At 66.8% G+C, this 45,023-nt stretch carries 37 protein-coding genes (1 of these 37 only partly in view); 14 read left to right on the top strand and 23 right to left on the bottom strand.

Annotation, left to right across the window (positions count from 1 at the left end; all coding sequences use genetic code 11):
- Nucleotides 1-219: hypothetical protein (locus VFW04_15635; GenBank protein ID HEX5180768.1), on the bottom strand; the 219-nt coding region annotated here is incomplete at its 3' end.
- The gene (gene nosZ, locus VFW04_15630) at nucleotides 219-2,273 is read right to left on the bottom strand and encodes a Sec-dependent nitrous-oxide reductase (protein ID HEX5180767.1); all 2,055 of its coding nucleotides are present in this window, start codon (nucleotides 2,271-2,273) and stop codon (nucleotides 219-221) included. The genes nosZ and VFW04_15635, both read right to left, overlap by 1 nt.
- 380 nt (nucleotides 2,274-2,653) lie before the next feature.
- Here nosZ and VFW04_15625 point away from each other — a divergent pair, with 380 nt between their 5' ends.
- Nucleotides 2,654-3,667, top strand: a complete 1,014-nt coding sequence (locus tag VFW04_15625; protein HEX5180766.1) for a multicopper oxidase domain-containing protein — start codon at nucleotides 2,654-2,656, stop codon at nucleotides 3,665-3,667.
- 7 nt (nucleotides 3,668-3,674) lie between these two features.
- Here the strand turns inward: VFW04_15625 and VFW04_15620 are convergent, their stop codons facing one another.
- The 5 genes from VFW04_15620 to VFW04_15600 all read right to left on the bottom strand — a co-directional run bounded on the left by VFW04_15620 (nucleotide 3,675) and on the right by VFW04_15600 (nucleotide 9,789).
- A complete protein-coding gene (locus VFW04_15620) occupies nucleotides 3,675-5,537 on the bottom strand; it encodes an ATP-binding protein (GenBank protein ID HEX5180765.1) in 1,863 nt (620 codons plus the stop codon).
- Between the two features lie 38 nt (nucleotides 5,538-5,575).
- Nucleotides 5,576-6,238: a response regulator transcription factor gene (locus VFW04_15615; protein ID HEX5180764.1), complete on the bottom strand. Its 663-nt coding sequence runs from the start codon at nucleotides 6,236-6,238 to the stop codon at nucleotides 5,576-5,578.
- 12 nt (nucleotides 6,239-6,250) lie between these two features.
- Nucleotides 6,251-7,303, bottom strand: coding sequence for a sensor histidine kinase (locus tag VFW04_15610; GenBank protein HEX5180763.1), 1,053 nt, complete (start codon nucleotides 7,301-7,303; stop codon nucleotides 6,251-6,253).
- Nucleotides 7,300-7,809: a pyridoxamine 5'-phosphate oxidase family protein gene (locus VFW04_15605; GenBank protein ID HEX5180762.1), complete on the bottom strand. Its 510-nt coding sequence runs from the start codon at nucleotides 7,807-7,809 to the stop codon at nucleotides 7,300-7,302. The genes VFW04_15610 and VFW04_15605 overlap by 4 nt, the downstream gene beginning before the upstream one ends.
- Before the next feature lie 72 nt (nucleotides 7,810-7,881).
- A complete protein-coding gene (locus VFW04_15600; protein ID HEX5180761.1) occupies nucleotides 7,882-9,789 on the bottom strand; it encodes a heavy metal translocating P-type ATPase in 1,908 nt (635 codons plus the stop codon).
- A 200-nt stretch (nucleotides 9,790-9,989) separates the two neighbouring features.
- Between VFW04_15600 and VFW04_15595 the strand changes: the two genes are divergently transcribed.
- Both VFW04_15595 and VFW04_15590 read left to right on the top strand, forming a co-directional pair.
- On the top strand, nucleotides 9,990-10,934 hold the full coding sequence (locus VFW04_15595) for a universal stress protein (GenBank protein HEX5180760.1): 945 nt from the start codon (nucleotides 9,990-9,992) through the stop codon (nucleotides 10,932-10,934).
- Nucleotides 10,935-11,086: 152 nt separating this feature from the next.
- Complete coding sequence (locus VFW04_15590) at nucleotides 11,087-11,662, top strand: flavodoxin domain-containing protein (GenBank protein HEX5180759.1); 576 nt, start codon at nucleotides 11,087-11,089, stop codon at nucleotides 11,660-11,662.
- A 59-nt stretch (nucleotides 11,663-11,721) separates the two neighbouring features.
- Here VFW04_15590 and VFW04_15585 read toward each other — a convergent pair whose 3' ends face one another.
- Both VFW04_15585 and VFW04_15580 read right to left on the bottom strand, forming a co-directional pair.
- A complete protein-coding gene (locus VFW04_15585) occupies nucleotides 11,722-12,000 on the bottom strand; it encodes a hypothetical protein (protein HEX5180758.1) in 279 nt (92 codons plus the stop codon).
- A gap of 37 nt (nucleotides 12,001-12,037) precedes the next feature.
- Nucleotides 12,038-12,421, bottom strand: a complete 384-nt coding sequence (locus VFW04_15580) for a universal stress protein (GenBank protein HEX5180757.1) — start codon at nucleotides 12,419-12,421, stop codon at nucleotides 12,038-12,040.
- A 241-nt stretch (nucleotides 12,422-12,662) separates the two neighbouring features.
- Between VFW04_15580 and VFW04_15575 the strand changes: the two genes are divergently transcribed.
- The gene (locus VFW04_15575) at nucleotides 12,663-13,019 is read left to right on the top strand and encodes a BON domain-containing protein (GenBank protein HEX5180756.1); all 357 of its coding nucleotides are present in this window, start codon (nucleotides 12,663-12,665) and stop codon (nucleotides 13,017-13,019) included.
- The gene (locus tag VFW04_15570) at nucleotides 13,000-13,548 is read left to right on the top strand and encodes a BON domain-containing protein (GenBank protein ID HEX5180755.1); all 549 of its coding nucleotides are present in this window, start codon (nucleotides 13,000-13,002) and stop codon (nucleotides 13,546-13,548) included. The genes VFW04_15575 and VFW04_15570 overlap by 20 nt, the downstream gene beginning before the upstream one ends.
- Here VFW04_15570 and VFW04_15565 read toward each other — a convergent pair.
- The 4 genes from VFW04_15565 to VFW04_15550 all read right to left on the bottom strand — a co-directional run bounded on the left by VFW04_15565 (nucleotide 13,545) and on the right by VFW04_15550 (nucleotide 17,228).
- Nucleotides 13,545-14,471, bottom strand: coding sequence for a universal stress protein (locus tag VFW04_15565; protein HEX5180754.1), 927 nt, complete (start codon nucleotides 14,469-14,471; stop codon nucleotides 13,545-13,547). The two genes, VFW04_15570 and VFW04_15565, sit on opposite strands and share 4 nt — an antisense overlap.
- A 41-nt stretch (nucleotides 14,472-14,512) precedes the next feature.
- The gene (locus tag VFW04_15560) at nucleotides 14,513-15,979 is read right to left on the bottom strand and encodes a hypothetical protein (GenBank protein HEX5180753.1); all 1,467 of its coding nucleotides are present in this window, start codon (nucleotides 15,977-15,979) and stop codon (nucleotides 14,513-14,515) included.
- A 51-nt stretch (nucleotides 15,980-16,030) separates the two neighbouring features.
- Nucleotides 16,031-16,423: a plastocyanin/azurin family copper-binding protein gene (locus VFW04_15555; protein ID HEX5180752.1), complete on the bottom strand. Its 393-nt coding sequence runs from the start codon at nucleotides 16,421-16,423 to the stop codon at nucleotides 16,031-16,033.
- 415 nt (nucleotides 16,424-16,838) lie between these two features.
- Nucleotides 16,839-17,228, bottom strand: coding sequence for a hypothetical protein (locus VFW04_15550; GenBank protein HEX5180751.1), 390 nt, complete (start codon nucleotides 17,226-17,228; stop codon nucleotides 16,839-16,841).
- Between VFW04_15550 and VFW04_15545 the strand changes: the two genes are divergently transcribed.
- The 4 genes from VFW04_15545 (at nucleotide 17,202) to VFW04_15530 (ending at nucleotide 21,491) form a co-directional block, all read left to right on the top strand.
- Entirely contained in the window at nucleotides 17,202-19,436 is a 2,235-nt protein-coding gene (locus VFW04_15545) for a bacterial transcriptional activator domain-containing protein (protein ID HEX5180750.1), read from the top strand. The two genes, VFW04_15550 and VFW04_15545, sit on opposite strands and share 27 nt — an antisense overlap.
- Nucleotides 19,437-19,630: 194 nt before the next feature.
- Nucleotides 19,631-20,095: a hypothetical protein gene (locus tag VFW04_15540; GenBank protein HEX5180749.1), complete on the top strand. Its 465-nt coding sequence runs from the start codon at nucleotides 19,631-19,633 to the stop codon at nucleotides 20,093-20,095.
- 49 nt (nucleotides 20,096-20,144) lie between these two features.
- A complete protein-coding gene (locus VFW04_15535; GenBank protein ID HEX5180748.1) occupies nucleotides 20,145-20,666 on the top strand; it encodes a hypothetical protein in 522 nt (173 codons plus the stop codon).
- Between the two features lie 87 nt (nucleotides 20,667-20,753).
- On the top strand, nucleotides 20,754-21,491 hold the full coding sequence (locus tag VFW04_15530; protein HEX5180747.1) for a DUF5602 domain-containing protein: 738 nt from the start codon (nucleotides 20,754-20,756) through the stop codon (nucleotides 21,489-21,491).
- A 198-nt stretch (nucleotides 21,492-21,689) separates the two neighbouring features.
- Here the strand turns inward: VFW04_15530 and VFW04_15525 are convergent, their stop codons facing one another.
- From VFW04_15525 to VFW04_15500, 6 genes are all read right to left on the bottom strand, one after another.
- Complete coding sequence (locus tag VFW04_15525; GenBank protein ID HEX5180746.1) at nucleotides 21,690-22,556, bottom strand: hypothetical protein; 867 nt, start codon at nucleotides 22,554-22,556, stop codon at nucleotides 21,690-21,692.
- Between the two features lies 1 nt (nucleotide 22,557).
- Nucleotides 22,558-24,441, bottom strand: coding sequence for a CocE/NonD family hydrolase (locus VFW04_15520; GenBank protein HEX5180745.1), 1,884 nt, complete (start codon nucleotides 24,439-24,441; stop codon nucleotides 22,558-22,560).
- Nucleotides 24,438-25,979, bottom strand: coding sequence for a serine hydrolase (locus VFW04_15515; GenBank protein HEX5180744.1), 1,542 nt, complete (start codon nucleotides 25,977-25,979; stop codon nucleotides 24,438-24,440). Before VFW04_15515 ends, VFW04_15520 begins: the two co-directional genes overlap by 4 nt.
- Complete coding sequence (locus tag VFW04_15510) at nucleotides 25,976-29,401, bottom strand: PDZ domain-containing protein (protein ID HEX5180743.1); 3,426 nt, start codon at nucleotides 29,399-29,401, stop codon at nucleotides 25,976-25,978. The genes VFW04_15515 and VFW04_15510 overlap by 4 nt, the downstream gene beginning before the upstream one ends.
- Nucleotides 29,402-29,433: 32 nt before the next feature.
- Nucleotides 29,434-30,702, bottom strand: a complete 1,269-nt coding sequence (locus VFW04_15505) for a RagB/SusD family nutrient uptake outer membrane protein (GenBank protein ID HEX5180742.1) — start codon at nucleotides 30,700-30,702, stop codon at nucleotides 29,434-29,436.
- 63 nt (nucleotides 30,703-30,765) lie between these two features.
- Entirely contained in the window at nucleotides 30,766-33,789 is a 3,024-nt protein-coding gene (locus tag VFW04_15500; GenBank protein ID HEX5180741.1) for a TonB-dependent receptor, read from the bottom strand.
- A gap of 211 nt (nucleotides 33,790-34,000) precedes the next feature.
- Here VFW04_15500 and VFW04_15495 point away from each other — a divergent pair, with 211 nt between their 5' ends.
- From VFW04_15495 to VFW04_15480, 4 genes are all read left to right on the top strand, one after another.
- Complete coding sequence (locus tag VFW04_15495) at nucleotides 34,001-34,816, top strand: GntR family transcriptional regulator (GenBank protein HEX5180740.1); 816 nt, start codon at nucleotides 34,001-34,003, stop codon at nucleotides 34,814-34,816.
- 129 nt (nucleotides 34,817-34,945) lie between these two features.
- Nucleotides 34,946-36,913, top strand: coding sequence for a serine hydrolase domain-containing protein (locus VFW04_15490; protein ID HEX5180739.1), 1,968 nt, complete (start codon nucleotides 34,946-34,948; stop codon nucleotides 36,911-36,913).
- Nucleotides 36,914-37,041: 128 nt separating this feature from the next.
- Nucleotides 37,042-39,114: a prolyl oligopeptidase family serine peptidase gene (locus VFW04_15485; GenBank protein HEX5180738.1), complete on the top strand. Its 2,073-nt coding sequence runs from the start codon at nucleotides 37,042-37,044 to the stop codon at nucleotides 39,112-39,114.
- The gene (locus VFW04_15480) at nucleotides 39,115-40,452 is read left to right on the top strand and encodes an amino acid permease (GenBank protein HEX5180737.1); all 1,338 of its coding nucleotides are present in this window, start codon (nucleotides 39,115-39,117) and stop codon (nucleotides 40,450-40,452) included.
- Between the two features lie 45 nt (nucleotides 40,453-40,497).
- Here VFW04_15480 and VFW04_15475 read toward each other — a convergent pair whose 3' ends face one another.
- From VFW04_15475 to VFW04_15465, 3 genes are all read right to left on the bottom strand, one after another.
- A complete protein-coding gene (locus VFW04_15475; protein ID HEX5180736.1) occupies nucleotides 40,498-41,016 on the bottom strand; it encodes a carboxymuconolactone decarboxylase family protein in 519 nt (172 codons plus the stop codon).
- A 211-nt stretch (nucleotides 41,017-41,227) separates the two neighbouring features.
- Nucleotides 41,228-41,620, bottom strand: coding sequence for a Spy/CpxP family protein refolding chaperone (locus VFW04_15470; GenBank protein ID HEX5180735.1), 393 nt, complete (start codon nucleotides 41,618-41,620; stop codon nucleotides 41,228-41,230).
- 105 nt (nucleotides 41,621-41,725) lie between these two features.
- Nucleotides 41,726-43,084 carry an NAD(P)/FAD-dependent oxidoreductase gene (locus tag VFW04_15465; GenBank protein ID HEX5180734.1) on the bottom strand — a complete coding sequence of 453 codons (1,359 nt, stop codon included), beginning with the start codon at nucleotides 43,082-43,084 and terminating at the stop codon, nucleotides 41,726-41,728.
- A gap of 294 nt (nucleotides 43,085-43,378) precedes the next feature.
- On the opposite strand from VFW04_15465, the gene VFW04_15460 reads away from it, so the two are divergent.
- Nucleotides 43,379-44,572 (top strand): epoxide hydrolase, encoded by a 1,194-nt coding sequence (locus VFW04_15460; GenBank protein HEX5180733.1) that lies wholly within the window; start codon nucleotides 43,379-43,381, stop codon nucleotides 44,570-44,572.
- A gap of 8 nt (nucleotides 44,573-44,580) precedes the next feature.
- Here the strand turns inward: VFW04_15460 and VFW04_15455 are convergent, their stop codons facing one another.
- Nucleotides 44,581-45,023: the 3' portion of a phosphoadenylyl-sulfate reductase gene (locus tag VFW04_15455; protein ID HEX5180732.1), read on the bottom strand. Its footprint extends 241 nt past the window's final position; only the last 443 of its 684 coding nucleotides appear in the window; its start codon lies beyond the right edge, outside the window; its stop codon occupies nucleotides 44,581-44,583.

Here is a 45,023-nt window from a genome sequence, read left to right as displayed (position 1 = left end):
GGCGGGATCGATGGGCCGCATCCCGATGTAATGATTCAGCTCGTTGATGTTGTTCAGATCCTGCGGCGTTGCGCCGGTGATCGTCCCGGCGGTGATGCGCAATCCCAATCCTTCGGGGTACTGCGGCGCGGTCAACCCGATACGCCAGAGCGGGAGACGGAGCGACGCCGCGACCAGCAGCCCCGCGGCCACGAGCAGCCATCGCGAGAGGCGCGACATCACTGGTGCCTCCCGGCCGCAGGCGCGGCACCCGCTGCCGGCGTGGACGCGTGCATGGCAGCCATGCGATCGCCGCCCACCGCGTGGTCACCGAGGGTCGCCGACAGCGCCACCGTGCTCCCGGCCGGCGACACGCGCACGTAGCCCTGCATCTCCTGGTGCAGCGCCGAGCAGAAGTCGGTGCAGTAGAACGGGAACACGCCGCTCGCGCGCGGCACCCACTTGAGCGTGCGCGTCTCGCCCGGCGCCAGAATCAATTCCGCGGCATCCGTGTTGCCTAACACCGCAAACCCGTGCACGATATCCCAGTCCTGCTCGATGTTCGTGAGATGGAAATAGACCGTGTCGCCGACGTTGATGCCCTCGATGTTGTCGGGCGAAAAGTGCGAGCGGATGGCCGCCATCTTCACGTGCACGGTCTTGCCCTGGCGCGAGATGCCGCCGTCGGCTTCGGTCTTCACGGCCCACGGATTCGCGTTGTCGGTCAACGCGTTGAACTTGACCGAGTGGATGAGATTCGCCGGAAGCGCCTGCGCGTAGTGCGGCTCGCCAATCGTCGGGAAATCCAACAGCAGTTGCATCTTGGGCCCGCTGATGTCGTACAGTTGGGCCGACTGATCCATGATCGGGCCGGTGGGCAGATAGCGGTCCTTGGTGATCTTGTTGAGCGCGATCACGTACTTGCCCCACGGCGCGCGCGAGTCGCCGCCCGGAATCATCAAGTGGCCGATCGCGTAGTAGGTGGGCGTGCGATCCACGACTTCCCAGGTGCCGAGCTTCCACTTCACGATCTCGGACGAGATGAAGAACGACGTGTACGCGTACCCTTTGCCATCGAACTCGGTGTGCAACGGGCCTAACCCACTGCTCTTCACTTCACCGGCCAGCACCGACTCGTATTTGAGCACCGGGATCCCGTCCACGATCTTGTCGAACGACTTCGACGCGATCGCCTGCTGCATCTTCGAGAACGAGTGCACGGCGATCACCGCCGACAGCTTCCCGTTGCCGACGATGTATTCGCCGCTCGGATCGACGTCGACGCCGTGCGGAGACTTGGGTGTCGGCAGGAAGTACATGAGGCCATCGCAGCGCGACGGGTCGAGCACGGTGACGCTCGTGTTCCGCTCGACGTGCGCGGTATTGGAGTGGTCGTCGAGCACGTTGTGGTCGTAGTTCGCCGGCATGGTGGTGCCCTTCCCGGCCGCGATGCACGCTTCGGCGCGTCGATAATTGATCGCCGCGATGAAGTCCTTGTCGTTCTGCGACGCGTTCACCTCGAGCTTGGTGTGCGCCTGCTCGGTGTTGTAGGTCGTGAAGAAGAACCACCCATCGGACACGCCCTTGCCGGCGTGGCCCAGGTCGTAGTCGAAGCCGGGCACGAGGATCTGGAAGGCGATCGCCATTTTCCCCGGCTCGTCCGCGCGCACGAACGTCAGCGTGCCCTTGAAGGTCTGGGCATACGACGCGATGGTGGTGTCTCGGTTAGGCACCGGCACGCTGAACCGGGTGCCGGCCACCACGTACTTGCCGTCGGGCGTCGTGAACGGCGACGAATGGTTGCCCGCCGAGTTCGGGATCTGCAGGATCTCGTCGGTCTTGAATTGGCTGAGGTCGATGCGCGCGATGCGCGGCGTGTTGTTGCCGTTGATGAACAGCCACTTGCCGTTAGGCACGCCGTTCGTCTGCGACAGCTCGGGGTGGTGGGCGTCGTCCCAGGGGACGAATCCGAAGCTCGTCTGGAGCATCGGCTTGGTCTCCTCGTCGTATCCCCATCCTTCCTGCGGGTCCTGCGAGAACACCGGGATCACCTTGAGCAGCCTACCCGAGGGCAGGCCGTACACGGACACCTGTCCGCTGAAGCCGCCCGAGAAGAACGCGTAGAACTCGTCCTTCTGTCCGGGCGGCACATACACGCGCGATGCCGCGTCGGCCCCGGTGACGGCGCCGGCTAAGGTGGCCGGCGCGCTGGAGTGGCAGGCTGCGAGCAGGCTGGGCATCCCGATGGCGATGGCCAGCGTACCCTTGGCCATCAGACGGGCACTGGAGCGCATGATCGTCCCTCGTCGTCTTGGCGACGCCATGGCCGGCCCAACACAGGCGGCACGCGGCTTCGCGATCGTGTGCTCCAGTTTCGTCGATCGCGATCGGCCGCAAGATCGGGGGATGCCCGAGCGCCTGTCAGGGAAACCCGTGCGCCGGACGACTGCGTTTGCCTGACGCGTCCGCTGACGCGCGCCGCGGGTTAGGCGATCAGGACCCGCATCGACGTCGGCCCACACGCCTGGGTCAATAATCCGCCATTTGTCGGTGAAACACCGACACGATGTGGCGAGATGACTGACCAAAGTTCCGGCTTCTCCCGACGGAGCCGACGCCGCCTTTCACCGAGACTTCAGTCACATACAGCACTGATCCATTACTGGAGGACTCGATGAGGTTCGTGAAATTTGTCGTACCGGTCGTGATGATCGCCGCGGCGACCGCGGGCGCCGCGATCGGAGATGCGAAGCCCGTCCCGACCGTCGAACGAATCGACTTCGACAAAACGGTCCGCCCAACGACACCAGCGTACGATGCGCGTCTTGCGCCTGCATCGCCGGCGCCGATCAAGGAATTCCGCATCCCGATCAAGGACGCCACGGTGCAGATTGCCGACAGCGTGCCCTATCACGCGTGGACGTTCGGCGGAACGGTGCCGGGGCCGGTGCTCCGCGTCCGCCAGGGCGATTCCGTGCGCATCACGGTCGTCAACGAAGCACCGATGCCCCACTCGATCGACTTCCACGCCGCGCGCATTCCGGCGAACGTCGCCTATCGGATGATCATGCCCCACGACTCCATCACGTTCGCATTCGTCGCACGCGACCCCGGCGCCTTCCTCGTGCACTGCGGCACGCCGCCGGTCGTCATGCACCTCATGCAGGGGATGTACTTCGCGATGATCGTGGACCCGAAGAACGGCTGGGGCACCACCGCCGACAAGGAATTCGTGATCGTCGAAAGCGAGTTCTATGCCCAACGCACGAGCGCCGGCGCCGACTTGCAGCCGGACTACGCCAGCGCGCAGAACAAGCAGCCGACCTACGTGGTGTTCAACGGCCGCGCGTTCCAGTACAAGGCCAATCCGCTCAAGGTGAACGTCGGCGACCGCGTGCGCTTCTTCGTCGTGAACGCAGGCCCGAACCTCGACAGTGATTTCCACGTGGTCGGCGCACTCTTCGATCGCGTGTATCCCGACGGCAATCCGGCGCATGCGCTCGACGGCGTGCAGACGTATCCCGTTCCCGCCGGCGGCGGCGCCGTGTTCGAGACGACGTTCAAGGCGAACGAGAGCGGCGAAGGCATCTACGCGTTCGTCACGCACAGTTTCGCCGACGCCGAGAAAGGCGCGGTAGGCATGATTCAAGTGGGCACGCCGCGGCAATACGCGACGATGGCGCACTGATCGCGCGTCAGCGCGATGCGCGTACGGACGCCGGGGCGAGCGGCAGCGTGAACGTGAACGTGCTGCCCTCCCCCGGCGTGCTCGTCACCCAGATGCGGCCGCCGTGCGCTTCGATGATGCCTTTGGAGATCGCCAGTCCGAGTCCCGCGCCGCGGCGCCGGCTGGAATGGCGCGCCTGCCAGAAGCGCTCGAACACGTGCGTCTGCTCCTCGACTGGGATCCCGATCCCCGAATCGGCCACGGACACTTCCAGCCGCGACGCGTTCGGCGTCGCGCGAATCGCGATGCGGCCGCCCGGCGGCGTGAACTTGATCGCGTTGCCGAGAAGATTCATGAGGACCTGTTCGATGCGCGCCGCGTCCACGTCGACGAACGGAAGGTCATCGGGCACCGACAGCTCGAGCGCAAGCGAGCGCTCGGCGAGCGCCGTGCCTAACATTCGCGTGGCCGCGGCTACGATCGTCGCCGGCGGTTCGCCCTGGCGCTCGACCGACAAGTGGCCGGCCTCGATGGCGGACACGTCGAGGAGGTCGCGAATCAAGCGCCGCATCCATTCGGTCGAGTCGACGATCATCCGCAGCAGCTGTCGGCGGCCTTCCTCGTCTTCCGGCGGCTGATCGCGGAGCACGCTCGCACCCATCGAGATGGCGGCGATCGGATTCTGCAAATCGTGCGACACGATGCCCAGCACCTCGTCGCGGGCCCGCGTTGCCGTGCGCGCCGCGTGGTAGAGGCGCGCATTGTCGAGCGCGAGCGCCAGTCGCCGGGCGATCTCCTCGGCGAAGGCGAGGTCCGACGGTTCATACTGACGACGGGGGCCGGCCGCCATCAGCGTGAGCGCACCCAGCAGGTGCTCGCGGGTCACGAGCGGCAGGATCATCAAGGAGCGAAGGTCGAGCGACCGCCATGCGGCCGACACGTTAGGCGTGTCGTCGGTGTGGGCTTCGAGCCAGTCGTCGGTGACGGTGGCCACGAGCTCGGCGCGCCGCGTGCGCAGGACGTCGATCACCCGCGACGGCGAATCATGCCCAACGGGACCGGCCGCGGCCAGCGCGGCCAGCGGCGTGCGCGTGTGCTCGGGCCCGCAATCGCTCACGATGCGGCGCGTCATCTGGTCGCCGTCGAGCAGGTCCAGCACGCATGCGTCGGCAAGTTCGGGCACCGCGACATTTGCCGCGAGCTGCGCCGTCGCCTCGTAGTCGAGCGAGCGCGCGAGCTCTTCGCCGAGCGTGGCGAGAAACCGCTGTTCGTGCTCCACGCGCTTGCGCTCGGTGATGTCGCGCAGGACGACGGTGAACAGCATCCCCGTCGGCGTCGAGAGCCGTGAGATGGACGCCTCGGCGGGAAACTCGATGTTGCCGCGCCGAAGGCCGAAGATCTCGCGACGCTCTCCCATGCGCCGTGCGGTCTCGGTTCCGGACGCAAAGCGGCGCATGTGCCCGGCGTGCGCCGCGCGGAAGCGCTCGGGGATGAGTCGCTCGAGCGGCTGGCCGATCATCTCGCCTCGCGTGTACCCGAAGATCACCTCCGCGCCCGTGTTGAAATGGATGATCCGTTGGGCATCGTCCACGCTGATGATCGCGTCGGCCGCGATGTCGAGGATCCCCGCGAATTTCGCTTCCGAGACGCGGAGGTCGTGCTCCACGTCCTGCAGCGCGCGGACGCGCAGGCCGACGATGTGCGTGCGGACGAGGGCGTAGGCGACCGCCCCTGCCGCGCACAGGAACAGTGCGGCGCCGACGATCGGCACGCCGCGAGGCGTGAGCAATCCGCGCCACATGGCCGCGAGCAACATTCCCGCACCCGCCATGGCGGCGACGAGCGCGATCCAGAGCGCGGCCGTGACCGTGCGATTCGCAGTGAGCGGCATGACAGCGTCGAGGCGTCCCGTTTCCGCCTGACTCGCGCCTAACTCTTGCCCAGCAGTCCGAGCTTGAACGCGAACTGCACGTAGTCCGACCGATGCGCGAGGCCGAGCTTCTCCTCGATGCGCTGCTTGTAGGTGTCCACCGTCTTCGGGCTGATGCCTAACTGGGAACCGATTTCCGGGGCCGAGTAGCCCTGCGCGATGAGCCGGAGCACGTCTCGCTCACGCGGCGTGAGCTGCTCGTATCGTTGACGGTTCGGCTCGGCCGCGTCCTTCTTGGTGAGCTCGCGCGCCAGGATGCGGGCGGCGGCCGGTTGGACGTAGGTCTCGCCGTGCGCCACCGAACGCACCGCGGCGATCAGCTCGCGGTCGGCCACGCTCTTCACGAGGTAGCCCGCCGCGCCGGCCTCGAGCAACGGTACGAGGTATTCCTCTTCGGTGTGCATCGTGAGCACGAGCACGCGCGATGGAATGTTCTTGGCGACGATTTCCCTGATCACCCCCGCTCCGTCGAGGTCCGGCATCGAGAGATCCGTGATCACCACCTCCGGCTTCAACCGCTCGGCCAGCGCGACGGCCTCGCGTCCGTTGCTCCCCTCGCCGATCACCTGAATGTCGGGCGCGGTCGCCAGGACGGCTTTGAGTCCGGCTCGCACGACGGCGTGGTCGTCGACGAGCACTACCCGTATGGTGTCGACTGTCATCGAGCTCCGTTGTCAGTACGATGCACGCCGCGGCGCAACGGCCGCGAGCATGGCCGGAATGGACGCAGTCACCGTCGTGCCACTGCCCGGCCGCGTGACCAGATCGAAGCTGCCCTGAGCCAAGCTGACGCGCTCACGCGCCGTGAACAAGCCCAACCCCGACGATTCGATCCCCGGTTGGGCCGGGTCGAACCCCACTCCATCGTCCTGCACCACAAGGGTGAACGTGTCCGCAGTGGCGTCGAGACGCACAAGGATGCGTGACGCGTTCGCATGCCGCAACGCGTTGCGCAACGATTCCTGCGCCACACGATACAATACCGCAGCGCGCTCGACAGGCAGCCGCTTGGCCGCGGATTGGGCGAACTCCGACACCTCCACGCTGATGGCCGGACCGATGTCCACTGCCATACTTTTCCCGAGCTCACGCAAGGCGCTCGCGAGGCCCAGGTCATCGAGAATGCGTGGATAAACGGTGTGAGACAGCAGGCGCACTCCCTCGAGAATCCCGTTCACCGCTTCGCGAACGGCCACCAACCGGGCGGTGACCTCCGGATCCTTGCTCATCCGTTCGGCGGCACTGAGCTGGTAGGAAATACCCGCGATGGACTGGGCGGTCGAATCGTGCAGCTCGGCGGCGAGGGCGGCGCGCTCGCGGTCGCCGGCCTCGATCGCTTGGGACGCCAGTTGTCGGATGCGCTCGCGCTCGGCCATCACACGGTCGAGGAGCAGGTTGAAGGTGCTGCTCACCCGGTCGAGCGCCGCGTCCGCGACCAGAGAGGTGGGGACGCGCGCAGCCAGATCCCCGTGCGAGACGCGCTCGGCCGTAGTGTGCAGGTCGTGCAGCGGCCTCAACGCGACCGTCACGAGCCCGATGTTGATCCCGACGCCGAGCAGCACCGCGATGACCGCGATCGCCATTGCCGGCCACGCGAGGGGACCGCGGTACGCGGCGTCGAATCCGGCGAATGCCACCAGCAACAGAAGCGCGTTGGCGCCCGCCAGCTTCGCCGCCAGAGGCAGCCGGAGCAGACGCCTAACGACGCTCGTCAGGCCGCGATTCATGCCCGCTCCGGCGCGCGGTTCGAGGAGCGCGCGTCAGTCGCCCGCGCGGCGGCGGGCTGACTGCTGGCGCAACGCCCCGTGATCTCGGACGTCGATAGACGGAACAGCACCGTGCGAAACGGCGTCGGATCATCCCCGGTCAGCGTTTCCGGAAAGACGGTGCGCAGCAGTGTCAGGCCCGCTTGCACTTCGTCCTCCGACGCGTCTGATAGATCGGACGTCAGCCAGTACACCGTGCCGTGCACGACCACGCTGCGCCAATCGAACGGGCCGTCGATTTCATCGACCTCGAATGCGACCCACCGATGGTGGCTGAGCGTCGTGAGCTTGGTGCCAGGCGAGGTACGGCCATAGATCCACCCGCCGTCGCACACGTAGCTGATTGGCTCGATGTCGACGCGGTCGTGAAAGCTGTAGGCGATGCGCCCAACATGGTTGCGCGACAAAATCGCCTGGCTTTCGTCCCGCTCCAACGGGCGAAAGTTCGGCGCTGCGTGGTCAGGCATCATTCCTCCCATCGGTGCTGGTTCCGCACCTGCTGTTAGGATAGCGTACGATAGCTTCCCAGGTGTCAGGTATCACCCGACGCCATGTCGTGCAACGCCCCGACGTGGGGCACTGACGCATTCCCCGGCCCCCCCGCCGGTGCGTTGCGCAGGTGACGATGGGCCGGGCCGACGTGCCCGAAGCGCATTGACGATGACCGCGATGTCGATGATCTCCTGGAGCACGGCACCGACGGCCGGGGCGATGAGGCCGAACGCGGCGAATACCATGGCGAGTCCGCTCAGGCCGAGGCCGACCCGGATGCTCTGGCGCGCGATGCGCATGGTGCGGCGGCCAATGCCAATGACCTCGGGTACCGAACGCAGATCGTCGGTCAGGACCACGACGTCGGCCGCTTCGGCCGTGATGCCGCCGCCATGTCCGGCGAGCGCCACGCCCACCGTCGCGGCGCTGAGCGCCGGCGCGTCGTTGGTGCCGTCGCCGACCATGAGCACGCCGCGGCCCTCGGCGACCAGTCGTCGAACCGCGTCCACCTTGTCTTCGGGCATGAGGTCGCCGGCAATTTCTTCGATGCCGGCGGCAGCGGCGACCGCGCGCGCGTTGGCCACGCGGTCGCCCGACAAGAGCACGGAGTCCGTTAGGCCCAAGCGCGCGAGCTGCGCCATGGCGGCATGGAGCTCCGGGCGCAGGCGGTCCGCGTATTCCACGACCCCGGCCGCGCGGCCGTCGATCGCGACGTACGCCTCGAGGCCTCCGGCGTGGTCCAGCTCGTCTAACCCCGCCGCGATGTCGGGATACTGCGCCAGGACGAACGACCGCGCGCCGACGCTCACGCGGCGGTCTTCGACCTCCCCGGTCACACCGCGCCCCGCCGACTCGATCACGTGGCGTGCCGGGGGCAGCGCGACGCCGCGCTCCTCGGCCGCTTCGACCAACGTGCGCGCCAGGAGATGGCTCGATCCCTGCTCCACGGCCCCGGCGGCGCGGAGAACATCGTTCTCTGTTAGGCCGCGAGCCGGCACGACCCGATGCACGGCCGGACGTCCGATGGTCAAGGTGCCCGTCTTGTCGAACACCAGCGTCGTGATGCCGGCGAGGCGCTCGAGCGCGTCACCCGTGCGGACGATGATGTGGCGCTGCGCCGCGAGGTTGATCCCGCCGATGAACGCGATCGGCGTCGCGAGAATGAGCGGACACGGCGTGGCCACGACCAACACCGCCAGCACGCGAACCGGATCGCGCGTGACCGCAAACACGACCGCGCACACCGCGAGCGTGAAGGGCGTGAACCACACGGCGTAGCGGTCGGCGAGCCGCTGCAGCCGCGCCTTGCTCGCCTGTGCCGACGCGACGAGCGCCACGATGTGCGCGTACTGGCTCTCGCCCGCGACGGCAAGCGCGCGCACCGTCAACGTGCCTTCGCCGTTCACGGTGCCGCTCATGAGCCGTGCACCGGCCTGCGCCGACACCGGCAGCGGTTCGCCCGTCAGCCGCGAAACGTCCACGTGCGAGCGCCCATCGATGACGAGCGAATCGGACGGCATCAGCTCGCCGGGCCTAACGAGGAGCACATCGCCGACGCGGATGTCATCGACGCCGATGTCCTCGAGTTGCGCACCCTGGATCCGGTGCGCGGTGCGCGGCGCCGCCTCTTCCAGCGCGCGCACGGCGTCCGATGCGCGTCCTTCGGCAAAGCGCTCGAGGGCCTCGCCGCCGGTCTGCATCAGGACGATCACCAACCCGGCCACGGGTTGGGCGAGCCAGACCGCGCCGATGATCGCCAGGGTGGCAACGAGGTCCGCAGCAAAGCGACCGGCGACCACGTTGCGCAGCGTGTGAAACACCGTGGGCGCACCGGTAACGAGCAGGCCGACGGTCCAGATGATTGTGCCGGCACGAGTCGCCGGCCACCCAAGGCGCGCCACGGCGCCCGCGCCGAGAAGCAGGAGCGCGCTCGCCGGCACGGCCGTGCTGCTCAACCATCGCCATGTCCTGCCCGCGCCATGACCTGCCATCGGTGGCGACCTTCGACTGAAGTTGGGTCTCGAGAATAAAACTGTCCGCGGAATCCCGTGGCTGTCAGGGGTTCCGTGACCCTGGCTCCCCACTTTTCCCGACAGACCCGACGCGCATCCGCCCGTAACCTCTGTCCAGGCGACAGCGACTCCGAGGAGGAACGATGCCTACGTTGCGAGCGAAGAAATCATCCAAACGCGTGCGGCGGCAGCCGGCGAGGTCAGCCAAATCGCACGCGGCGCTGCGAGTGCTGGTCGCGCTCGACGAAGCAGGTGCGCACGCCAATGCGGTGATCGACACGGCGATGGCGTTGACGAAAGCGCATCGCGCGAAAGCCGAAGCGATGAGCGTCGTCGATCCCATGGCGGCGGCGTGGCTGACCGTCGGCGTGCCGGTCGCCACCGCCGGTGAGGCGATGGTACGTGGCGAGCAGCGGCTGCGGCGGCTCGAGATCCGCCGGTATCTGGCCGACCGCACCGGCGCCCGGCCCCCGTGGCGCATTCGCGTTCCGTTAGGAAGGCCGGCCGACGCCATCCTCGATGCCGCGCACGGCGCGGACCTGGTGATCATGGGCTTGCGCCGCGAGCGGCTCATCGAGCGGATCGTGCACGACGCGACGACGCCGCACGTCGTGCGCGAGTGCAGCGTCCCCGTGCTGGCGGTGTCATCGGAGCTGCGCGGAATGCCCCGCACCGTTGTGATCGCGGCCGACTTCAGCCCGGAAAGCAACGCCGCGGCACGCTTGGCGTGCCGGTTGTTCACAGGGTGCGCGAGACTCGTTTTCGTGCACATCGAGTCCGACTTCGACGCGGCGATCGCGAATCTCGATGAAGTCACGCGGATGGTCCGCGAAAACGATTGGGCCGCGGCGTTCCAGGGTCTCATCGAGACACTGTCGGTGCCAGCAGGGGCAAAGGTGGAGACGGTGGTGGTGCACGGCACCGTGCCTCGAACGCTGCTCGCCTTCGCCGGGCGTCGTGGCGCCGACGTGCTCGTGGTCGGGCGACAACGGCACGATGGCGACGAGAGCCTGCTCGTCGGTTCCGTGACCGCCGCACTGGTGCGCCGCGCGCCGTGTTCCCTGTTGATTACGCCGCCCGCGGTCTGAGGTCACACGAGGCCGAGCGGCGCCTCGTCCGCGTGGCCCGCGTCAGGCGACGGAGGACGCACGTTCCTCAGGGCTCCTGACTGTCCGTCGCGTTCGAGCGAGACACGTTTACACCAAGAGTCGAATCGGAAACCAAGCCTGCGGGGTGCGTCATGTCTTCACATCACATCGCAATTGTCTACGGCACGAAGTACGGGCAGACCACGAAGATCGCCGAACGGATGAAGGAGGTCCTGACGGCCGCGGGTCACGCGGTGCGGATAGGCTGTGCCGATGCGCTCTCTGGTCAGTTTACGGCGCTCGACTACGATGGCGTGATCATCGGCGGATCGGTGATTGCCGGCCACCACCAGCGCTATCTCGAGCGATTCGTTCGCGTCCACCGGGACGCGTTGAACGGGATGCCGTCGGCTTTCTTCTCGGTGAGCGGCTCAGCCGCGGGCGCCAAAGAACAGGATCAGGCGAACGCGCGGCGCGTCCTGGTCGCGTTTCTGACGAAGACCGGTTGGCACCCGCGCATGACGGCGACGATCGGGGGTGCCATGGCGTTCACGAAATACGGCGTGTTCACGCGGATGCTGCTCAAGCGCATCAGCCGCCGGGCCGGCGGCCCAACTGACACCTCGCGCGACTACGAGCTCACCGATTGGGACCAGGTCGCGAGGTTCGCCGGTGAATTCGCGGCGTCGCTGCCGGAGCCCGCCGTCGCCGGCGGCACACCGGCCTAACGCCGCCACGCGCGATCATCCGGCGATCTGTGCGCCCAGCAAACGCCCGACGGCGTACGTCAGGCCGGCGGCGACGATGCCGAACAGCACGATGGCGCGAGCAGCCGTGCCCAGAAGTCGGCGTGTCCGCTCTCGGTCTCGGAGAGGCGCCGGAACACGCTCGCCAGGCGTGCGTCCGTCTCCGACTCGGACAGCGCGCGATACAAGGCCGCACTGTCGATCTCGGCTTGCCGGTTGGCGCGGAAGCGAGCGACGTCGCCTTCCGTTAGGCGCTCGCTCGGCGCGCCGGCCGCCGATGACGCGGCGCCCGCGTTCGGCGGATCTGGTGTGTCCACCATCAGACCGCCCGATCGTCAGGCGCTGACGTTGGGCAGATCAACATCGGAGCGCGGAGGAGCACGCCACCTGCTCGACCGCGCTCCGCGCGGTGATTCGCGCGGGGACGCACGCACGGTTCGACATGGCCACGAGGTCCACCCCGCTCTCGGCCATCGCATCGAGCAGGCTCGACGCCGGATGCACGTCGATGCCGATCTCGATGTCGATTCCGTTAGGCTCGGCCCGGCTCCGCATCCGCAATGCGATCGCCGCCAGCTCGTCCCGGGTGCTCGACACGCGGGCGCGCGTGGCGCCGGCATCGAGCGTCGTCGCGGCCCCGGCATACGCGTACGCACGGACCGGCGCGATCGCGATGGCCGCAGGCAGCGCGTGTTCAGCCAGGGCGCTCCCATCCAGCGGGACCAGAATCCGTTTGTACATACCTCCTCCAGAGCGCAGGGATCTTCGGCTGCATTGACATTAGCTCCCCTGCGTGCCGCGTGTGCCGGGAGACATCGGCACACCGTGTCCGCGTTTCCTCTACGTCGCTCCGAACCTGAAGGTCCCCGCGCGAATCCGGAAATACCTGACGGATCGAAGGTGAACGCCCGACAGCGCCTGGCATCCCAAGCGCCGAGATTGCCTGCACACGAATTTCGAATCACTCGAGACTGGAGATCACATGAAGACCGACGCACAACTCGGAGCGGATGTGGCCCAAGAACTCCGCTGGACCCTCGGAGACCGCGCGCCGCGGATCTCGGTGGCCGTGGCCCATGGCGTCGTTGCATTGTCCGGATCGGTCAATGACACCGTCGAGAAGCGCGCGGCCGGCGGAGCGGTCGAGCGCGTGTGCGGTGTGCGCGCCATCAAGAACGTGATCGCCGTGCGACCGGCGCGACAACATGCACGGCCTGATCGCCAGGATGATCTCTCCCGATCGGGTGCCGCGCGTGAGCCGCGCGACCACGGCACCACGCGGTCACAAGTGAACGCCCACTGTCTTTCGGAGACGCGACATGTCTACAGCGACCCGTGATCACCAAATGCAACGCGACGTGCTGGACGCGCTCGCGCAGGACACGAAGCTGCGGGCCGGCGAAGTCGCGGTGTCCGTTCGAGATGGCGTCGTCACGCTGAGCGGCATCGTTCGTACGTACGACGAAAAATGCGAGGCGCTCGACGTCGCGCTCCGTTGTCGCGGCGTGAACGCGGTAGCCGATGAAGTGAAAGTTCGTGTGCCCGCAGCGTTCGGACCCTCGGACAGCGACATGGCAGAGGGGCTGCTTCGAACGCTGACCGACGAGCTTCGCGTCCCCGTGGGCGACGTGCACATCACCGTGCAGAACGGATGGGTGACGCTCACCGGCGAGGTTGGGCGGCGGGACCAGTGCGATGCGGTGGAGCGCGCGGCGCGCCGGCTGCTCGGCTTCACGGGCCTCTCGAACCTCATCCGCACGGCGGGCACGAGCCCGCGCCATGCGCCGTCGCCACCGGCGGCCGCATCGCCTAACGGTCCGGCCGCCGGACTCGGGGCGCCGGCGCGCGCGAGGCCGGAGATTCGTTAGGCAGGAGGGGACGCCGTCGAGCCGGCGGCCGCTGGCGACTGGACGGCCGGCCCGGCGCCGGCCAGCGTCGCCAGACATGCGATGGGCGCGACGAGCACAGCCCGGGGAGAAAGACGGATGATCTTCGAGGCGACGCTGCCGAGCAGCAGTCGCTTCCAGATGCCGTATCCGTGGCTGCCGAGCGCAATCAGGTCGGCGTCGAGCTCTCGAGCGCGCTCGAGGAGGGCCCGTGCCGGATCGCCGGCAACCTGCGAGGCGTCGATCCCGGCGTGCGTCGCGGCGCGCAGCGTGGCGGTCGCCTGAGCGAGGCGGGCCGCACCCGAATCGCCGCCGGCCGCCGCCATTGCGTTAGGCGCGAAATCCTCCGGCGCCACGACGTGCACCAGGTGCAGCGCGTCGCCCGGCTGCATCCAGGTCGCGACGGTCCGCGCGGCGAGCAGACTCGTCGGACTGAAGTCGAGCGCCACCATCGCGCGCTGTGGAATCGTCGTGGCATCGGCGGGTACCGCCAGCACCGGCGTCGCCGCGACCTGCGCCAGATGCAGTGCCGTCTCGCCGCCGAGCGCGCGGTCAATGATGCGGTGCGATCCGAGCCCGACGACAATGAGGCTCGCGCCTAACGCCTGAGCAAGGCTGGCAATCTCGGAAACCGACACGCCGATGCGAAACTCGGAGTCGCAGTCCTGCACGCCGCACCGGACGAACTGCTCCGTGACTGCCGCCACCAAAGCAGCTTTGATGGTTTCGATGTCGTCAGGCGTGGGCGCGTACGTGTTGCTGTACCCGTCACCGATCAGCGCAAGCGGCTCCAGCACGACGACGGCGCGCAGAGGCACGCCAAGACGCCGAGCCAGAAGCGATGCGACACGAGTCGCGCCATCCGCGCTCTCGCCACCGTGCGTTGCCAGCAAAATCGCAGACATGAAATCCCACCCGGTGTGTTGGAGTACCCGCTACCGCGGGATCAGAACGCGACCCAGAGGAAGAGATAGAGCGTATTGTTGCCCGATGCGTCACGACCGGCGCCATCGTATGCGCGCGACGCCCCGTTGAACTTGCTGTACAGGATGTACTGCGCACCGAGCCGCGTGTTCAACCACGCATTGAAGTCGACTTCTCCGATTCCGCCGCTGCTGCTCGGCGACCCGGTGACGCTGCCGGTGACGGCGCCCGGCGCAAAGAGCGCGGTGTCGCGGCTCCCCGTCGTCGTGAAATAGCCCGCGGTGAACGTGAACCGCGGCGTCGGCAGGAACGAGGCATTGAGCCGGAACTCGTTCAACGCATCGGTCGGATTGGGCAGGGGGGCATCGCCGGCTGTCTCGATCAATCCGGCGAGCGACTGGCGCTCGTGCAGATACGTCGTCCGCGCGATGAGCACGCCGGTGCCTAACGTGCGCTCGTACTGGGCGTCGAGCCCGAGATCGGTGAAGCGGTTGGTGAACTGGTTGACGCCGGTCGGGTACAGCGTGGCCGCCATCCCGTACGTGCCGACCATCAGGTAGTTCGGCCCGAACGTGCGCTGCACGGCGAGCCGCCAATACGGAATCACGCCGCGATTCGCGTTGGATGTCGTCGGCCCGGGCGGAGGCGCGACGCCTTGTTGCGCGGTTCGATACGTCGTGATTTCGGCGTACACGGTCTGATTCCACATGGCGTATGCGCCGAGTCCAACCACTTGTTGGGCGAGCGCTCCTTCGATCTGGGACCCGGCGGCAGGCGACGGTGCGATGCTCGAGGCGACGAATGGGAATCCCCACGCAGGCGTCGTGTTCCACAGGTCCTGCATGCTGGGGTTGTTGTTGAGCGTGACGCCGTAGATCACCTGCTTGCCGCCTAACGTACCGTGATCGGCGAATCGAAATTCCGTGTTGTCGATGCCGATCGATCCGGCATCGGCCGCATACGTGAGCTGCGTGAACGCGCCGATCTTCGGCGTGACCTGTCCGCCGAGAAACAGGCTCAGTTGCTCCGGAAACGCCGTGGCGTCGTTCTGCGCGTCCGGCAGTGCAGTCTTGAGATGCGTGAGCGACGTGATCACCATCGCCGAGGCCGGTGGAATCGGCGACAGCTCGAGCGTTTGGCGCGCCGAATCACCACCGACAATCGTCGGCAGCGCCGTGAGCGTGTAACCGTTGAGTTTGAATAGCCGCCCAAACGGTGTGAGCTCGGGAAACCCGTAGTGACATGCACTGCAGGGGAGCTTGGTCTGGCGAGAGAAGCTCGGAATGCGGTGCGCGAAGGCAGCGCGATACGCCCCCGCCGGCAGCGTCACGCGATCGGCGCGAAGGTAGCCGAATGGATCCGTGGTATCCGGTGTGCTGCGCGTGACCGGATCGGCAATCGCCGGTCGAGTCGTCAGCGCGATGAGAGCAGCGCCAAGCAATCCGGCCGCTGCGAACCGCGCGCGACATGAGCCCGGGGACGCAAGCATGGAATCTCTCCTGTGGAAGCCTCGCGCGGGGCGCGAGGAGGTAGTGATGCGCTACTTGTGGGCCCCGATGACGAGCGTTCCCTTCATTCCCACCGACTCGTGCGGATCGCACGCGAACGTGTACGTGCCATCCGGAAAGCGTGCGTCGATCACCAGATCGTAGGTCTGACCGTTGTTGAGGAGGTACGGTCCGACGGCAGCGTCTCCAAGCTTGGCGTCTTTCGGATGGGTGCGAAACGAGACGTTGTGCGGCGCCGAGCTCTGCTGGACGAACCGCACCGTATCGCCGCGTTGGGCGTTGATGGTGCCGGGATCGAACGCGAACTGTCCGTTAGGCCGATCGACCAGGTGCACCGTGATGAGGTGGCCCTGAGGCGCGGCCTGCGCGGCCGCGATGGGCGCGACGCAGGCGATGGCGAGCACCAGCAGTCCGTAACGAGGCATGTGCCACATGAATCCTCCGTGATACTGGCGAACCGAGGGACGGAGCCTTTCCGCCGCTGCGAACAACATCACGGCGACCGCGTCGCTCGGCCATCAGGCAAAGCCGGGCACGATGTCCGGCAAACGCCGCGCGCCATCATGGCGTCCGGAGAATACGATCGTCGTCGTTAGGCGAATGTCAGGCGAACTGCGCACCCGGTGTCCGGCGTTGGACTACACGCCGCGCTAGCCGCTAGCCGTCGAACCGGTGGCGCCCGGGGCGCGACGCGGGCGGTCTTCGAGCCAGGGCTCCCGGGCATGGAGTCGCACACCGGATTCACCGCCCGTGGCCGGAGAGCGCTTTCAACTCGGCATCCGGGGCGCTCGCGCATCCTTCCCTTGCCTGGCACCGTGCCGCCGCCTTACGATTTCTACCTCAGCAGCCCCCAACCCTGTGCTTTACCTTCGCACGTTCGGTACGTGCGCGCTCGAGCGCGCTGACGGCGCCCCGCTCGATCTGCAGCGACGCCCCCTCGCCTTGCTCGCCTTCGTCGCCGCCGCCGGCACGCGAGGCACCACCCGCGAAAAAGCCGTCGGCCTTCTCTGGCCGAATGCCGACGAAGACCGCGCCCGCCACTCCCTCGCGCAAACCGTCTACGCACTCAAGCGCGCCTGCGACGCCGATCCCGTCGAAGGGGGCGCAGGACTTCGCCTGGATGAAGCCGTCGTGAGCGCAGATGTACTCGATTTCGAGCGCGCGATTGCGGCCGGCGAGCACGAGCAGGCGGCGCAGCTCTACATGGGCGCGTTCCTCGACGGCTTCCACCTGCCCAACGCCGGCGAATTCGAGCGCTGGATGGACGGCGAGCGCGCCCGGCTGCAGCGTCTCGCCAAGCGCGCCATCGAGGCCTGTGCAACACGTGCCGGCGAGGCCGGCGACCATCATCGCGCAGCCGACTGGTGGCGACGTGCAGCAGCGATCGACCCGCTGGACTCGCGCGTTGCCCTCGCGTTGGTCCAGTCGCTTGCCGCCGCCGGCGAAACGGCGGCGGCCATCAAGCAGGCGGACCTGTACCAGCAGATTCGGCGCACGGAGCTCGACCTCGAGCCGGATGCGGCGGTTGCCGCGCTGGCCCAACGGCTGAGGTCGCAGCCCTTCGGGATCGCACCGGCCAGTCCGCCGCCGATGCCGGCCGCGCCCAACGATGAGCGGCCGCGAGCGGACGGCCCAACCGCTGCCGTCGAACCTCCCAGCTCGGCGGGCGCCGAGCCGCGCCGCCGGACATCGCGCGCACGTGCGTGGACCGTCACGGCCGCCGTTGCGTTAGGCATCGCCGCGGCGGGCGGCCTGCTGCTCGCGCGCGGCCGCCGCGCGGACGCGCCGTCGTCGAGCGAACACCGCGTGGTCGTCGCCGTCTTCGACAACCGCACCGCCGACACGGCGCTCGACCCGTTGGGCGAGATGGCCGCCGACTGGGTGTCCACCGAGCTCGCGCGCACGGGACTCGTCGACGTCGTCGATTCGCGCGCCGCCATCGCCACCACGGCTGCGTTAGGCGCGGGCACGTCGTCCTTCGGGATGTCGCCCGAAACGCGCGCGCTCGCGCGCACCGTCGGCGCCGGCATCGTCGTCTGGGGCAACTACTACCGCCGCGGCGATACACTCGAGTTCCACCCGCAGATCTCCGACGTCCGCGACGGCGCACTCCTGCGCGAAGTCCCACCGGTGCTCGCATCGGTCAAGGATCCGATGGCCGGCGTCAGGCAGCTGGCCGGCCGCATCATGGGCGCGCTCGCCACCATCGAAAACCCGCGGCTCAGCGAATGGGCCACGCACGCGGGCGCGCCGCCGTCCTACGCCGCCTACCGCGAATTCGTCGACGGTCTCGATGCCCAGGTCCAAATGGACGCGCCGACGTCACTGCTCCATTATCGACGCGCGCGCTCTCTCGACACGACGTTCCTGCAGCCGCTGCTCTTCGCCGCCGACGCTGAGCATACCCTCGGTCGGACGGCCGATGCCGAAGCCGATCTGGATACCGTCGAAGCGCAGCGGGACAAACTGGTTCCGGCCGACCGCTATCGTCTCGACTTTCAGTTCGCCGAAATCCGCGGCCAATCGGACCGGGCCTACGAGTTGGCCAGCGAGCTGGCGCGAGTCAGCCCCACGTCCGAGTCGTTCGCGATCGCCGGACAATCCGCCTTGTTCGTTGGCCGGCCGGCTCAGGCCCTCAAGTGGTTCTTGCGCGTCGACCCGACCAAGGGTTGGGTGAAAGGCTGGTCCGAATACTGGATGGAAGCGTCGATCTCCGCGCACCTGTCGGGCGACAATGCCGAGGCGCTGCGACTGGGGCACGCAGCGCGTCGCGCCTTCCCCGATCAAGTGATCGGCTTTGCGGCCCTTGTTCCACCGTTAGCAGGGCTAGGTCAGGTGGATGCGGTCAAAGCCGAAATGGATAGTGCCGGTGCTGCACCAGGACAGATCGGTTGGCGGTACGACGAGGCGCTCCACTTGGCCGCGTGCGAGCTCATGGTGCACGGCCACCCCGGCGCGGCGGCTGAGATGTGGGAGCGCGCAATACAATGGTACGCAGCGCGACCATCCGATGCCGCGTCGCCGCCCGACATGCAGGATCTTCATGCACGTATCCTGGTTCGGCTCGACCGCGCACCCGAGGCCGAGCGACTGGCACGCGCGCTCGTGAGGCAAACGCCAAACGAGCCCATGTTTCTCGCCACCCTCGGCATGGCCGAGGCGGAGGCCAATGACTCGGCAGCGGCGCGAGCGGAGCTCGAGCGCCTCGCGAACATCGCCGATACGGTGAGTCGAACGAATGTGAGTGCTCGCGGCGCCGTTGCTCTCGCCCGGGCGCGGCTTTCTGCCGCCATGGGCGATCGGGCTGCCGCGGTCGGCTTTCTCAAGGAGGCAATGCAGGACCGGACGATCTGGATCTACCAGCTTCATCGCCATATCGCATTCCAACCCCTGTGGAGCTACGCGCCATTCCGGGACCTGGCGCGCGTACGCGGCTAACGTCCCGTGAATGTCAACAGCCGAGGTTCTATTGGTCGAGGTCGACAATTGATCATCCGCTGATCCTCCGATGAGAGGGCGCGCCTAGGCTTCCCCCCGTTCGAGCCGCCGGACGCAACTGTCTGCCGTCGCATTCAGTGGCCGGCGGCAAATCACACTCGGGGGAATCAGCAATGTCGCGCCAACGCAGGGGCATGTTCAGATCCATAGCGGTTACGCTCGCAGTATTCGCGGCCGCATCCATCAGCAAGTCCGCGCTCGCACAGTCGTCGACACCCACTTCGCCGTCCGACACTACTCAGACGGCGTCGCCAACCGCCGATACGTCGGCGAAGACCACAGCCAGCGGCTCGCATCACTCCCGATTTGGAAAGTGGGGCAAGGCCTTTGGCCATGCGGCGGCGAAAGTCGGCAAAGCAACCGGCATCGACAAGAAGACAGCCGAGCGAGTGGCCGCCACGGTAGTCATGGGCGGCGCCGGGGCGGCGCTCATGAATTCAAAGGCTGCGTCCACCGTGCCTGGTGTAGCGGGCGCCGCGGCCGGCCTGGAACAGCAAGCGACGTTGCTTGCGATTCCGGCCACACCTGACACCGCGACGAAAACGGCGGCGGCCGATTCGGCCGCGCGAACGAAAACGCGAAAGCCCCGCGCGAGCTGATCGTGCAAGCAGATCGACTTGCGCGGTCGACGCCCGTCGGTTCCGCGTCGTGAACTTTCAAGCGGCCATGCTCACGCTGCGGCTCGTGCACATCGTGGCCGGCATCTGTTGGGCGGGATCGGCGGTGGTGCTCGCCGCCTACGTCCTTCCTGCGGCACGCGCCACGGGCACGGCCGGCGGACGCGTGCTGCACGAGCTCGTGCAACGCAGACGCCTGGCGCGCTCGTTCATGCTCTCATCGCTGATCACGATTGCGTCCGGCATCGCGATGTACTCAATGATCGGCGCGGGCTCGTACCGCGCGTGGATGACATCGCCGATGGGGTCGACGTTGGCCATCGGCGCGATCGCAGCCATCGCCGCCGCGCTCATCGGTGGAGGCGTCGTTGGTCCGGCCGTCAACCGTCTGGTGCAGTTAGGCATCGCCGCCGCGTCGCCTTCTGTTCGGTCGACGCCCGAGCATGCCGCCGAGACGCGCCGCATCCAGAAGCGGCTCGGCGTGAGCAGCACCATCTCGGCCGTGCTCCTGCTCATCGCGGTCTCGGCCATGGCGCTCGCCAGATATCTCTGAACCATCACTTCAAATTCACTGGAGGAACGAACAGTGGGACACAGAAGCAGCAGACGTCGTCCTGGTACGCATGCCTCATCGCCACGGGTGCTAACGCAACTGCTCGTCATCGGCGCGTTGGCCGCCGGCGCCTTTGCACTCGCCTGCAGCAGCGACTCGACGGCGCCGGTCGTCGAGGAAGTCGATGGCCCCCCGGTGACCGTCGGGAGCGGCACCGCACACGCGTTCGTGATGATGCGCGGCCGTGAGCCAACAACAGTCGGCATCGCGATGACCGACGCCGCGTTCAACGGTCTCCCTACAACGATGGCCGAGTTCCAGCTGCCGCTGCCGTCGAATGTGAGCGCGGCGCCGTTCGACCATGCCACGCTCAACTGGAATCCGCAGGGCCATCCGCCGCCGACGATTTACGGCGTGCCGCACTTCGATTTCCACTTCTACACGATCTCCGTCGCGGCGCAGGAAGCCGTGCAGGGCGGACTCGACACGACAACCGTCCCATCACAGTACGTTCCGCAGGATTACGTATCGGAGTTGGAAGCCGTACCGATGATGGGGGTGCACTGGAACGACTCGCTCGCGGCCGAATGGCACGGCCAGCCGTTCGACAAGACGCTCATTTACGGCTTCACGCACGGCCAGCTCGACTTCATCGAGCCCATGGTGACGACGGCGTACCTGCAGACGCATCCGGACATCACCGAACCGATCAAGCAACCGGCATCGTTTCAGGCGCCGGGCGCGTATCCGACGACGTACAGCGTCCGGTACGATGCCGCGCACGGCCTAACGCGCATCACGCTCGATTCGCTGACGCAGCGGTAGGCGCGCGGGCGCCGCAACAGATGTGAGGTGGTTGGCTTCCCCGCTCTGGAGACACCGTGCCGTTCTCGGCGCGGTCATCCGTGCAATCGGTGTCATAGAGCGAGGAAGCCCGCCAGGCGCGAGTCGGAAGCGAGCCCCGCGCCACGCGACTGATGCGTCTCAGCGGTACCGACCAAACTGCGAATGCGCGGGTGCCGGTCAGCGAGCGCTTCCTTCCCGCTCACAGACGTAGTAGCCGCACCGCGCCGTCTCGTCGCGGTAGAACGCGGTCACGCGGTAGCCCGCTCCGAGCGCCCACTGGAAGGCGCGGCGCGTACTCGACCGCCAGCGGGCCGCATGCTCCACGGACTGGGCCTGCACCTCTTCGATGGAGTCGGGCACCGCAATCAGCACGGCGAGCGGACGCCCGGCAACTTCGCGGTAGGCCGGCAAGCCGTCTGTGCCTAACGGATTGAGCACGGGATGATCCGTGCCTAACGTCACCCCGCGGCCGTCCCCGTCCGGCGCCCCGGCGTGCGGACCGGCATCGACGTCCCAGGCCACGATGAACCGGTCCGTACCCACGCCGCGATGCAGCACGCTGTGCGTCTCGGCGCCGTACATGTCGGGCACGTATTCGACGACGTGCGCCCCAAGCCGGATCAGGTTGAAATGCGCGTTGCGCGAGACCAGCGGGTCGAACGTCCAGTAGATGCGCGACACACCGATCTCCCGCACCGTGTCGCGTTGGAACTCCTTCAATCGGCGGCCGATGCCGTGATCGCGCAGGTGCTCGCGCACGGCGAGCATGTCGGACCAGTGCACCAGCCGGCCTGCTTCGACGCCGGTGAGGCCGAACACGAAACCGCCCAGACGGCCATCTTCCTCGAACGCACCGGCCGCGATGCCGCCGATGCGCTGCACCACTTTGAGAATGCCCACCGACACGCGCTCGGTGAACGTCGCGCCCCACACATCGTGCTGCAGCTCGACACACCGGATGAAATCGTCTTGCGTACGCAAGGGACGCACATCGATGGCCGCGCCCGGGCTCACCGCGACGGGTACGCTCCGGCGTGCTTCCACGTCAGTGTTGCGCGCCGGGTATACCCGCCGAGCTCCCCAGAATCGGCAGATCGACGTACGTGGCCGCATTCGCCGAGCGATGGATGCTCTCCGTCGCCACGGTGAAGTCGGAGTCCTTTGCATCGAAGATGTTCGCCACGTAGCGCTGCGGGTTGCGATCGATGAGCGGGAACCAGGTGCTCTGCACCTCGACCATGATCCGATGGCCCTTGAGGAACTTGTAGTCCTGCGTGTGCAGGTCGATCACGTACTCATCGGTGTGGTTAGGCGTGATCGGCTCCGGATGATCGAAGCCGGTCCGGAAACGCCCGCGGAAGACGTCGTTGGCCACCATGAGCTGATAGCCGTCGAGCGTCGTGTCGCTCTCCCCCTGATCGGGATAGACGTCGATCAACTTCACGATCCAGTCCGCGTCCGACCCGGTGGTGGACGCGAAGAGGTGCGCGCTGATCGCGCCGGCGATCGTCACGTCCTCCGTCAGCGGCCCGGTCTCCCATGACACGACATCCGGTCGCCCCTCGAGGAACCGCTGGTCGTCCACCAGCCAGCGCGACCACGTGGATCCCTTGCCGTACGTGGGCAGGATCGGCCGCTTGCGATACGGCACCGGATTTTTCGGGTCGGACACGTAGGAGTCGGCCGCGCTCGACCCGTTGTCGGTCGGCGCCTGCAGCGACAGCGCGTGACCGGCGTGCGTGTACAGCTTGCTCTCCGTCACGCCTGTTTTAGGCGGCCAACTGTCGTAGGTCTTCCATGCGTTCGTGCCGGCCTCGAAGGTGGTCGCTTCCGGCGCCTTGAAGGTGCCCTTCCCCTTGAGCCAGTACGCGAACCACGGCGCTTCGATGTTCTTTCGGAAGTCCTCCGACGCCGGCGTGCCGAAGTCGATCGCGCCTAACTTTTCGCCGCTCGGCGAATTCCAGCCGCCGTGGTTCCACGGACCGACCACCAGATAGTTGAGGTTCTTCGTGTCGTGCTTCTCCAGCGTCTCGTAGATCTTGATCGGTCCATAGAAGTCTTCCTGATCCCACCAGCCGGCCACGTTCAACGTCGGCACGGTGACGCGGTCGAGATACGGCCCAACGGCCTGTTTCTGCCAGAACGCATCGTAGCTCGGATGATCGGCGAAGTTGTCCCACGTCGGAATCTTATCGTGCAGATACTCCTTGTTCACGTTCGCGAGCGATCCGAGCTTGAGATACCAGTCGTACGTATCCGAATCGTTGAACGCGAACGCCTGGATCTGCTTCGTCGTCTCCATCATCGTCGCGTACTCGAAGCCGTAGCTCAGCCGGAACGCGCCGTTGTGATGGAAGTCGTCGCCGATGAACATGTCGGCCGGCGATGCCCGCGGCGACACGGCTTTCAGCGCCGGGTGCGGATCGAGCATCGCCATCACCGTCAGCCAGCCCGGATACGACGTGCCTAACATTCCCACCCGGCCGTTGTTGTGCGGCACGTGCTTGAGCAGCCAGTCGATCGTGTCGTACGTGTCCGTGCTCTCATCCACGGCCTTCGGATCTTTCTTGTTGCGCACGGGCCGCAGCATCACGAACTGTCCCTCGGACTCGAAGCGCCCGCGAATGTCCTGGAACACGAAGATGTACCCGTCCTGGACCAGGTACTTGAGCGACGGACTGCTCAAGGCCTCGCCCATGCCGTCGATGCCGTACGGCGTCCGCGACATGAGGATCGGCAGGTCGACCATCGCGTTGCGCGGCGTGAAGATGAGCGTGTGCAGCTTCACGCCGTCGCGCATCGGCACCATCACGTCGGTCTTGTCGAACGACGGTTCGGGCGCGCCCTGCGCACCCGCCTGCGACGCGACCGTTAGGCACAGCAGCGCACCCATGGCGCGACCGCCGGCAACCATGCGAAAAGTCATCATTGGCCTGTACTCGCGCTCCCTCGAGAAAACGACTGACCGAAGAACTGCACGGCGCGCACGTGTCCATCGCCGTCGGGCACGAACGTCAACACACTTTCACCTTCCAGGGTGTCGCGCGCCACGCTGCGAAAGCGGTCGAACGTGGCGTGCGTCAGCTCCCCGATGTCCCAGTTGCCGTAGCGCGCGCTCAGCGACCCGTTCGCCGACGTCACGGTGATCGTGCCGTACGTCGAATCCGTGTACGTGCCCGCATAGCGATCCAGCGGCATCGACGCCGGCACCGGTTGCGCCGACGCCACCGTTGCCGACCGTCGCGACACGCGATCCTGACGCATCGATGCAAACAGCGCTTTGAGATCAGCGCTCCAATCGCGGGGCGGCGTCTTGCCCGTCACGCCGTACGAGTCGAACACCTTGTACATGAGCGCGTGCCGCAGCTCGGCGTGATCCAGATTCTCCAGCACGTAGACGCCGAGTTTCTTGCGAGGCTCGAGGCCGATCAGCGCGCACATGCCGTCGATGCTGCCGGTGTGCATCCAGACGGTCTGGCCGTCGTAATCCTGCACGAACCAGCCGAGTGCGTAACTGAAGAAGAGTGGATGCGCCAGCTCGAGCGCCGGATACTCCGCCATCGGCGCCTGGATCTCCGGCGTGAGCAGCTCGGCGAACGTCGATGGCTTGATGAGCTGTCGATTGCCGACCCGGCCGCTGTCCAGGATGAAACGCATCCATTTGGACATGTCGGAAACGCTCGACCACACCGAGCCGGCCGGCGCGATCGCATCCGTCGTACGAACGGGCACGCGGCGCACGGTGTCGTTCACCAGCGCATGCGGCACGGCGACGTTAGGCTGACCGTGAAGCTCCGCGACCAGCGGAATCGATTCGTGCATCCCGATGGGATCCCACAGCCGCGTTTCGACGAAGCGCTTCCATGGCATCCCGGAGACGCGCTCGACGATCAATCCGCCGATCGCGTAGACGACGTTCTGATAATCCCAATGCGATCGGAACGACGACTCAGGCTTCACGTAGCGAAGCCGCCGGATCATCTCATCCATGCTCAGATTGTTCTGCGGAATGATCCAGAGCAGGTCGGTATCCGGCAGCCCGGTGCGGTGCGTGAGCAAATCGCGCACCGTCAGCTCGTGCGTCGCGTACGAGTCGTAGAGCTGCAGCTCGGGGAGAATATCGATGACGCGTTCATCCCAGCTGATCTTGCCCTCGTCCACGAGCATCGCCAACGCCGCCGACGTCATCGCCTTCGTGGTGGATCCGATCGCGAATCGCGTATGCTCGTTGACGGGCTCCGGCTTGCCTAACTCGATCACGCCGTAGCCCTTCGCGAACACGAGCGAATCGTCCTTCACCACCGCGATGGCCATCCCCGGCACCCGCCAGTCGCGCGCGGCCTTGGCCACGTACTTGTCGAACGCGGCCCAGTCGGGCGCCTTCTGCGCGCGAGCGATCGCGGGCGATGCGCCGCAAAGCAGCGCGCCCAACACGGCGGCGCGCGCGAACGGCCTATGCCTGCTCATTGATTGCCGCCCGAGCGCGTGGTGGCGACGCCCGTCGTCACACGGTCGATCGGCGCCGGCCGCGGAGCGTTAGGCGCGGGGTGCTCCTTGAGCAGCTTGAGCGCTTCAGCCACCGCGCGCTCGAGCTGCGGATCGTGGCCGTGAATCACGTCGGCCGGCGTCTCCGTCACCTCGATGTCCGGCGTGATGCCTTCGTTCTCCACCGCCCACTTGCCGTTGACATCGTAGAACGCCAGGTCGGGCGCGGTGATCGCCCCGTTGTCGACGCTCAATGGAACGCCGAGCGTGCCCACCAATCCGCCCCACGTGCGCGTGCCCACGAGCGGGCCGAGCTTGGCGACGCGGAAGTAGTACGGCAACGCGTCGCCACCCGAACCGGCAGACTCGTTGACGATCATCACCTTCGGACCCATGATGCCGACCATCGGCATCGTCACCACATCGCCCGCCCGCTCGGCGAAATATCCCATGAGCTGCCGCGACATCTGATCGACGATGTAGTCGGCAACCGAACCGCCCTGATTGTACCGCTCGTCGACCACCACGCCCTGCTTGTCCTGCTGAGCGAAATAGTAGCGGTTGAACGCGGTGAATCCGGCAACCGACGTGTTCGGCAGCCACACGTAGGCGAGCTTGCCGCCGGACAGCTTGTCGACGGTGCGCCGGTTCTCATCCACCCACGCCTGCGTGCGCAGCTGTTCGTCGTCCGGAATCGGCTCGACGGTGACGAGCCACGAACCGGCCGTCGACGGCGAGTGACTAACGCGAAGCGTGGTCGGCTTGCCCGCCGTGCCGACGAACAGGCTGTACGGATTCGTCGGAGCCGCGAGCGCGTTGCCGTTCACCTCGAGGAGATAGTCGCCTTCGGCCACTTTCAGACCGGGCACGGCGAGCGGCGCCTGCAGGTGCGGGTTCCAACTGCCGGCGGTGTAGATGTGCTGGATGCGGTAGCGCCCGTGGTCCAGCGCCAGATCGGCGCCGAGCAGTCCGACGCTCACCTGCGCGGTATCGGGCAGGTCGCCTTCGGATTCGATGTACGAGTGCCCAACGGTGAGCTCGCCGCCCACCGACGCGATCAGATAGTCAAGATCCGCGCGATGCTCCAGGTACGGCACGAAGACCTTGTACTTGTCGTAGATCTGGTTCCAGTCGTTGCCGTGCATCTTCGCGTCGTAGAAGAACTCTCGCTGCGTCCTCCACGTCTCGCGGAAGATCTCCGCCCACTCCGCCTTCGGATCGACCATCGTCTCCAACTGGTCGACCTTGAGCGATCCCTCGCCGGGCGTGGCCGGTTTGTCGGTGGGAACGATGCCCCAATGATTGCGTCCGGCCTCGTAGAGAATTTTCTTGCCGTCCGCCGAGACCGTGTACGATTGCACGCCATCCAGGAACGGCATCGGCTTCTGCGCGGCAAGCACGTATTCCCAGAGCTGCTGCGGCGGCCGCCCGATCGACGGTTGCGGACGGCGCTCGAGGTAGAAGAACGTCCCAGCGCTCCCCGGCACGAGCGACGTATACTCGGCGCCGGGGATGCCGAGCGGAACGATGCGACTCTCGATGCCCGCGATGTCGATCTGGACGTGCGAGGCGCCGGCAGGCGCGGCGGCCGGCCGTGCCGGTCCGGCGGCCCGCGCTGCCCGCGCTGCGTTAGGCGGCGCCGCGTGCGCTGCCGGCATCTGCGCCGGCATCTCGGCCACGTTGCGCGGCGGCTCGTCGCTCGGCGGCGGCGTGAGCGGCGATGGATCGTTCGCGTCCAGCACCACGAGGTATGCGCTCCGGTGCAGCGTATGATCCATCTCGCTCATATCCAGCCAGCCCATCCGGAGCGCGATGTCCGTGCTCGCCATGAAGTAGAGATACTTCCCGCCGGCATCAAAGGCAGGACTGACCGCATCGGCGAGACCGTCGGTGATCTGGTAGGTTTTGCCGGCGTCCAACGAATACAGGAAGATCGCGCGCATGTGGCTGCGGAGCGATTTCGAGTAGGCGACCCACCGCGAATCCGGCGACCACGCCGCATCGAAGCCGCGGCCCGGATCGTCGAACGTGTCCGAGTCGATCGGCGCGAAGTGACCGTTAGTCACGTCCACGACCCACAGCTTCGCATGCGTGTCGCGCATCGTGATGTGCTTCGCGTCCGGCGACCAGGTAGGCGCCGTGAAGTATGCCGGCGATGGAAGGGGAATGGCGCGCGGCGCCGACTCGCCGGTCTGGTCGCCGATCATGAGTTGGTACTCGCCCGTCGAATCCGAGAACCAGGCGATGTGCGTGCCGTCCGGCGACCACACCGGATCCCGATCGTGAACGCCGGAGCTCTGCGTGAGATTCCGGTAACTGCCGTCCGCCGCGACCGTGTAGATGTCGCCGCGCGCTTCGAACGCCGCGCGCACCCCGGTCGGTGACAGCGATGCGCTGCTGATGTATGACGCCACCTGCTTCATCTGCGGCTGCGCCCACGGGAAGTCGCCGGTGGCCGTGATGTTCAATTGCTGCGAGCGGCCGGTCGCGATGTCCAACAGATGGATGTACCCGGCCTGTTCGTACACGATTGCGTCGGGGCCGGCCGACGCGCTCATGATGTCGTAATCGCGGTTGTGCGTGAGCTCCGTCACCTGTGACGCGCCCTGTTCGTTCGAGTACAGATTCACGACGCCGTCGCGATCGGACAGGAAATAAATGGTGTGCCCAACCCACATCGGATCGGTGTCATTGCTGTTCGCCCACGGCAGCGTGGTCTCGCTGTAGTTGGCGAGATCCATGATGTGAATCGGCTCGGTGCGTCCGCCGCGGTAGCGTCGCCACTGACTGTACTGCGGCTCCGCCCAGTTCGCCGCGAAGAACGCAACACCGAGCGGTTGATACGCCATGTGCGTCGCATCGGACGAGTACGAGCCGGCGAACGCGCGCGGCATTGGCACCTGCTCGGGCATGCCGCCGGTCGACGCGACCGTCCACATGCGCAGGAACGAATTGGCCCCGGGCGTCGGGACCGTGCCGCGCGAGGATGCGAACACCACCTTCTTGCCATCGGGCGTCCATCCGCGGACGAAGTCGCCGCCCGGGTGGTACGTTAGGCGTTTGGGCTCGCCGCCGGCGACAGGAACCACGTAAACGTCGGCGTTGCCTGCCACCGTCGCCGTGTAGGCGAGCATCGATCCGTCCGGCGAGAATGCCGGATCGGTTTCCACGGACGGCGTGCTGGTGAGCCGTCGCGCGGCGCCTCCCGCGCGCGGCACCACCCACAAGTCGCCGCCGTATTCGAACGCGACCATGTCATGGCTGACGGTCGGCCGTCGCAAGAAACGCGTGCCCTGTGCCTGCACGGAAGCGACCGCGAGCACGAGCGCCGGGAATCCGATCAGCGATCGCCGCACGTGCTGCATCATCCGTGCGGCGCTGCGCGGCAGTCTTCGACACGACATGTCCGATCTCCTGGAGTACGAAGTGAAAGGCGTCAACGGGCGGCGCGATCGAGATTCGGGTTGTTGATGCGCTCCACGTTAGGCAGCGGGAAGCACGCCTGGTCGGCATACGTGCCGCCGTTCACGTACGGGGCGCCGGTGGCGGGGCTCAACGGCAGCCCGAGCCGCCGGATGTCACCGAGCCGGTGTCCCTCGAGGAAGAACTCGCGGCGGCGCTGTTCCACGATGTCCGCCATCACCGCGGGAGCCGTAAGGCCGCCGCTGTAGGCCGGCTGGTGGGCGGCACTGCGTAATGTGTTCAGGATGGTCACCGCGTCGTTCAGGTCGCCCGTGTTGACGTCGTTCTCCGCGATGATGAGTTGCGCTTCCGAGAACTTGGCGAGTGCCTGCGGCGCGGTTGCCGTCGCGTCCTTGTTCGCAAACCAAACCACGGTGTGGCCGTCCGAGCCCAGCTCGCCCGTCGACGTCACGGCGATCCGCGGGTCGCTGTCCACGACGAACCGGTTGATGATCGACGTATCGATCGACCCGAACTGCGCCTGGATGGTTTGGATGAACACCAGGTTTTGGCGCCGCGTCGCCGTCGGATCGTGATCGATGTCGACCTCGAAGCCTGCGGGAATCAGTGCCGCATCGGTCGCCGCGTCCGCTGAATTCCCGAGATCCAGCTCGGTCCGCGCACGACCGAGCAGCGCAAGATTGAGCGTCGTTGCATCGTTCGCGCGCGTCGCAGCAGCGACGGCCGTGTCGAATCTGACCATCGCATCACCGAAGATCTGTTGCGGCTGCTCCTCGGGACCGAGATCGAACGCCGCGGAGCACATGCCCTCGCCCATGAGCACGAGGCTGTAGCCGCCGTACGCGGACGCCACGGCGATGAGGTGAGAGCGGTCGGGAACCTGTTCGTCGGTCCATCCCTCGAGATGCTGCACCGCGACATCGTTGGACGCACGCGCGACCGAGAGTGGAGTGTAGACGCCCGGCTGTTGCTGGCTGTCGCACGTGTTCGTTCCGTACGGTGAATCGGGCGTAATCGAGCGGCGATCGAGATCGAAATTGGCGGTCTGCGAGATCGCGTCGGACATTTCGTCCATGAAGATTCCGCTCGCCGCGATGTACTCGTTGAACGCGCACTCGAAGTCGCCGCGCGAGCTGTTCACGATGAGGTCCGCGTTCTGCGGTGCGAACACATCCGGGCCTAACTGACCGGGGTTCGATTGCTCGAGGGTCGTGAGGTCGTTGCATGCGGCGGACACCGACACCACCGCCAACGCCACGATCACGGTGCGCGCCGAAGCCATCCACCCGCGCCGCGCGACGCGCCTAACCGAGACGCCTCTACTGGTATGTGAGTTTCGCATGGCTCAGAAGGTCAGGTTGAGGGTGGCGACGAACCGGCTGAGCGGAGGTATCACACCCTGACTGCCGGTCGTGAGCCCGGTGACGAACTGGTCGACCTCCGGGTCGGGGCCTTTGAACTTGGTCCAGAGCGCGAGCTCGCGCGCCGCTATCGTGAACGACGCATGGTCGATGCCCGGCAGGAGGTGGTCCGGCAGCGAATAGGTCGCCGATACCTCGCGCAGCTTCACGAACGACGCATCCTGGAAGAATTGATCCTGCGTCTGGCTCACGAAACCAGTGACGCTCGCCTCGGCGACGAACACCGGAGAGTACTTCTGCGGATGGTAGTTCACGTCGCACTCGCCAACGCCAAGGAGACCGTCGCAGCGGATCTGGTCGATGTTGTTCGCCAGCACATAGCCGCGCTTCCAATCGACTAACGCATAGAGGCGCAGTTTCTTGAAGAACGTGAAGGTATTGCCGACGGACCCGGTGTTGGTCGGCGTCGCCGATCCGATGAACACGAACGGCGCGGTCGCGCAGTCGACGGGACCCTGTCCCGCACCGCCGGCGCACAACACGTTAGACACGGCGCCAGTCGATGGATCCACCGTCGCCGACACCACCTTCCGCGAGAAATACGCGGCGATCGGGAAGCCGACCCGGTTCGCCTGCCCTGCCGTCGTGATGATCGACGGCAGGCCGCCCAGGCTGATGATCTTGTTGTGGGCGGTCGCGAAGTTGCCCGTGATGTCCCATCCGAAGTTCGGCATCTTGAGCACCTGCAGCGTCGCCTGGAGCTCGATGCCGTGGTTGTTCACCTGGCCGAGGTTCTGGAACTGCGTGCCCGTGAAGCCGAGCGACGGCGCCACCGGCTGCGCCACGATCTCGTCGGTCGTGTGCTTGTTGAAGTACGTAAAATCGAGGTGCAGGCGGTCCCAGAGATCCGACTCGAATCCCGCCTCGAGCTCCTTTCCGCGCTCCGGCTTCAAGTTCGAATTGCCGAAGCCTCCCGCCGTGAACGCGTTGGTGCCGCCCGGTCCCTGCACGGGCAGGTACGACCTGAGCGCCGAAAACGCGAGCGGAGCACGGCCCGACTCGCCATATGCGGCGCGGAGCTTGAGCGAGTTGACGAACGCGAGGTGCCAGAACGGTTCTTCGCTCACGATCCACGAGGCGCTCACCTTGGGATACGTGATCCATTTAAACTGCGTGCCGAACGCACTGTTGTTGTCGACCCGCAGCGCACCCGTTAGGAACAACCGATCGTTGAGGCCGATCTCCTCTTGTCCATAGCCGCCGATCGTCGTGTTGATCGTGTCGCCCTGGGTCGACGGCAGCGCGGTCGCGGTGCCCGAGACCGTCGTGATGCCGGGTCCCGGGAATCCGATGCCGCCCAGGAAACTCTCGTGCAGCGCCGTGCGATACCACTGCCCGCCTAACGATGTCGCGGACGTGATGGCCGACGTGAGATTGAACTTCGCCGTGCCGTTGTAGTCCGCGGTGGTGAGCGACGTCGATGTCAGCGTCTGGCCGATGCGACCCGCGGCGTTGCCGAGGGTGAACGGCGCGAGCGCCGGCGGCGCGAAATACTCGAGTCCTCTGCCGTCTTCGTTGGTGTAGTCCAGACCGACGATCAGTCGCTGGGTGAACCAGCTGATGGGATTGTGCGTGAACGTGGCACTGCCCGTGAAGCGGTGAATGTCGTCGCTGTTGTCGAACAAGGCCTGCGGGACATTCGGCGGCACGTTGGGATAGAATCCGTCGGCGCCCGGTACGCTGAAGATGTTCGGCTGCCCCAGTTCCGCACCGAGCATGGCCGACAGACCCACGTCGGCGCCGGTGTGGTAGTTGCCCTGCACGTAGTTGAGGCTCGTCCCGATCGCATACTTCGGGTCCGGCGTCAGATTCAAATTCGCGTGCGCGGAATACTGCGTGATGAAGTTGTTCGGCTCGATGCCGTGCTCGTCCTGATAGTTGGACGAGACGAAGTAGTTGCCGATCGAGAATCCGCCCGCAACCGACGCATTGTAGTCGTAGGTCTTGCCGGTCGTGAAGACCGGGTGTCCCGCCGCCTCTTGTGCCTTGATGGCATTGAACGACGTGATGGCGCCCGTGCTGTCCGGCGCAAAGTTGGTCGGCATGCGACCTTCGGGATCACGGAAGTAGACGCCGCCTTGTTGAATCTGGAAATTGAAGACCGGCTTTCCGCTCGACCCTTTCTTGGTGATGATCTGGATCACGCCATTGGCCGCTTCGGTGCCGTAGATGGTTGCCGCCGCGGGTCCCTTGATGATCTGGATGCTTTCGATCTCGTCGGGATTGATGTCGTTCAAGCGTCCAACGACGCCGGCGTTCTGAGCTCCGAATCCGCCGTTGCCGAATGTCGTCGGCCCGCCGCCCGTGCGATTGCTGACGCGGACGCCATCGATGTAGATGAGCGGTTGATTGTCGAGACTGAGGCTCGAAATGCCGCGGATCTCGATGTTCGGGCCCGAGCCTAACCGACCGGTGCTGGGCACGATGCTCACGCCGGCCACGCGCGAGTTGAGCAGCGAGCTCAGGTCTGACGCCTGCGACTTGGCCAACACGTCGGGCGCGTTGACGGTGCCGACCGCGGTGCCAATTTCGCGCTGCTGTTGGCCGCCCGCGGTCCCGGTGACGATCACCGCGTCCAGCGAGGTGGCGGCCGGAGGCAGCGCGAAGTCCACGGTCAGCTGCCCGTCCGTGCCGACGGTGACGGTGTGGCGGCGTGCCGCATATCCGACTCGTCGCGCCATGAGCGTCTGTTGTCCCTGCGGAACGCCGGAGATGCGATACTCGCCGGCGTCATCGGTGACGGCGCCGAGTTGCGTCCCTTCGACCTGCACCGAGGCGCCAGCGACGGGCGCGTTCGATGTCGAGTCGACGACGTGCCCAACGATCGTCACGGCCGGGCGGCCGCCGGCATCGTTGGCAGGTGATCGATGGTGCACGCTCGCGGCGTGCGCGGCCGGCGCCGGAAATGCCAGCGCGATGCCGAGTGCGGCGCAAACGGCGAGCCGCATTCGTCGGGTAACCTGCTGACGGAAGACGTATCCCATACCGGGCTCCTGTGGGGTGGATGGCGGTGCGGCCCGACGGCGGATCTGGTCGCGCCAACATAGAGTGCAATTCGGAATACCACAATGGTCGACCAAACTGGTGACCGATCCGGCCCTCCCCCCACCCCTGCGATTTGCTTGCTTCCCCCGAACATCCCGGATATCCTTGGTCATCGTGCCGCGCACTGCTGCTCCTTCCGCTTCCAAACCCCCGGCGCGGCCGCATCGCGCCGCCGAGCCCGGCGGCGAACGCAGCGACCACGTCTCGCGCGCCTACCTCGATCTCCGCCGCGTCATCGTCTGGGGCCAGCTGCCCCCCGGCGCCCGCATCTCCGAACGCGTCATCGCCGACCGGCTCGGCCTCAGCCGCACACCCGTCCGCAGCGCGTTGCACCGCCTCGAGCAGGAAGGATTCGTCAGCTCCGTCGGCGGACCCGGTGAGCGACGCCTCATCATCGCCCCGCTTACTATGGATGATGGGCAGGAGCTGTTTCGCATCGTTGGGCATCTCGAGGGCCTGGCCGCACGCATCGCCGCCGAGTTTCCCCCGGCGCGCCGCTCGGCCGTCGCCGCGCGGATGCGAGAGCTGAACGGCGAGCTCGCGGCCCAACACCGCGCGCACGGCACGGCGGCGAAATTTTTCGACCTGGACCTCCGCTTCCACCAGTCATTCGTCGATTCGGTGGTCGGACCGCGCCTGCTAACGCTGCACCGCGCGATCAAACCGCAGTGCGAGCGCTATGCGCGTCTCTATGCGAGCGTGCTGCTCGACGAGCTGCCGACGTCGATCAAGGAGCACGAAGCGATCGCCAGCGCGATTGCGCGCGGCGATGCCGATGCGGCGCAGGTCGCCGCCGAGACCAACTGGGCAAACGCGGCATCTCGGCTCGCACACATCATCTGGCAGCACGGTGAGCGCGGCAGTTGGGTTGGACCGCGCGAAGGCTCGGCGCCCGCTCCCCGCAAGCTCCGCCGCCGAAACAGCGCCTGAGTTCCGACCCACGGGTTCCGAGGGGTGGACACTCGGAACCGTGCGCGGCGACGTCTTGCGGTAAAACGGTATACCGATACTGTATACCAGTTGACCCGCTCCCCTCTTCTTGACGGAGACTCGTCGCCCATGCACGCCTACCGCGGAACCCGCACCCGCGCCCTCCTCCTTCTCGTTGCCGCTGCCGCCCTGTCGATCGCGGCATCCGCGCACGCGCAAAAATCGGCTCGAGCCGAGCGCATGCCGCCGGTCGATACCGCCGGCCCTCCGCACGCCTCCCTCGACGATACCGCCCAACTCGGTGCCTTCCTCGATGGCGCGTTCGCGCAGTTCATCGATCAACTCCACGTCCCGAGCGCGGTCGTCGTCGTGATCAAGGACGGACGCGTCCTCTACACCCACGGGTACGGATTCGCGGACGTCGACAAGAAAACGCCGATCAATCCTGCGACGAGCCTCTTCCGCATCGGGTCCACCTCCAAGCTGTTCACCTGGACCGCGGTGATGCAGCTCGTGCAACAGGGGAAGCTCGACCTCGATGCCGACGTCAACACCTACCTCACGGATTTCAAGATTCCCGCCACGTACGCGAAGCCGGTCACGCTGCGCAGCCTGATGACGCACTCGCCGGGCTTCGAAGATGGTGCGTTAGGCTATCTCATCAGCAACGATTCGGCGAGCGTCAAATCGATCGACGAGACGCTCAAGGAGCACATGCCGGCCCGCGTGCGTCCGCCGCTGGTGCTGTCCTCCTATTCCAACTACGGCGCGGCGCTCGCCGGGCTCATCGTGCAGAACGTGAGCGGCATGCCGTTCAACGACTACATCCGGAAGAACATTCTGGACCCGCTCGACATGCACCACACCACGTTCCAGGAGCCGCTGCCGGCGAACCTCAAGCCGGACGCCGTCACCGGATACGTCTACGCGAACGGTGTGTACGAGGCGAAGCCCTTCGAGTTCGTCGGTGGCTTCCGGCCCGCCGGCTCGGTGTCCGCGTCGGCGCTCGACATGACGCACTTCATGATCGCGCACCTGCAAGACGGCCGGTATGGCGACACCCGCATCCTCGATTCCGCGACAGCCGAACGGATGCACACGCGCAACTTCGCGAACGATCCGCGTCTGCCGGCGATGGCGCTCGGCTTCTACGAGCAGAAAATGGGCGGCGTCCGCGTGATCGGGCACGAAGGCGACACGCAGTACTTCCACACGGCGATGTTCATCGTGCCCACCGCGCAGGTCGGGATCTTCATGTCGTACGTCGGAACCGGCGCCGAGCCGCTGCGCGAAGGCATTCTCCAGGCGTTCTTCAATCGGTATTTCCCGCCGCCGCCGGTGGTCGCCATGACGGCGCCGGATTCGTTCGCGGCGAGTGCGGTGAAGTACACCGGCACGTACCGCTTCGCCCGGCACAGCTCGACCAAGATCGACAAGGCGCTGCTGGTGGCCGGCCCGTCGATCGACGTGTCCGTGCTGCCCAAGGAGCGCCGGCTGCTCATCACGGGGTTAGGCGAGCATCCGGCGCAGTTCGCGCCGGTCGGCGACGGCCTGTTCAGACAGGTGGGCGGCGGCTACACGATCGGCTTCACGCAGGATTCGTCGGGCGCGGTCACCCGGCTGTCGGTGGATGCGCTGCCGTTCATGGGCACCGAGCGCGTGCCGTTCCGCGACGCTCCGGGGCTCTGGCATTTTCTGTTAGGCCTGTCGACGCTCATCTTCGTGTGCGCGCTGACGACGTTGTTCTACCGGCGCAAACAGATCAAGACGATGACGCCGGAGCAGAAGCGCATCGTGCGCCTGTCGCTCGCCGCGGCCATCTGGTACTTCCTCACCGTCATCGTGCTCGTCGCGGTCGTGGTCAGCGACATGGCGGAGTTGGGCGGATCGATCCCCGGCGCGCTCAAAGTCGCGCTCGTGATGCCGATCGTGTTCGTTCTGTTCACGCTCGCCCTGCTCGCCGCCTCGGTGCGCGTGTGGGGACAGGCGCACTGGCGCCTCTGGCAGCGGATCGAGTTCACCGCGTTCGTTCTCGCCTCGGTCGCCGTCACGCTCTTCTTCGCCAACTGGAACCTCCTCGGCTGGAGGTTCGGATGAGCACTTTTCTGCGCTTCTTTCCAAGTGGGTCCCGCAGTGTCCGGCTTTGTCTGTGCTTGTCCGCCTTCATGAGTCGATTCCTGCGCTCCTCTCCAAACGCGTCCCGCAGTGTCCGGTTTTGTCTGTGCTTGTCCGCCTTTATGCCGGCGCTGGCGTACGCCCAGGGCTTCACCATCGAGCGGGCACTCGGCTATCCGTATCCGTACGGCCTAACGGCCGCGGCGCACGCCGCGCGCATCGCGTGGGTGTTCAACGCGCGCGGATCGCGCAACGTGTGGGTGGCCGACGGCCCCGCCTTCACCGGCCGTCAACTGACGCACTACACCGGCGACGACGGCATGCCGATCGCGAGCCTCAAGCTCACGCCTAACGGCAACACGGTCGTGTACGCGCGCGGCAGCGAGACCAACGCCCAGGGCGAGGTGGCCGACCCGACGAGCGACGTGCACCAGCCGGAGCAGCAGGTCTGGGCGGCCGACGTGTCCAACGGCGAGCCTCGGCTCCTCGGGACCATGAACTGCGGATTCGAGGGCTGCGAGGACATCCAGATTTCCCCGGACGGCCGCTTCGCGGTCTGGAGCGCCAGGCACGCGCTCTGGCTGGCGCCGATATCGGGCGCGCAACCGGCGCGGCAACTCGCCTACATTCGGGGCGACAACGCCGAGCCGCAGTGGTCGCCAGACGGCAAGGCGATCGCGTTCACGAGCAACCGCGGCGAGTATTCGCTGATCGGTATCTACCGGTTCGACAGCCGCACGCTGCAGTACGTCGATCCCAGCGTATTTCGCGACATGCTGCCCCGCTGGTCGGCCGACGGCGCCAAGCTCGCGTTCATCCGCCTAACGGGCGGCCGGGGCGGGTTCTTCTCCGGCCGCCTCGAGCCGTGGACCATCTGGGTCTGGGACGCAGCCAGCGGGAAGGCGAGCCAGATCTGGGCCAGCGCGAGCGACGCGAACGGATCATACCCGGGCGAATGGGAAAGCGATGCGTTCCAGTTCGCCGCCGGCAACCGCATCGTGTTCGCGTCGCAGGCCGACGGCTGGGTGCACCTGTACTCGATTCCGGCCGCGGGAGGAGCGCCGCTGCTGCTCACGCCCGGCGCATTTTCCTTCCAGGGCGGCGTGACGCTCACGCCCGATGGGAAGACGCTGCTCTATGCGTCGAACCAGAACGACATCGATCGCCGCCACATCTGGCGCGTCGACGTCGACCGCGCTGGCCCGGTCGCGCTCACGCACGGCGCGTCGATCGAATGGACGCCGGTGGCGGCCGGCGCCTCGATCGCCTGCCTCGGCTCATCCGCGACGACGCCCGCGATGCCGTATCGCGTGACGCCGCAGGGACGCGAGCCCATCGCGGCGAGCGCGATGCCTAACGACTACCCGTCGGCACAGCTGGTGGCGCCGCAACAGGTGGTGTTCAAGAGTCTCGACGGACTCGAGATCCACGGACAGCTGTTCGTTCCGCAATCGCACGCCCAACGCAGCCCGGCGCTGGTCTTCATGCATGGCGGCCCGCCGCGGCAGATGATGCTCGGATTCCATCCCATGGATGCGTACAACTTCATGTACGCGGCCAACGAATATCTGGCGAGCCGTGGATTCGTCGTGCTGTCGGTGAACTATCGGCTCAGCATCATGTATGGTCGCGAGTTTCGCGAGCCCGCGCAGGCCGGCCCGCGCGGCGCGTCCGAGTACCAGGACGTCGTCGCGGCGGCGAAATATCTGCAGGCGCTGTCGTACGTCGACCCGGAAAAGATCGGATTGTGGGGCGGGTCGTACGGCGGCTACCTGACCGCGCTCGGCCTGGCGCGCAATTCGGACATCTTCAAGGCCGGCGTCGATTATGCCGGCGTGCATGACTGGTCGGCGTTTTTCGGCGGCGGCGACGCAGCGTCCGCATCCGATCGCGCCAAGATCGCATATCAGTCGTCGCCGGTCGCGTCGATCGACATATGGACATCGCCCGTGCTGCTGCTCCAAGCCGATGACGACCGCAACGTGGCCTTTTCGCAGACCGTCAACCTCGTGCCGCTGCTGCGTGCGCATCACATCCCGTACGAGCTAACGGTATTCCCCGACGAGGTGCATGACTCCCTGCTCTGGCGAACCTGGGTTCGCGTGTTCGCCGCCACCGCCGACTTCTTCGAGCGGACGCTGGTCAAGGGCGAAGCGATTCACACGGTGCCGGCCGAGAACTGAATGACTGAGCTCAGGCGTACGCTCGGACTCACGGACCTCGTCCTCATCGTCATCGGGACCGTCATCGGCTCCGGCATCTTCATCGTGCCGGCGACCACACTGCAACAGGCCGGCGGCAGCGTGAGCGTCGCACTGCTCGTGTGGCTGGTTGCCGGCATCCTGTCGCTGCTCGGCGCGCTCACCTATGGCGAGATGGGCGCGATGAACCCCGATGCCGGCGGCCTGTACGTCTACATCCGCGATGCGTTCGGCGAGCTGCCTGCGTTTCTGTACGGGTGGACCGCGCTGCTGGTCATCGCGAGCGGATCGTGCGCCACACTCGCCGTCGCGTTCAGCAGCTATCTCGGACAGATCGTGCCGCTTTCGCCCGCAATGGCGAAGGTGATTTCGGTGCTGATGATCGCGGCGACGATGGCGCTCAACGTGCGCGGCACGCGGCAGAGCGCCGATGTACAGAACTGGACAACCGGGCTCAAGGCAACTGCGTTAGTCGTCATGGGAGCGGTCCTGCTCCTGAGCGGAACGCACGGAGGCGGCGGCGCTCCGGCGACGGCGGCGCCGCCCGCGCACGTGTCCTTCTCGATGTTCGCCACCGCGATGATCGGCGTCTTGTGGGCGTACGAGGGGTGGCAGTACGCGACGTTCTCGGCCGGCGAGACGCGGGACCCGCAGCGCACGTTTCCGCGCGGCATCATCTTCGGCACCGCGTGTCTCATCGGGATTTACATTCTTGCCAATCTCGGATACATCGCAGCGCTCGGCCCGGTGCGCGCATCGCAGAGCACGCGCATTGCGGCGGACGCCGTTGGCGCGCTGCTCGGGCCGGTCGCCGGCAAAGTCATCGCCGCGATCATTCTGGTGTCGATGTTCAGCGCGGCCAACGGCATCGCGCTGACGGCGCCGCGGCTCTACTACTCCATGGCGCGCGACGGCGTTTTCATCCGGAAGTTGGCCGAGGTGCACCCGCGGTACGGCACGCCGGCGAACGCGGTGGTGGTGTGCTCGGTGTGGGCGATGCTCCTCGCCGCGACCGGCACCTTCGAGCAGCTCTTCACGTACGTGGTGTTCGTCGGCTGGATCTTCTATGCGTTAGGCGGCGTCGCGATCTTCGTCTATCGGCGGAAGCAGCCGAACGCCCCGCGTCCGTTCCGCGTGCCGGGCTATCCGATCACGCCGTTGTTGTTCGTCCTGGCCGCGGCCGCCGTGGTCATCAACACCATCGTGACGCAGCCGGGGCGGGCGGCGTTGGGCCTAACCGTCACCGCCATCGGCGTGCCGTTCTTCTTCGTGTGGCGCGCGTATACGCGCGTGTCCGTCGCCGCCCCGCCCGACGCGTGATCGATGGGGAAGCGCGCGCGAGCACGCGCTTCCCTCCGGCCTTGCCTAACGCGCTCCGGCGCCCGCCAGCGCATGCGCCGCCTTCGCCGACGCCTCGGCCGCGGCCTTCGATGCCTCGCCGGCCGCCTGCCGCGTCATGACGTTGAGGCGGTTCCAGGTATTGATCGCGGCGATCGCGATGACCAACGCAGTCAAGCCCTTTTCGTCGTAGTACTGCGCTGCCTCGTTCCACAGCTCATCGGGGACGGCGTCCGCGCGATCGGCGAGCCGCGTGCCCGCTTCCGTCAGCGCGAGCGCGGCGCGCTCGGCGTCCGTGAAATAGGGCGTCTCACGCCACGCCGCGACGGCGAAGACCTTCTCGTCCGGTTCGCCTTCATCACGCAGCTCGCGCCAGTGCATGTCGACGCAGAAGCTGCATCCGTTGATCTGACTCGCGCGCAGACTCACCATGAGCAGCGTGGTCCGCGGCACGCCGAGTTTGGCGGCGGCGTTCGAGAGCATCACAAGGCCCCGATAGACCTCGGGGTTGTTGCCGGCCGCATTCGTAATTCGTGGTGTGGTCACTGCTGGTCTCCGTTGCAGTCGAAAAAGATCGGTCATCAGCGCGTGTCCGACGGGTCGACCGCCCGTGCGCGCTGCTCCACACTGTCGTGAACGGCCGGGCGCGGTGAAAGGTGCCACACGGCTCAGGCCGGTTAGGCACACAGGCGGCAGCCCGCATACAAAAAACGGGCCCACCGCGCTGCGCGATGGGCCCGTTCGATCGTGCGCGGCCTCAATGACCGCTTGGCCGCCGCGCCATCATCTGCTTGATGTTGTCGTCGAACTTCGCCTGCTGATCCGGCGTGAGCACGGCACGGATCTCGTCGCGCTCCTTCTTGCCCAGATCGCGCATCTGCTGCATCGACGCCGAATCCATGGGTGTCCCATTTTGCCGGGCGTCGCGCATCTTCTGTCTGAACTCCTGCATCTGCGGCGCGTACTTGTCCTCGATGGCCTTGACCTGGCTCTGCTCGGAGTCGGTGAGCGCGATGCCGTTCATGAGCATTGCCATCATTCCGCCGCCTCGTCCTCTACCGCCTCCGCCACCGCCCCCCTGGGCGATCGCACCCGTCGCGATCCCCATCGTGAGGGCCACGCCGATCAGTACCGTGCGCATGCTCTTCATGAAACCTCCAAAGCGTCGTGCGTGTGAACGTGCGTGACCGTGCCTCCCACGTACGTGATACGGTTTCGTCCGCCGGATCGATGGGTCTATGGCTGGGGCCGCCCGTCAGCCATGGACGAGCTCGACGATCTCGCGCGCTGCGCGTTGGCCGGACGCGATCGCGCCGTGCACCGTACCGGTACTCGCGGCCGTATGCGCGGCTTCGCCGGCATACCAGATCGTGTGCGAAATGGGTCGGGCCAGACGGCCGGCCATGCGGGCGCCGCCGACGCGCGCATACGAGTACGCACCGCGTGAGAACGGATCGGTGAGCCAGTCGCGGTAATAGGCGCGCACGAGGCGCGCGGCCAGGCGCGCCGGCGTCATGCGAAAGATCGAGGCGAGCGACTCGAGGCCGAGCCGCTCGAGCGTGCGCGTGGATTGTCGCGCGAGGCGCGCCGCCTGCGACCCGCCGCGCCACGCCACGAGGAGCGGCGACGTCACCGGATACGTGGTCCACCACACCTGAAACGGAAGCGGCCGGCGCGACTGCAGGAAGGACATGCGATCGAGCGGCGGTGCGCCTAACCGTCGCGCGAACGCCGGCTCCAGCCAGAACGGATCGGCGAAGCGGTAGACGACGCGGTGCACGGGGCCCATGATGCCCAACGCGGCGCTCCGGTCGAGCGCCGGCGCGGGCGGGTCGAAGCGGATGGCGCCCGGCGCTCCGGCCGGCGCCTGCAGCACGCCTAACGGAACGGTGACGAGCGCCGCGCGCGCCGCGTCCGTGCGGATCCGCCGGCCGGCGCCGCCGGACACGACTTCGACGTGCCCCGGCCCCCATCGCACGGCCGAGACGACGGCGCCGAGGCGCACCCGAGCGCCTAACGGTTGGGCGAGGACATCGATGAGCGCGCCGTAGCCGTCCACCAGCCGGCCGATCCGCGACTCCCGCGCGTCGCGTCCCGGCGCACGCGCCGCCGCGAGCCAGCGCTCGCTGATCAGCGTCGCGTCGGCAGCCTCGAATCCCTCCACGTAGCGCGTCGCCAGCGACCGGTCTGACGCCCGCAGCGACCCGCGATTCGCGCGCATCGCGTCCGCGAACGAACGATCCGGCGTGCGATGCGCGTCGAGGCGGCCGAGCACACGGTCGAGGCGCGCCGTGTAATCGCGCGCGACGCGCACCCCGTGCGTCGTGTGCTCGAATCGCTGACCCGAAATATCGATCGTGCGAAGGTCATGTTCCTGTGCAATCTCGCGGATCGGAGCGGCCACGCCATGCAGGAATTCCGCCCCAAGCTCGATCGGGCTGCCCGATGGCAGCAGCGCGGCCGTCTCGATGCGCCCCCCGGTGCGACGCCGCGCCTCGAGCACGAGAACGTCGAGCCCGTTGTCGAGGAGCACGTTCGCAGCAGCGAGACCCGCCGCGCCCGCACCGATGATGATGACGTCGAAGTCGCGACGCTGACGGCGAGCGCTAACCATACCGATGAGCCCGGTCGTGCCGATCGGCCTCGCGCGCGATGCGGCGATCGTCGATCGAGCGTCGTCTGCGCCTGGCCTGCGTTTCAGATTGATGAGCGGAGGCAATTACGCGCGCGCTGTCGGCAGTCATTCTCGTGTCGTCGGTTCTTTCGTCAGCCTGCACTGCGCCGTGTCCATCACCCGCGTCGAGCGAACGCAGCGGCGGGCCCGTGGGCTCGATCAACAATACGGCCCGGGCTCGATGGGTGGCAGGCGATTTGCCGGGTTTCATGCCGACTTCGGGAGGGCGAGGCGATGCACGCAGCTGGTCACACCGCGCGCTCAGCAGTCCGCGACCCGCGCGCGTTCGAGATTCACATTCCCGACTCGACGCTCGGCGACCTGCGTGCGCGGCTCATGCATACGCGGTGGATCGAACCGTTAGGCTACGACGGCTGGCGCTACGGCTTCGACGTCGCCTACCTGCGCGAGCTGGTGCGCTACTGGCGCGAGAGCTTCGATTGGCGCGTGCACGAAGCCGCCATGAACCGGTTCGGCAATTTCCGCGCGACGGTCGGCGGGGCCGCCATCCATTTCATCCACGAGCGCGGTCGCGGACCCGATCCGCTGCCGATCGTGCTGACGCACGGCTTCCCGGACTCCGTGCTGCGGTTCGCCAAGATCATCCCGATGCTCACCGATCCGGCAGCGCACGGGGGCGATCCCGCCGACGCATTCGATGTCGTCGCGCCGAGCCTGCCCGGCTACGGATTCTCCGGGCGACCCAGCGGCGACGGGGTGATCTTCCGCGTCGGCGACATGTGGCACGAGCTCATGACGAACGTCCTCGGCTACGAACGATTCGCGGCGCACGGCGGCGACTGGGGCAGTACTGTGACCGACCTGCTCGCGCGCGCGCACGCCGACGCGGTGATCGGGATCCATCTCACGGACGTCCCGTTCTATCACGCATTCACGCCGCCGTCCGATCCCAGCGCCGACGAGAAGAAATACCTCGAGGGCATCGCGAGATTCGGACGGACGCAGGGCGGTTATGCGTTAGTCCAGGGCGGGCAGCCACAGGCGCTCGCCGTCGGACTCAACGACTCGCCGGCGGGTTTGGCCGCGTGGATCATCGAGAAGTTCCGGCGGTGGAGCGATTGCCATGGCGATGTCGAGTCGCGATTCACGCGCGACGAGCTGCTGGCGAACGTGACGCTCTATTGGGTGACGCAGACGATCAATTCGTCGTTCGCGCCGTACTCCGACATCGCGCACATCGATCAAACGCAGCTCGCGACATCGGGCGCACCGGATGGACCGCAGCGCGTGCCCGCGGCATTTGCGCTCTTTCCGCAGGACTTGTCGAGTCCGCCGCGCGAATGGGCCGAGCGGTTCTTCGATGTGGCGCGATGGACCAGGATGCCGCGCGGCGGGCACTTCGCGGCGCTCGAGGAGCCCGAGCTGCTCGTGGACGACATCCGGGCGTTCTTCCGTCCGTTGCGTTAGGCGGAGGTTCACGCGGCATCGGACGGCCCCGGGCGCTTCGCAAACGGGTGCAGGCCGCATTCGGTCTTCCCCGTGCCGCTCCACCGGCCCGCGCGCTCCGTCTCGCCATGCGCCGTTGGGCGCGTGCACGGCCAGCATCCGATGCTCGCATACCCGCGCTCGAGCAACGGATGCGACGGGACGCCGTGTGTCTCGAGATATTGCTGCACGTCGCGCCTCGTCCAGTGCGCCAACGGCATCACCTTGAGCACCGTTCGCCCATCGATCTCCTGCGGCTCGACGAGCCGGATCGCGCGGCGCAGATCCGACTGCTCGCGGCGCAGCGCGGTGACCCACACGTCGAAGCTCGCGAGCGCGCGTCGCATCGGCTCGACTTTCCGGACGCGGCAGCATTCGTCCGGATTCGTGCGATACAGGTCGGGCGGCGTGGCCTCCGGTTTCGACACGAGAT

The sequence above is a fragment of the Gemmatimonadaceae bacterium genome (assembly GCA_036273715.1).
Taxonomy (GTDB): Bacteria; Gemmatimonadota; Gemmatimonadetes; order Gemmatimonadales; family Gemmatimonadaceae; genus JADGGM01.
The sequence above is the reverse complement of the archived record's forward strand: the minus strand, read 5'-3'. Positions and strand labels throughout refer to the sequence as shown.

Coding starts and splice junctions, on each gene's coding strand:
- nosZ (HEX5180767.1), bottom strand. CDS start 2,273: ATGCGCTCCAGTGCCCGTCTGATGGCCAAGGGTACGCTGGCCATCGCC.
- VFW04_15625 (HEX5180766.1), top strand. CDS start 2,654: ATGAGGTTCGTGAAATTTGTCGTACCGGTCGTGATGATCGCCGCGGCG.
- VFW04_15620 (HEX5180765.1), bottom strand. CDS start 5,537: ATGCCGCTCACTGCGAATCGCACGGTCACGGCCGCGCTCTGGATCGCG.
- VFW04_15615 (HEX5180764.1), bottom strand. CDS start 6,238: ATGACAGTCGACACCATACGGGTAGTGCTCGTCGACGACCACGCCGTC.
- VFW04_15610 (HEX5180763.1), bottom strand. CDS start 7,303: ATGAATCGCGGCCTGACGAGCGTCGTTAGGCGTCTGCTCCGGCTGCCT.
- VFW04_15605 (HEX5180762.1), bottom strand. CDS start 7,809: ATGCCTGACCACGCAGCGCCGAACTTTCGCCCGTTGGAGCGGGACGAA.
- VFW04_15595 (HEX5180760.1), top strand. CDS start 9,990: ATGCCTACGTTGCGAGCGAAGAAATCATCCAAACGCGTGCGGCGGCAG.
- VFW04_15590 (HEX5180759.1), top strand. CDS start 11,087: ATGTCTTCACATCACATCGCAATTGTCTACGGCACGAAGTACGGGCAG.
- VFW04_15585 (HEX5180758.1), bottom strand. CDS start 12,000: ATGGTGGACACACCAGATCCGCCGAACGCGGGCGCCGCGTCATCGGCG.
- VFW04_15580 (HEX5180757.1), bottom strand. CDS start 12,421: ATGTACAAACGGATTCTGGTCCCGCTGGATGGGAGCGCCCTGGCTGAA.
- VFW04_15575 (HEX5180756.1), top strand. CDS start 12,663: ATGAAGACCGACGCACAACTCGGAGCGGATGTGGCCCAAGAACTCCGC.
- VFW04_15570 (HEX5180755.1), top strand. CDS start 13,000: ATGTCTACAGCGACCCGTGATCACCAAATGCAACGCGACGTGCTGGAC.
- VFW04_15565 (HEX5180754.1), bottom strand. CDS start 14,471: ATGTCTGCGATTTTGCTGGCAACGCACGGTGGCGAGAGCGCGGATGGC.
- VFW04_15560 (HEX5180753.1), bottom strand. CDS start 15,979: ATGCTTGCGTCCCCGGGCTCATGTCGCGCGCGGTTCGCAGCGGCCGGA.
- VFW04_15555 (HEX5180752.1), bottom strand. CDS start 16,423: ATGCCTCGTTACGGACTGCTGGTGCTCGCCATCGCCTGCGTCGCGCCC.
- VFW04_15545 (HEX5180750.1), top strand. CDS start 17,202: ATGGGCGCGTTCCTCGACGGCTTCCACCTGCCCAACGCCGGCGAATTC.
- VFW04_15540 (HEX5180749.1), top strand. CDS start 19,631: ATGTTCAGATCCATAGCGGTTACGCTCGCAGTATTCGCGGCCGCATCC.
- VFW04_15520 (HEX5180745.1), bottom strand. CDS start 24,441: ATGATGACTTTTCGCATGGTTGCCGGCGGTCGCGCCATGGGTGCGCTG.
- VFW04_15515 (HEX5180744.1), bottom strand. CDS start 25,979: ATGAGCAGGCATAGGCCGTTCGCGCGCGCCGCCGTGTTGGGCGCGCTG.
- VFW04_15510 (HEX5180743.1), bottom strand. CDS start 29,401: ATGTCGTGTCGAAGACTGCCGCGCAGCGCCGCACGGATGATGCAGCAC.
- VFW04_15505 (HEX5180742.1), bottom strand. CDS start 30,702: ATGGCTTCGGCGCGCACCGTGATCGTGGCGTTGGCGGTGGTGTCGGTG.
- VFW04_15500 (HEX5180741.1), bottom strand. CDS start 33,789: ATGCGGCTCGCCGTTTGCGCCGCACTCGGCATCGCGCTGGCATTTCCG.
- VFW04_15490 (HEX5180739.1), top strand. CDS start 34,946: ATGCACGCCTACCGCGGAACCCGCACCCGCGCCCTCCTCCTTCTCGTT.
- VFW04_15480 (HEX5180737.1), top strand. CDS start 39,115: ATGACTGAGCTCAGGCGTACGCTCGGACTCACGGACCTCGTCCTCATC.
- VFW04_15470 (HEX5180735.1), bottom strand. CDS start 41,620: ATGAAGAGCATGCGCACGGTACTGATCGGCGTGGCCCTCACGATGGGG.
- VFW04_15465 (HEX5180734.1), bottom strand. CDS start 43,084: ATGGTTAGCGCTCGCCGTCAGCGTCGCGACTTCGACGTCATCATCATC.
- VFW04_15460 (HEX5180733.1), top strand. CDS start 43,379: ATGCACGCAGCTGGTCACACCGCGCGCTCAGCAGTCCGCGACCCGCGC.